This is a genomic window from Amycolatopsis sp. NPDC049252, from assembly GCF_043197175.1.
Lineage (GTDB): Bacteria > Actinomycetota > Actinomycetes > Mycobacteriales > Pseudonocardiaceae > Amycolatopsis.
In genome coordinates this window covers 1-56,585 of sequence record NZ_JBICSQ010000040.1, presented here as the reverse complement: position 1 = coordinate 56,585, position 56,585 = coordinate 1, and the positions used below count along the sequence as shown (strand labels likewise).

The 56,585-nt window shown below is 72.0% G+C and carries 53 protein-coding genes and 1 pseudogene; 29 read left to right on the top strand and 25 right to left on the bottom strand.

Annotated features, from left to right (window positions below; genetic code table 11):
• The first annotated feature begins 259 nt into the window (after positions 1-259).
• The 6 genes from ACGFMK_RS31325 (at position 260) to ACGFMK_RS31300 (ending at position 10,883) form a co-directional block, all read left to right on the top strand.
• Positions 260-1,546, top strand: a complete 1,287-nt coding sequence (locus ACGFMK_RS31325; protein ID WP_392770768.1) for a tetratricopeptide repeat protein — start codon at positions 260-262, stop codon at positions 1,544-1,546.
• Between the two features lie 444 nt (positions 1,547-1,990).
• Complete coding sequence (locus ACGFMK_RS31320) at positions 1,991-4,063, top strand: M4 family metallopeptidase (RefSeq protein WP_392770765.1); 2,073 nt, start codon at positions 1,991-1,993, stop codon at positions 4,061-4,063.
• Positions 4,064-4,151: 88 nt separating this feature from the next.
• Entirely contained in the window at positions 4,152-5,420 is a 1,269-nt protein-coding gene (locus ACGFMK_RS31315; RefSeq protein ID WP_392770762.1) for a helix-turn-helix domain-containing protein, read from the top strand.
• 311 nt (positions 5,421-5,731) lie between these two features.
• Complete coding sequence (locus ACGFMK_RS31310) at positions 5,732-7,996, top strand: M4 family metallopeptidase (RefSeq protein ID WP_392770759.1); 2,265 nt, start codon at positions 5,732-5,734, stop codon at positions 7,994-7,996.
• A 93-nt stretch (positions 7,997-8,089) separates the two neighbouring features.
• Positions 8,090-9,697 carry a M28 family peptidase gene (locus ACGFMK_RS31305; protein WP_392770757.1) on the top strand — a complete coding sequence of 536 codons (1,608 nt, stop codon included), beginning with the start codon at positions 8,090-8,092 and terminating at the stop codon, positions 9,695-9,697.
• A gap of 133 nt (positions 9,698-9,830) precedes the next feature.
• Positions 9,831-10,883: a chitinase gene (locus ACGFMK_RS31300; protein ID WP_392770754.1), complete on the top strand. Its 1,053-nt coding sequence runs from the start codon at positions 9,831-9,833 to the stop codon at positions 10,881-10,883.
• Positions 10,884-10,938: 55 nt separating this feature from the next.
• Here ACGFMK_RS31300 and ACGFMK_RS31295 read toward each other — a convergent pair whose 3' ends face one another.
• Complete coding sequence (locus ACGFMK_RS31295; RefSeq protein ID WP_392770751.1) at positions 10,939-11,751, bottom strand: DUF3152 domain-containing protein; 813 nt, start codon at positions 11,749-11,751, stop codon at positions 10,939-10,941.
• Between the two features lie 120 nt (positions 11,752-11,871).
• Positions 11,872-12,942, bottom strand: coding sequence for a succinyl-diaminopimelate desuccinylase (dapE, locus tag ACGFMK_RS31290; RefSeq protein WP_392770748.1), 1,071 nt, complete (start codon positions 12,940-12,942; stop codon positions 11,872-11,874).
• Positions 12,943-12,998: 56 nt separating this feature from the next.
• On the opposite strand from dapE, the gene ACGFMK_RS31285 reads away from it, so the two are divergent.
• From ACGFMK_RS31285 to ACGFMK_RS31275, 3 genes are read left to right on the top strand one after another with little or no spacing between them, the layout of a single operon-like run.
• The gene (locus tag ACGFMK_RS31285; protein WP_392770821.1) at positions 12,999-13,406 is read left to right on the top strand and encodes a hypothetical protein; all 408 of its coding nucleotides are present in this window, start codon (positions 12,999-13,001) and stop codon (positions 13,404-13,406) included.
• Between the two features lie 28 nt (positions 13,407-13,434).
• Positions 13,435-14,415 carry a 2,3,4,5-tetrahydropyridine-2,6-dicarboxylate N-succinyltransferase gene (gene dapD, locus ACGFMK_RS31280; RefSeq protein WP_392770745.1) on the top strand — a complete coding sequence of 327 codons (981 nt, stop codon included), beginning with the start codon at positions 13,435-13,437 and terminating at the stop codon, positions 14,413-14,415.
• 39 nt (positions 14,416-14,454) lie between these two features.
• On the top strand, positions 14,455-15,387 hold the full coding sequence (locus ACGFMK_RS31275; RefSeq protein WP_392770742.1) for a CHAD domain-containing protein: 933 nt from the start codon (positions 14,455-14,457) through the stop codon (positions 15,385-15,387).
• A gap of 335 nt (positions 15,388-15,722) precedes the next feature.
• On the opposite strand, the gene ACGFMK_RS31270 is transcribed toward ACGFMK_RS31275, so the two are convergent.
• The gene (locus ACGFMK_RS31270; RefSeq protein ID WP_392770740.1) at positions 15,723-17,129 is read right to left on the bottom strand and encodes an FAD-dependent monooxygenase; all 1,407 of its coding nucleotides are present in this window, start codon (positions 17,127-17,129) and stop codon (positions 15,723-15,725) included.
• 81 nt (positions 17,130-17,210) lie between these two features.
• Here ACGFMK_RS31270 and ACGFMK_RS31265 point away from each other — a divergent pair, with 81 nt between their 5' ends.
• The gene (locus ACGFMK_RS31265) at positions 17,211-17,822 is read left to right on the top strand and encodes a TetR/AcrR family transcriptional regulator (RefSeq protein ID WP_392770737.1); all 612 of its coding nucleotides are present in this window, start codon (positions 17,211-17,213) and stop codon (positions 17,820-17,822) included.
• On the opposite strand, the gene dapC is transcribed toward ACGFMK_RS31265, so the two are convergent.
• The 3 genes from dapC to ACGFMK_RS31250 form a co-directional block, all read right to left on the bottom strand.
• Positions 17,819-18,910: a succinyldiaminopimelate transaminase gene (gene dapC, locus ACGFMK_RS31260; protein ID WP_392770734.1), complete on the bottom strand. Its 1,092-nt coding sequence runs from the start codon at positions 18,908-18,910 to the stop codon at positions 17,819-17,821. The two genes, ACGFMK_RS31265 and dapC, sit on opposite strands and share 4 nt — an antisense overlap.
• A complete protein-coding gene (fdxA, locus tag ACGFMK_RS31255) occupies positions 18,907-19,227 on the bottom strand; it encodes a ferredoxin (RefSeq protein WP_323334609.1) in 321 nt (106 codons plus the stop codon). Before fdxA ends, dapC begins: the two co-directional genes overlap by 4 nt.
• Before the next feature lie 112 nt (positions 19,228-19,339).
• A complete protein-coding gene (locus tag ACGFMK_RS31250; protein ID WP_392770729.1) occupies positions 19,340-19,516 on the bottom strand; it encodes a hypothetical protein in 177 nt (58 codons plus the stop codon).
• Positions 19,517-19,567: 51 nt separating this feature from the next.
• Here ACGFMK_RS31250 and ACGFMK_RS31245 point away from each other — a divergent pair, with 51 nt between their 5' ends.
• Genes ACGFMK_RS31245 through ACGFMK_RS31215 form a run of 7 tightly spaced genes read left to right on the top strand, consistent with a single transcriptional unit; the run spans position 19,568 to position 24,662 of the window.
• Positions 19,568-20,332 carry a GNAT family N-acetyltransferase gene (locus tag ACGFMK_RS31245; RefSeq protein WP_392770726.1) on the top strand — a complete coding sequence of 255 codons (765 nt, stop codon included), beginning with the start codon at positions 19,568-19,570 and terminating at the stop codon, positions 20,330-20,332.
• Positions 20,329-21,318, top strand: a complete 990-nt coding sequence (cofD, locus tag ACGFMK_RS31240; protein ID WP_392770723.1) for a 2-phospho-L-lactate transferase — start codon at positions 20,329-20,331, stop codon at positions 21,316-21,318. The genes ACGFMK_RS31245 and cofD overlap by 4 nt, the downstream gene beginning before the upstream one ends.
• The gene (locus ACGFMK_RS31235; protein WP_392770720.1) at positions 21,311-22,657 is read left to right on the top strand and encodes a coenzyme F420-0:L-glutamate ligase; all 1,347 of its coding nucleotides are present in this window, start codon (positions 21,311-21,313) and stop codon (positions 22,655-22,657) included. Before cofD ends, ACGFMK_RS31235 begins: the two co-directional genes overlap by 8 nt.
• Positions 22,654-23,199: an NUDIX hydrolase gene (locus ACGFMK_RS31230; RefSeq protein WP_392770717.1), complete on the top strand. Its 546-nt coding sequence runs from the start codon at positions 22,654-22,656 to the stop codon at positions 23,197-23,199. The genes ACGFMK_RS31235 and ACGFMK_RS31230 overlap by 4 nt, the downstream gene beginning before the upstream one ends.
• A gap of 26 nt (positions 23,200-23,225) precedes the next feature.
• On the top strand, positions 23,226-23,981 hold the full coding sequence (locus ACGFMK_RS31225; RefSeq protein ID WP_392770714.1) for a hypothetical protein: 756 nt from the start codon (positions 23,226-23,228) through the stop codon (positions 23,979-23,981).
• On the top strand, positions 23,978-24,349 hold the full coding sequence (locus ACGFMK_RS31220) for a GntR family transcriptional regulator (protein WP_392770711.1): 372 nt from the start codon (positions 23,978-23,980) through the stop codon (positions 24,347-24,349). Before ACGFMK_RS31225 ends, ACGFMK_RS31220 begins: the two co-directional genes overlap by 4 nt.
• A gap of 1 nt (position 24,350) precedes the next feature.
• The gene (locus tag ACGFMK_RS31215) at positions 24,351-24,662 is read left to right on the top strand and encodes a hypothetical protein (protein ID WP_392770708.1); all 312 of its coding nucleotides are present in this window, start codon (positions 24,351-24,353) and stop codon (positions 24,660-24,662) included.
• 59 nt (positions 24,663-24,721) lie between these two features.
• Here the strand turns inward: ACGFMK_RS31215 and ACGFMK_RS31210 are convergent, their stop codons facing one another.
• On the bottom strand, positions 24,722-25,618 hold the full coding sequence (locus ACGFMK_RS31210) for a DNA-3-methyladenine glycosylase family protein (protein WP_392770705.1): 897 nt from the start codon (positions 25,616-25,618) through the stop codon (positions 24,722-24,724).
• A 2-nt stretch (positions 25,619-25,620) separates the two neighbouring features.
• Positions 25,621-26,700: a sugar phosphate nucleotidyltransferase gene (locus tag ACGFMK_RS31205; protein WP_392770702.1), complete on the bottom strand. Its 1,080-nt coding sequence runs from the start codon at positions 26,698-26,700 to the stop codon at positions 25,621-25,623.
• Positions 26,701-26,841: 141 nt separating this feature from the next.
• On the opposite strand from ACGFMK_RS31205, the gene ACGFMK_RS31200 reads away from it, so the two are divergent.
• Entirely contained in the window at positions 26,842-27,333 is a 492-nt protein-coding gene (locus tag ACGFMK_RS31200) for a hypothetical protein (RefSeq protein WP_392770700.1), read from the top strand.
• Here ACGFMK_RS31200 and ACGFMK_RS31195 read toward each other — a convergent pair.
• From ACGFMK_RS31195 to ACGFMK_RS31185, 3 genes are all read right to left on the bottom strand, one after another.
• A complete protein-coding gene (locus tag ACGFMK_RS31195; RefSeq protein WP_392770697.1) occupies positions 27,330-28,190 on the bottom strand; it encodes a glycosyltransferase family 2 protein in 861 nt (286 codons plus the stop codon). The two genes, ACGFMK_RS31200 and ACGFMK_RS31195, sit on opposite strands and share 4 nt — an antisense overlap.
• 67 nt (positions 28,191-28,257) lie before the next feature.
• The gene (locus ACGFMK_RS31190; RefSeq protein WP_392770694.1) at positions 28,258-29,406 is read right to left on the bottom strand and encodes a glycosyltransferase family 4 protein; all 1,149 of its coding nucleotides are present in this window, start codon (positions 29,404-29,406) and stop codon (positions 28,258-28,260) included.
• A gap of 53 nt (positions 29,407-29,459) precedes the next feature.
• The gene (locus tag ACGFMK_RS31185; protein ID WP_392770690.1) at positions 29,460-30,536 is read right to left on the bottom strand and encodes a glycosyltransferase family 4 protein; all 1,077 of its coding nucleotides are present in this window, start codon (positions 30,534-30,536) and stop codon (positions 29,460-29,462) included.
• 9 nt (positions 30,537-30,545) lie between these two features.
• On the opposite strand from ACGFMK_RS31185, the gene ACGFMK_RS31180 reads away from it, so the two are divergent.
• Genes ACGFMK_RS31180 through ACGFMK_RS31170 form a run of 3 tightly spaced genes read left to right on the top strand, consistent with a single transcriptional unit; the run spans position 30,546 to position 35,100 of the window.
• The gene (locus ACGFMK_RS31180; protein ID WP_392770687.1) at positions 30,546-31,481 is read left to right on the top strand and encodes a glycosyltransferase family 2 protein; all 936 of its coding nucleotides are present in this window, start codon (positions 30,546-30,548) and stop codon (positions 31,479-31,481) included.
• A 30-nt stretch (positions 31,482-31,511) separates the two neighbouring features.
• Positions 31,512-34,022, top strand: a complete 2,511-nt coding sequence (locus ACGFMK_RS31175) for a glycosyltransferase (protein WP_392770684.1) — start codon at positions 31,512-31,514, stop codon at positions 34,020-34,022.
• The gene (locus tag ACGFMK_RS31170) at positions 34,015-35,100 is read left to right on the top strand and encodes a glycosyltransferase family 4 protein (RefSeq protein WP_392770682.1); all 1,086 of its coding nucleotides are present in this window, start codon (positions 34,015-34,017) and stop codon (positions 35,098-35,100) included. The genes ACGFMK_RS31175 and ACGFMK_RS31170 overlap by 8 nt, the downstream gene beginning before the upstream one ends.
• Before the next feature lie 21 nt (positions 35,101-35,121).
• Here the strand turns inward: ACGFMK_RS31170 and rfbD are convergent, their stop codons facing one another.
• A complete protein-coding gene (rfbD, locus tag ACGFMK_RS31165) occupies positions 35,122-36,015 on the bottom strand; it encodes a dTDP-4-dehydrorhamnose reductase (protein ID WP_392770679.1) in 894 nt (297 codons plus the stop codon).
• A gap of 5 nt (positions 36,016-36,020) precedes the next feature.
• Positions 36,021-37,010 (bottom strand): dTDP-glucose 4,6-dehydratase, encoded by a 990-nt coding sequence (rfbB, locus tag ACGFMK_RS31160; RefSeq protein WP_392770677.1) that lies wholly within the window; start codon positions 37,008-37,010, stop codon positions 36,021-36,023.
• Positions 37,011-37,148: 138 nt separating this feature from the next.
• On the opposite strand from rfbB, the gene ACGFMK_RS31155 reads away from it, so the two are divergent.
• Positions 37,149-38,696 carry an LCP family protein gene (locus tag ACGFMK_RS31155; RefSeq protein WP_392770674.1) on the top strand — a complete coding sequence of 516 codons (1,548 nt, stop codon included), beginning with the start codon at positions 37,149-37,151 and terminating at the stop codon, positions 38,694-38,696.
• 38 nt (positions 38,697-38,734) lie between these two features.
• A complete protein-coding gene (locus ACGFMK_RS31150) occupies positions 38,735-40,021 on the top strand; it encodes an LCP family protein (protein WP_392770671.1) in 1,287 nt (428 codons plus the stop codon).
• Here the strand turns inward: ACGFMK_RS31150 and ACGFMK_RS31145 are convergent.
• Positions 40,014-40,850, bottom strand: coding sequence for an NAD(P)H-binding protein (locus ACGFMK_RS31145; protein WP_392770669.1), 837 nt, complete (start codon positions 40,848-40,850; stop codon positions 40,014-40,016). The genes ACGFMK_RS31150 and ACGFMK_RS31145 overlap by 8 nt on opposite strands.
• Positions 40,851-40,958: 108 nt before the next feature.
• Between ACGFMK_RS31145 and ACGFMK_RS31140 the strand changes: the two genes are divergently transcribed.
• Positions 40,959-41,669, top strand: coding sequence for a TIGR03089 family protein (locus tag ACGFMK_RS31140; RefSeq protein WP_392770666.1), 711 nt, complete (start codon positions 40,959-40,961; stop codon positions 41,667-41,669).
• Positions 41,670-41,732: 63 nt separating this feature from the next.
• On the opposite strand, the gene ACGFMK_RS31135 is transcribed toward ACGFMK_RS31140, so the two are convergent.
• Both ACGFMK_RS31135 and ACGFMK_RS31130 read right to left on the bottom strand, forming a co-directional pair.
• Entirely contained in the window at positions 41,733-42,173 is a 441-nt protein-coding gene (locus ACGFMK_RS31135) for a DoxX family protein (RefSeq protein ID WP_392770664.1), read from the bottom strand.
• A gap of 128 nt (positions 42,174-42,301) precedes the next feature.
• The gene (locus ACGFMK_RS31130) at positions 42,302-43,117 is read right to left on the bottom strand and encodes a DUF1206 domain-containing protein (protein WP_392770661.1); all 816 of its coding nucleotides are present in this window, start codon (positions 43,115-43,117) and stop codon (positions 42,302-42,304) included.
• 79 nt (positions 43,118-43,196) lie between these two features.
• On the opposite strand from ACGFMK_RS31130, the gene ACGFMK_RS31125 reads away from it, so the two are divergent.
• Positions 43,197-43,598 carry a hypothetical protein gene (locus tag ACGFMK_RS31125; protein ID WP_392770659.1) on the top strand — a complete coding sequence of 134 codons (402 nt, stop codon included), beginning with the start codon at positions 43,197-43,199 and terminating at the stop codon, positions 43,596-43,598.
• On the opposite strand, the gene ACGFMK_RS31120 is transcribed toward ACGFMK_RS31125, so the two are convergent.
• On the bottom strand, positions 43,595-44,020 hold the full coding sequence (locus ACGFMK_RS31120) for a hypothetical protein (protein WP_392770657.1): 426 nt from the start codon (positions 44,018-44,020) through the stop codon (positions 43,595-43,597). The genes ACGFMK_RS31125 and ACGFMK_RS31120 overlap by 4 nt on opposite strands.
• A gap of 68 nt (positions 44,021-44,088) precedes the next feature.
• The gene (locus ACGFMK_RS31115; protein WP_392770655.1) at positions 44,089-45,018 is read right to left on the bottom strand and encodes an esterase/lipase family protein; all 930 of its coding nucleotides are present in this window, start codon (positions 45,016-45,018) and stop codon (positions 44,089-44,091) included.
• A 204-nt stretch (positions 45,019-45,222) separates the two neighbouring features.
• Between ACGFMK_RS31115 and ACGFMK_RS31110 the strand changes: the two genes are divergently transcribed.
• On the top strand, positions 45,223-45,411 hold the full coding sequence (locus ACGFMK_RS31110; protein WP_392770652.1) for a hypothetical protein: 189 nt from the start codon (positions 45,223-45,225) through the stop codon (positions 45,409-45,411).
• A gap of 79 nt (positions 45,412-45,490) precedes the next feature.
• Here ACGFMK_RS31110 and ACGFMK_RS31105 read toward each other — a convergent pair whose 3' ends face one another.
• A complete protein-coding gene (locus ACGFMK_RS31105; protein WP_392770650.1) occupies positions 45,491-46,648 on the bottom strand; it encodes an acyl-CoA dehydrogenase family protein in 1,158 nt (385 codons plus the stop codon).
• A gap of 114 nt (positions 46,649-46,762) precedes the next feature.
• On the opposite strand from ACGFMK_RS31105, the gene ACGFMK_RS31100 reads away from it, so the two are divergent.
• Positions 46,763-48,427 (top strand): class I adenylate-forming enzyme family protein, encoded by a 1,665-nt coding sequence (locus tag ACGFMK_RS31100; protein ID WP_392770647.1) that lies wholly within the window; start codon positions 46,763-46,765, stop codon positions 48,425-48,427.
• Here the strand turns inward: ACGFMK_RS31100 and ACGFMK_RS31095 are convergent.
• A complete protein-coding gene (locus ACGFMK_RS31095) occupies positions 48,419-49,429 on the bottom strand; it encodes an Lrp/AsnC family transcriptional regulator (protein WP_392770645.1) in 1,011 nt (336 codons plus the stop codon). The genes ACGFMK_RS31100 and ACGFMK_RS31095 overlap by 9 nt on opposite strands.
• 99 nt (positions 49,430-49,528) lie before the next feature.
• On the opposite strand from ACGFMK_RS31095, the gene ACGFMK_RS31090 reads away from it, so the two are divergent.
• Positions 49,529-50,224 (top strand): SDR family oxidoreductase, encoded by a 696-nt coding sequence (locus tag ACGFMK_RS31090; RefSeq protein ID WP_392770642.1) that lies wholly within the window; start codon positions 49,529-49,531, stop codon positions 50,222-50,224.
• Between the two features lie 4 nt (positions 50,225-50,228).
• Here the strand turns inward: ACGFMK_RS31090 and purE are convergent, their stop codons facing one another.
• The 5 genes from purE to ACGFMK_RS31065 all read right to left on the bottom strand — a co-directional run bounded on the left by purE (position 50,229) and on the right by ACGFMK_RS31065 (position 55,382).
• On the bottom strand, positions 50,229-50,726 hold the full coding sequence (gene purE / locus ACGFMK_RS31085) for a 5-(carboxyamino)imidazole ribonucleotide mutase (RefSeq protein ID WP_392770639.1): 498 nt from the start codon (positions 50,724-50,726) through the stop codon (positions 50,229-50,231).
• 10 nt (positions 50,727-50,736) lie between these two features.
• Positions 50,737-51,921 carry a 5-(carboxyamino)imidazole ribonucleotide synthase gene (locus ACGFMK_RS31080; protein WP_392770636.1) on the bottom strand — a complete coding sequence of 395 codons (1,185 nt, stop codon included), beginning with the start codon at positions 51,919-51,921 and terminating at the stop codon, positions 50,737-50,739.
• A gap of 20 nt (positions 51,922-51,941) precedes the next feature.
• Positions 51,942-53,138: a glycosyltransferase 87 family protein gene (locus ACGFMK_RS31075; protein WP_392770633.1), complete on the bottom strand. Its 1,197-nt coding sequence runs from the start codon at positions 53,136-53,138 to the stop codon at positions 51,942-51,944.
• Positions 53,113-54,462, bottom strand: a complete 1,350-nt coding sequence (locus tag ACGFMK_RS31070) for a glycosyltransferase 87 family protein (protein ID WP_392770630.1) — start codon at positions 54,460-54,462, stop codon at positions 53,113-53,115. Before ACGFMK_RS31070 ends, ACGFMK_RS31075 begins: the two co-directional genes overlap by 26 nt.
• 71 nt (positions 54,463-54,533) lie before the next feature.
• Positions 54,534-55,382 (bottom strand): GGDEF domain-containing protein, encoded by an 849-nt coding sequence (locus ACGFMK_RS31065; protein ID WP_392770628.1) that lies wholly within the window; start codon positions 55,380-55,382, stop codon positions 54,534-54,536.
• Positions 55,383-55,650: 268 nt separating this feature from the next.
• Between ACGFMK_RS31065 and ACGFMK_RS31060 the strand changes: the two are divergent.
• Positions 55,651-56,565: pseudogene (locus tag ACGFMK_RS31060) on the top strand (sigma-70 family RNA polymerase sigma factor); the annotation flags it as partial.
• Between the last annotated feature and the right edge of the window lie 20 nt (positions 56,566-56,585).

Genomic DNA, 56,585 nt, shown 5'->3' with positions numbered 1-56,585 from the left:
CGGACGGGTGCATGCGTTCCGCACCCGCGGAGAACGGCGGATCCGCGCCATCGGGTCCATTCACGACCGCGCACTTTCGAAGGTCCGGAGCGGGTCGCGGCCCGGCGGTGCGGGCCGTGCCGCCGACGCCCGTCCGGCCAGGTGCTCCACAATGGACAGTTGTGGCCGGACGCGCCGGCGTCGGCACCGACCTGCGCCCGGCCGGTCCGACGAGATGTCCGTTTCCGCGCTGTCCGCGGCGATGACCTACCGTGGGACGATGACCAGCGCCCCCGCCGAACCGCTCGGCACGCGGATCCGGCGGCTGCGCGCCGATCGCGGCTGGACGCAGCGCGAGCTGGCCGAGCCCGGGTACGACCGGGGGTTCCTGGCGAAGGTCGAGACCGGCAGCCGGCCGCCGTCGGAGGAGATGCTGGCCTACCTGGCCGAGCGGCTCGGCCTGACCGTCGACGAACTGCGGTTCGGCCGTCCCCCGGGCGTCGCCGCGCAGCTGCGGGACGCGCTGGACGAGGGCTACCGCGACCTGGAGCAGGGCCGCGCCGCGGTCGCGGAGGCGCGGTTCACGTCGGTCGGCCGGCAGGCCGCGGACTACCACCTCGACGACGTCGAGTGCTACGCGCGGTTCTGCCAGGCCGAGGTGAAGTGGCAGCTCCTCGACGTCGAAGGCGCCCAGACGGCGCTGGAGCACGCGGAGGAGCTGGCGGACGCGGCGGCGCCGTGGCTGCGGGCGATGATCGTGCACCGGTGGTCGGGCTGCCGGTACCTGAAGGGGGACGCCGGCGCGGCGATCGCCCGTGTCGAAGAGGCTCTCCGTGTTCTGGAGGGCGACCCGGACGCCGAATTGTGCCTGCTCAGCGCGTTGATCCACCCGTTGATGGAGATGGGCGGGCTGCACCGGGCCCAGCGGGCGGCGCTCGCCGGGCGGCGGCTGATCCGGTCGGCCACGCGGCCGGACTTCGTGGCGCGGTTCCACCGGCAGGCGTCCCAGGTGTGGCAGGCGATCGGCGAGAGCGAGCGGGCGGAGCAGGACCTGATCGAGGCGTCGCGCCTGTTCGCGTCGGTCGGTTTCGACCGCGACGCGGCCCGCTGCCGCTGGGCTCGCGGCTACCTGCTGCGCCGCCTCGGACGGCTGCCGGAGGCGCGCACGGAGCTGACGGAGGCACGCGACCAGCTCGCGGCGATCGGCTCGGAGGAGGGCGTCGCGGGCGCGACGATCGAGCTGGCCGAGGTCCGCCTGCGCCAAGGCGCCCTCGCCGACGCTTCTTCGCTGGTCAACTCGGTGCTGCCGCTGCTCACCCAGGACGTCGAAACCCTCGGCGAGGCAACGGGCCTGCTGGGCCAGATCGCCCAGGCCCAAAACGACCTGCCTTCGGCAACCCGCCTGCTCCGCGAGGCACTGGAAATCCAGACCCGCGCGTCGCTGCACGGCGCGGCCGTCTCGACGTCCCTCCGGCTCGGAGACGTCCTACGACAACGTGGTCATCTCGACGAAGCCGTCACGGCCTACCGCCGGGGTCTCTACTCCGCCGAGGTCACCGACCGCTGAACCCGCACCGGACTGGACGACACGCGCACCCGGCCGGACGACACGCGTACTCGTGTGGACGACACGCGGGAACGTCGGCCGAGCCATCGTGTCGTCCGTCTGAGTACGCGTGTCGTCCACCTGAGTACGCGTGTCGTCCGTCCAGGTACGCCGATTGGTGTGGACCAGTGGGGGTGGCGGTCCGGGATTCGGGGCCGGGAGCCGAAGTTCCTACGAAAGTTAGTGAATTGGTTCAGACCAGTTGGCAAGGTGGCCGTTTCCTGGGGTTTGCGCGGAACCGCGTGATCTTCGACGCGGGGCGCTGGGCCGTTCGGCCCATTGACCCGCTGGCCGCCGGAACCTTTACTCGGATGCGTCCGGCGCTATAACACCAGTTATTCCGGCGGACACATCGCGACCCGGCCGGGCGCACGGTCTCCCCGAGTCCCACCGGAAAGGTTCCCCATGAGATCCCCACGAGGGCTGGCGGCGATCGCCGGCCTGACCCTGACCTTCGCGCTGCCGGCGATCCCGGCCGCCGCGTCGCCCGCACCGGCTCAAGCCCCGAACCCCGAGGCGCTCGCCGCCGTCGCCGCCGACCAGGCCGCGCTCAACGGCGTCGACCAGCTCGCCAAGGGCCCCGCCGAAGCGTTCGTCCGCACCGGCGTCACCCCCGGCGGTGCCGGGCTCTTCTACGCCTCCTACCAGCGCACCTACCACGGCCTGCCGGTCGTCGGGGGTGACGCGGTCGTCGTCGCCGACGGGGCCGGGCGCGTCCGCGGCACCAACGCCGCCAGGACCGCGCCGCTCACCGTGCCCACAAAAGCCACGCTGGGCAGCGACAAGGCCGCCGGCATCGCCAGGACCAAGGTGTCCACGGTGGACAAGACGACCGCCCCGAAGCTGGTCGTCCTCGCCGGAGACGCGCCGAAGCTGGCGTACGAAGTCGTCGTCAGCGGCCACAACAACGCCACCCCAAGCAACCTGCACGTCTTCGTCGACGCCGCCACCGGCGCCGTCCTCGACACCCGCGACGACGTCCTCACCCTCGCCGCGCCCGCCAAGACCAAGGCAGCATCCCAAGCGGCCGTCGCGGGCACCGGCAACTCCTACTACGCCGGCCAGGTCTCCATCGACACCAGCGGCTCCGGCAGCTCCTACTCGATGACCGACCCGGGCCGCCGCGGCATCGCCTGCGGCCGTGAGGGCGGCGCCATCTTCACGAAGAGCACCAACACCTGGGGCAACGGCTCCGGCACCGACCTCGAAACCGGCTGCGTCGACACGCTCTACAGCGTCCAGTCCGAGTGGAAGATGCTGGGCGACTGGCTCGGCCGCAGCGGCATCGACGGCGCCGGCGGCGGCTTCCGCGCGAGCGTCGGCCTCAACGACGTCAACGCCTACTGGGACGGCTCTTCGACGCACTTCGGCCACTCCCAGGACAACCAGCGCCAGGCCACCCCGATGGACGTCGTGGGCCACGAGTTCGGCCACGCGATCTTCCAGACCACGCCGGGCGGCGCGGGCTCGGGCAACGAGAACGGCGGCATGAACGAGTCCACCGGTGACATCTTCGGCGCGCTCACCGAGGCCTACGCCAACAACCCGAAGGACACGCCGGACTTCACCGTTGGCGAGGGCGTCAACCTCGTCGGTCAGGGCCCGATCCGCTACATGTACAACCCCTCGCTGGTCGGCGACCCGAACTGCTACTCGTCGTCGATCCCCAGCACCGAGGTGCACGCCGCCGCGGGCCCGCAGAACCACTGGTTCTACCTGCTCTCCCAGGGCAGCAACGCCGCCCCGGCCAGCCCGACCTGCAACGGGAGCACCGTCACCGGCATCGGCATCCAGAAGGCCGGCAAGATCTTCTACAACGCGCTCCTGAAGAAGACGTCCTCCTGGAACCACAAGGCCGCCCGCAAGGCCACCCTCGAAGCCGCGATCGCCCTCTACCCGGGCAGCTGCACCGAGTTCAACGCCACCAAGGCCGCCTGGGACGCCGTCTCCGTCACCGCCGCCAGCGGTGAGCCGACCTGCACCGGCACCCCGCCGGCCGGCAACGACTACTCGCTGACGCTCTCCCCGACGTCCGCGTCCGTCCAACCCGGACAGTCCGCGACGACCACGGTGACCACCCGGGTCACCGCGGGCAGCGCGCAGACCGTGCAGCTGCTCGCCACCGGCCTCCCGGACGGCGCCAAGGCGACGTTCAGCCCGGCGAGCGTCCAGTCCGGCGGCACCGCGACGCTGACCATCACCACGGCGGCGACCACGCCGAACGGCACCAGCCAGGTGACGGTCACCGGTGACGGCACCGACGCCGACCACACCGCGCAGTTCTCCCTCACCGTCGGCACCGGCACCCCGCCGGCCGGCTGCGGCGGCCTCGCCGAGTGGGACTCCGCGAAGGCGTACGTGCCCAACGACGTCGTGAGCCACAACAGTCACAAGTGGACGTCCACGTGGTACTCGACCGGTGCCGAACCGGGCGCGCCCGGCTCGTGGGCGGTCTGGACCGACGCCGGCGCCTGCTGATACCCGTCGCGCGGTGGCGGGTGACTCCCCCGCCACCGCGCGGCTTCCAGTCGTACCCTGTGTCAGTGGAAAGGCAGACTGCGTGAGCGTGAGCGGCGAGACCGTCGGCGAGCGTCTGCGTGAACTGCGCACCGAGCGCAGCCTCACCCAGCGTGAACTCGCCGGACCGCAGTACTCCGCGGCGTACGTTTCGTCGGTCGAGACAGGCGCGCGGACGCCGTCGGGTGACGCGCTGCGGTTCTTCGCGCAGCAGCTCGGGATCGAGCCCGACGAGCTCCTCGGCGGCAGCTCGCCCCGCGAGCTGATCGAGCTCGACATCGAGCTGATCGAGACGGCGGAACGGTTCCTGCTCGGCGACGCCCGGCGCGCGACCCCGCGGATGCAGCGGCTGCGGCGCCGGGCCGAACGTCTCGAACGGCCCCGGCAGGCGGGCATCGCGTTGCTGTGGCTGGCCGGGTACTCGACCGGCGAGGCGCGCACGAAGTACGTCGCGGAGGCCGAAACGGCGCTGGCGGGCGAGCCGCCGCCGACGCGGGCGATGGTGGTGCCGCTGCGCGCGGCCGTGCTCAGCGGCTGGGGCGAGGCGCAGTATTCCTTGCACCTGCTGGAAACCTGCCACGCGGAACTGCTGCGCGACGGCTATCCGCAGCCGTCGATGCTGCTGACGCTGCGGGCCTGCCTGGCCGAGCGGCACCTGCGCCAAGGCGATCTGGAGCGGGCCGCCGAGTACGCCGAGGCGGCCCTGCGGCTCACCCGCGGCGGGCCGCAGGTGCTGGCCGAGCTGACCCGCAGCCACGTCGAGGTCTGCCGCAGCCACCTGGCGGCCGACCGGTTCGCCGACGCGGCGGCGTCGGTCGCCGCGGCCTACGACCTGATGCAGGAGCGGGCGCTGCACCCGGCGATGGCGCACTGCCTGCTGGCCAGGGCCCGGGTCCGCGGCCGCCGGGGTGACGTCGAGGGCGCGCTGGCCGACCTCGGCGCGGCGCGCGAAACGGCGTGGCCGGAGGACGTCCCGGCGATCACGGTCGAGCTGGCCGGGGAGTACCTGGCGGCGGGCCGGCTGGAGACGGCGAGCGCCCTGCTCGACCAGATCCGCCCGGCCGTCGTGGCCGGCACGGCGCTGGCCGCGGAGCTGCGGTTGCAGCTGGGTTCCCTGGCCCGGGCCCGCGGTGACGCGCGGCGCGCGGCCGAGGACCTGCGGGCCGCGGTCGAGCTGGCCACCGGGCTCGGCGCGCGCGGGGTGCTCGTGCGGGCGCTGCGTCCGCTCAGCGAGCTCCTCGGGGAGACCGGACGCCAGGAAGAGGCGGCGGACGTGCTGCGCAACGGCCTGATCGCGCTCGGCGCGGAAGCCGACTGACCACGATTCCTGAGCAGTACTAACGATTCTCGGTGATCGAGACCGTCCGGCGTTCGGATGGTGTCGGGGACAATCCCTACGAAAGTCGTTCCGGTGCGGAACGCCCGAAGAATCCCCAGCACGGGCGGGGTTTGTACGAATTGACCGCCAAATCCGGAACGCGCCGTTGGTCCGTTCGGCCCATTGACGCCCCGATCCGCTGATCCTTTACTCGGATGCGTCCGGACGCATACCTGCAGTTAGCACCTCGGACACGTTCCCTTTCCCCGCACCGCACCCCATCGTCCTGCCTTCGTGGAAGGAAGACCTCGATGACCCATCGTGGGTTCAGAACGGGCTTGGCGGCCGCCGCCGGGCTCGCCATGACGCTCGCCTTGCCGGTGACCCCGGCGAACGCGGCGCAGCCAGCACAACCCGCCGCTCCCGAAGCGGCCGCCGCCAGCGCCGCCGACCAGGCCGCCGCCAGCGGGCTCGACGCGCTCAAGCGCGGCCCGGCCGAGGCGTTCCGGCGGGTCGGCCTGACCGCCGGTGGCGGTGGGCTGTTCTACGGCGCCTACCAGCGGACCTACCAGGGCCTGCGGGTCGTGGGCGGGGACGCGGTGGTCGTCGCCGACGGGGCCGGCCGGGTCCGCGGCACCAGCGCCGCCGAGACCGCGCCGATCGCCGTCGGGACGCAGGCCGCGCTCGACGCCGCCAAGGCCGCCGCCACCGCGCGCGCCCAACTGCCCACTGTGGACAGTGTGAGCACGCCGGAGAAGGTCGTGCTGGCCGGGGCGACCCCGAAGCTGGCCTACGAGGTCGTCGTCGCCGGGCGCACCGCGTCCGCGCCGAGCAACCTGCACGTCTTCGTCGACGCCGCCACCGGCGCGATCCTCGACAAGCGGGACGACGTCAAGACGTTCGCCTCCGGCGCGCGCACCCAGGCTCAGCCGGGCACGGTGAACGTCGCCGGCACCGGCAACAGCTACTACGTCGGCAACGTCTCGATCGACACCACGCAGTCCGGCAGCACCTACACGATGCGCGACCCGGGCCGCACCGGCATCAGCTGCGGCCGCGAGGGCGGCGCCGTCTACAGCGGCCCCGACAACGCGTGGGGCAACGGCACCGGCACGGACCTCGAAACCGGCTGCGTCGACGTGCTCTACAGCGTCCAGACCGAGTGGAAGATGCTGTCGGAGTGGCTGGGCCGCAACGGCATCAACGGCAGCGGCACCGGCTACCCGGCGTCCGTCGGCCTCGCCGACGTCAACGCCTACTGGAACGGATCCTCGACGCACTTCGGGCACTCGCAGGACAACCAGCGCCAGGCCACCTCGATGGACGTCGTGGGCCACGAGTTCGGCCACGGCGTCTTCCAGTTCACCCCGGGCGGTGCCGGTTCCGGCAACGAGAACGGCGGGATGAACGAGTCGACCGGTGACATCTTCGGCGCGCTGACCGAGGCGTACGCCAACAACCCGAAGGACGTCCCGGACTACCAGGTCGGCGAGGGCGTGAACCTCGTCGGCCAGGGCCCGATCCGCTACATGTACCAGCCGTCGCTGGTCGGCGACCCGAACTGCTACTCGTCGTCCATCCCGAGCACCGAGGTGCACGCGGCGGCCGGCCCGCAGAACCACTGGTTCTACCTGCTCGCCGAGGGTTCCGCGCCCGGTGGTGGCAAGCCGAACAGCCCGACCTGCAACAGCTCGTCGGTCACCGGCATCGGCATCCAGAAGGCCGGCAAGATCTTCTACAACGGCCTGCTGAAGAAGACCTCGTCGTGGAACCACAAGGCCGCCCGCAAGGCGACCCTCGAAGCCGCGATCGCGCTGTACCCGGGCAGCTGCACCGAGTTCAACGCCACCAAGGCCGCCTGGGACGCCGTCTCCGTCACCGCCGCGACCGGTGAGCCGGCCTCGTGCACCGGCGGCGGGCCGGACTTCTCCGTCGCGCTGAACCCGGCTTCGGGTTCCGTGCAGCCGGGCGGCTCGGCCACCACGACCGTCAGCACCGCGCTCACCTCCGGCTCGGCGCAGTCGATCACGCTGTCCGCCTCGGGCCTGCCCGCCGGCGCGACCGCGACGTTCAGCCCGGCCACCGTCTCCTCCGGCGGCTCGTCGACGCTGACCATCACCACGTCGTCGTCGACCCCGACCGGCAGCTTCCCGATCACCATCACCGCGGACGGGGCCAGCACCGACCACACGGCTTCGTTCTCGCTCACCGTCGGTACCACCTCCTCGTGCGCGCCGGTGACCAACGGGACCCAGCTGAACATCCCGGACTACCCGGGTGCCGCGGTCAGCAGCACGAACACCGTGGCCGGCTGCGCGCGCAACGCGTCGTCGACCACCAAGGTCGAGGTGCACATCACCCACACCTACAGCGGTGACCTGGTCCTCGACCTGGTCGCACCGGACGGCTCGTCGTACCGGCTGAAGAACTCCAGCAGCAGCTCGACACCGAACATCAACACGACCTACACCGTCAACGCCTCTTCGGAGGTCGCGAACGGTGCGTGGAAGCTCCAGATCCGCGACGTCGGCCCGGCCGACACCGGTTACCTGTCCTCCTGGACGTTGACCGTCTAGTCCCCAGTCCGTGAATGTCGCATTGAGGGACTCTGAGTCCCTCAATGCGACATTCACGGCTTTCCCCTCCCCCAGTAGAAGGAATTCATCGTGATGAAGTGGAAGACGAAGCTCGGCGCCGGGGTCACCGCCCTGGCCGCCGTGTTAGGGGTCGTGACAGCGCCTGCGGCTACAGCTGCGCCGGTCACGACGCTCGCCGCGCCGGACATCTCCCTGGCCAACATCAAGACCCACCTCAACCAGCTGCAGACCATCGCCAGCAACAACGGCGGCACGCGCTCGGCGCGCGGCGGCGGTTACGCGGCGTCGGTGTCCTATGTGGAAAACCTGCTGAAGAACGCGGGTTTCACCACCACGCGCCAGACGTGCACCAGCTGCCTCGGGCAGTCGCAGAACCTGATCGCGGAGTGGCCGCAGGGTGACGCGAGCCAGGTCATCATGCTCGGCGCGCACCTCGACAGCGTCAGCGCCGGGCCCGGCATCAACGACAACGGCTCCGGCAGCGCGTCGATCCTCGAGACGGCCCTGACGCTGGCCCGGACCAACCCGGCGATGGCCAAGCGCGTCCGCTTCGCCTGGTGGGCCGACGAAGAGTCCGGCCTGGTCGGCTCCAAGTACTACGTCAACAACCTGCCGAGCAGCGAGCGCACGAAGATCAAGACCTACCTCAACTTCGACATGATCGGCTCCAAGAACTGGGGCTACTTCGTCTACGACGACGTCGCTTCGGTCAAGGCGATCTTCGACGAGTACTTCTCGTCCATCGGCATCCAGACCGAGGGCGACAGCGAGGGTGACGGCCGGTCCGACCACGCGTCGTTCAAGAGCGCGGGCATCCCGGTCGGCGGCCTGGCCACCGGCGCCGGCGACATCAAGAGCTCGGCGCAGGCCCAGAAGTGGGGCGGCACCGCGGGGGCGGCGTTCGACAACTGCTACCACCGCGCGTGCGACACGACGTCGAACATCCCGGACACCCCGCTGGAGAAGAACTCCGACGCCATCGGGTACGCGCTGTGGAAGCTGGCCGTCGCCACCACGCAGGGCAACGACTTCTCGGTGAGCCTGAACCCGACGGCCGGGACCGTCCAACCCGGACAGTCGCTGCAGGTCGCGGTGAGCACCGCGACGACGTCCGGCTCGGCCCAGTCGATCATGCTGTCGGCGTCAGGCCTGCCCGCGGGCGCGACGGCGTCGTTCAGCCCGGCCACCGTGCAGTCGGGCGGCTCCTCGACGCTGACCATCACGACGTCGTCCAGCACCCCGACCGGCACGTTCCCGGTCACCGTGACCGCGGACGGCGCCAGCGCCGACCACACGGCGGCGTTCTCGCTGGGGGTCGGCAGCACGTCGTCGTGCGCGCCGGTGACCAACGGGACCCGGCTGGACATCCCGGACTACCCGGGTGCCGCGGTGAGCAGCACCGCGACCGTCGGCGGTTGCGCGCGCAACGCGTCCGGCACCACCAAGGTCGAGGTGCACATCACCCACACCTACCGCGGCGACCTGGTCCTCGACCTCATCGCCCCGGACGGGTCGTCCTACCGCCTGAAGAGCTCCAGCAGCGACTCGACGGCGAACCTCGACACCACCTACACCGTCAACGCCTCGTCCGAGGCCGCGAACGGCGCGTGGAAGCTGCAGCTGCGTGACGTCGGCCCGGCCGACACCGGTTACCTGTCCTCCTGGACGCTGACCGTCTGAGCCGCGACCGGGGCGCTCCTCGCCGGAGCGCCCCGGTTGTCTAGACCACCCGTTCGTAGGTAGTCAGCCCTTTCCCGCGTTCCCTATCGTGGACGGACACGCCGCGTTCGCTTCACCGAAGATGGGAGCCGGTATGTCCGGTCGGAGAGCCCGCTTTTTCGGAACCCTTCTGGCGGCGGCGCTGGCTGTCCCGCTGCTCGTGCCGGCCCCCGCGCAGGGGGCGGTGCAGGCCGACACGTGCGCGGTGAAGTCCCGGCCCGCCGGCAAGGTCCTGCAGGGCTATTGGGAGAACTGGGACGGCGCCGCGAACGGCGTCCACCCCGGACTGGGCTGGGTGCCCATCACCGACAGCCGCATCGCGCAGCACGGGTACAACGTCGTCAACGCCGCGTTCCCGGTGATCCGCTCCGACGGCACGGTGCTGTGGGAGAACGGGATGGACGCCGGGGTCAAGGTGTCCACGCCCGCCGAGATGTGCGCGGCGAAGGCCGCCGGCTCGACGCTCCTGATGTCCATCGGCGGTGCGGCCGCCGGGATCGACCTCTCGTCGTCCGCCGTGGCCGACAAGTTCGTCGCGACGATCGTGCCTCTGTTGAAGCAGTACAACTTCGACGGCATCGACATCGACATCGAGACCGGCCTCACCGGCAGCGGGAACATCAAGACGCTCTCGGCGTCGCAGTCGAACCTGATCCGCATCATCGACGGCGTGCTCGCGCAGATGCCGTCGAACTTCGGGCTGACGATGGCGCCGGAAACCGCTTACGTGACCGGCGGCAGCATCACGTACGGCTCGATCTGGGGCGCGTACCTGCCGATCGTCAAGAAGTACGCGGACAACGGCCGCCTGTGGTGGCTGAACATGCAGTACTACAACGGTTCGATGTACGGCTGCGCCGGCGACTCGTACGAAGCCGGGACGGTGCAGGGCTTCACGGTCCAGACGCAGTGCCTGAACCAGGGCCTGGTCGTCCAGGGCACGACGATCCGCGTTCCGTACGACAAGCAGGTCCCGGGCCTGCCCGCTCAGCCGGGCGCGGGCGGCGGGTACCTGTCGACGAGCCTGGTTTCCCAGGCGTGGCGCGCGATCCCGGGCTTGAAGGGCCTGATGACCTGGTCGCTGAACTGGGACGGCTCGAAGGCCTGGACGTTCGGCAACAACGTCAAGTCCCTGCAGGGCCGGTAGGTCCGTGAATGTCGCATCGAGGGACTCTGAGTCCCTCAATGCGACATTCACGGCTTTACGAGTCGCCCGCCGGGATCGGGTCGTTGTACTCGCCCGAGGGGCCGGCGTAGGAGCGGCCGTCCGGGAAGGGCCACGGGTTCGGGACGCAGCCGTGCAGGCCGAGCGTCTGCTGCTCCATCACCGGCGCCGGCTTTCCCGCGCCGGGGCACAGCTCGTGGCCCTGGCCCAGCCGGTGCCCGGTCTCGTGCGTGACCATGTACTGGCGGTACAACGCGAGCGGCGCGCCGTAGTTCGGGACGGCGTTGGCCCAGCGGGCGACGTTGAGCACGACGTTGCTGCCGTTGCGGCACGACGTGTAACCGTCCGGGGTGCCGCCGCAGAGCCTGTCGCGGCTGGCCGGGGTGGCCAGGTAGATCGTGAAGTCGGCGCTCTCGTCCGGGCCGACCTGCTGCAGCCGCCACTCGCCGCCGCCGGTCCAGCCGCGCGGGTCGCCGAGGATGGTCCGGATGTCCTTGGCGAACTCGGCGGGCCCGACGCCGTCGATGTCGGTCTCCAGCGCGATCCGGTACCGCATGAGCCGGCCCTGGGTCCCGGCCACCTGGTCGCTGCCCGGGGTGAACATCCACTGCCCCGACCCGGTCTGGGGGAAGGTGATCAGGACGGTCTGCGCCGGGGTCGGCGGCTGCTGCGCCTGGACCGGCTGTTCGGCGGGCGGCGGCGGCAGGGACGTAGCGTCCCCGATGGCCAGCACCACGGGCCCGGCCGCGGGCGCGGCGACGGGCTGCCCCTCACAGGCGGTCACGGCACCGACGACCGCCAAGGCGAGCACGGCGACGGCCGCGGCCCGTCTCGCGGCGGTTTTCGGCATGGGTCCTCCCCGGCATGCGGCTTCACCAGTGGATACGGCTCGCAGCGGGGAATGGTTGCGAGCTCGCGCGACTCTAGAGCTTCACCGCAGTTCAGGGCCTTCGGGTGTGACGCCCGACACTCAGCCCAGGAACTTGCGGAGCACGTCCGCCACCTGGCGGATCTCCGCCGTGCGGACGTTCTCCTGCTGCGTGTGCGCCAGCGTCGGGTCGCCGGGGCCGAAGTTCACCGCCGGCATGCCCAGGGCCGCGAAGCGCGCCACGTCCGTCCAGCCCAGCTTCGCCGCCGCCCGGCCGCCCGCCGCGGCCACCAGTTCCGCCGCTGCCGGAGCCGAGAGGCCCGGCAGGGCGCCCGGCGAAAGGTCCACAACGGACAGTTCGTAGCCGTCGAAGACCTCGCGCAGGTGCTGCTCCGCCGCCGCCGGGTCGCGGTCCGGGGCGAAGCGGTGGTTGACCGTCAGGACCGCCGCGTCCGGGACGACGTTGCCGGCCACCCCACCGCTGACCGACGTCGCCTGCAGGCCCTCCCGGTAGGTCAAGCCGTCGATGTCGACGACCCGCGGCTCGTACTCCGCCAGCCGCCGCAGCGGGCCGGCCAGTGCGTGGATCGCGTTCTCGCCCATCCAGGCCCGCGCGGTGTGCGCGCGCGTGCCGGCAAACCGGAGCTCGACGCGCATGGTGCCCTGGCAGCCGGCCTCGATGACGCCGTTCGACGGCTCGCCGACGATCGCCAGCTCGCCGGCCAGCCACTCCGGCAGCTCGCGCTCGATCCGGCCGAGGCCGTTCTTGACCGCTTCGATCTCTTCGTTGTCGTAGAAGACGAACGTGATATCGTGCTTCGGCTCCGGCAGGGTCGCGGCGAGGTGCAGGAACACCGCGTCGCCGCTCTTCATGTCGACCGTGCCGAGGCCGTGCAGGGTCTCGTCGTCGCCGGTGCCTTCACGCCGCGACGGCCGGTTGCCGTTCTCCGGCACGGTGTCGAGGTGCCCGGCGAGCACGACCCGCGATCCGCGGCCGAGGTTGGTCCGCGCAAGGACGGCGTCACCGTTGCGGACGACCTCGAGGTGCGGCGCCTGCTTCAGCAACGCCTCCTGGACCAGCGTCGCGAGCTCGGCTTCGCTGCCCGAGACGCTGAAGACATCCACCAGGGCGGCCGTGAGGTCGACAGGGTCGGCGTGCAGGTCGAGGCTCATGACCGGCACGCTACCGGCAGGGCTACCGTGGGTGCGTGGTTAGGTTCCCGGTCGCCGTGGGCGGCGCGTTGCTGGTCCTGCTCCTGTCCGGCTGCGGTACCGAGGCCGGACCGACGCCCAAGCAGGGTGGCGAACCCGGGCCGGACGCGCTCCCGACGAAGCTGGACGCGCTGACCGCCGACCAGTGCTTCGCGAGCCCGCAGCGGCAGCTGCCGAAGGGCTGCGAGAAGTACGTCACCGAACTCGGCAGTGTCCCCGGTTCGGCCCGCAAGCGCGCGGGCGACAAGGACCCGCAGCTGGTCACCGAGGCGGCCGGGCTCGAGCGGGCCATCGGGGCGTTCCGCGGCGCGGGCTGCACCACGGTCGCGAACCCGGGCGGGGCCTGCACGCAGGCGCTCGTCGACATCGCCGCGGCCCTCGGCGGGCTGAAGAAGCAGGTCGACGCCCGGCCCACGGCGGGTTGACCCAGGTCACTCCACTACGGTTGGGGCCGTGAGCGAGCAGACCCCGAACCCCGAAACGACCGGCGCCACCGGCGTCGGGCTGGCCACCGTCGCTACCGACGGGACGGTCCTCGACACCTGGTTCCCGCAGCCCAAGCTGACCGGAGGCGGCACCGCCGGCACCGAGCGGCTCAGCGCGGAAGAGGCCACCGAGCTGCTCGGCGAGGCCGCCGCGGGCCTGCTGGGCCCGGACACCGACCGCGGGGTCGAGGTCGTCGCCGTCCGCACGACGATCGGCAAGCTGGCCGACGCGCCGGCCGACACGCACGACATGTACCTGCGGCTGCACCTGCTCTCCCACCGGCTGGTCCGCCCGCACGGCCAGAACCTCGACGGCATGTTCGGCCTGCTGGCCAACGTCGTGTGGACCAACCACGGCCCGTGCCCGGTCGAGGGCTTCGAGACGACCCGGCTGCGGCTGCGGGCGCGCGGTCCGGTGACCGTCTACAGCGTCGACAAGTTCCCGCGGATGGTCGACTACGTCATGCCGGCCGGCGTCCGGATCGGTGACGCCGACCGCGTCCGCCTCGGCGCCCACCTGGCGAGCGGCACGACCGTGATGCACGAGGGCTTCGTCAACTTCAACGCCGGCACGCTCGGCGCGTCCATGGTCGAGGGCCGGATCTCGGCCGGCGTGGTGGTCGGCGACGGCTCCGACGTCGGCGGCGGCGCGTCGATCATGGGGACGCTCTCCGGCGGCGGCAAGGAGACGATCTCGCTGGGCGAGCGCTGCCTGATCGGCGCGAACGGCGGCGTCGGCATCTCGCTGGGTGACGACACCGTCGTCGAGGCCGGGCTGTACGTCACGGCGGGCACGAAGGTCCTCGTGGACGGCAAGGTCGTCAAGGCCCGCGAGCTCAACGGCGTCTCGAACGCGGTCTTCCGGCGCAACTCCGGCACCGGCGCGGTCGAGGTCGTCGCGCGCGCGGGCTCCGGCGTCGAGCTGAACGCGATGCTGCACGCCAACTGAGACCGTCGCAGCTCGGTTTGTTCACCTACCATTCATGTGGTGACCACCGAATCGTTGCCCCACACCCCGGCCGAGCTGGGGCTGCCGGACGCGCCGATCGAAGCCGGACCGGCCGATCCGGCGGGCCACCACGTGCGCGCCAAGCTCGACCGGGAGATCCGCGCGCTGCTCGCCCACGAGCCCGGGACGCGCTCCGGCGCCGACCCCGAGGACCTGCACCAGATGCGCGTCGCCCTGCGGCGGATGCGCAGCGTGCTCAAGCTCTCGGGTGAGCTGGTCGGCGACGGCGCCGAACCGGTGCGGGCCGAGCTGGGCTGGCTCGGCCAGTCACTCGGCGAGGTGCGCGACCACGACGTCCTGATCGAGCACCTGCGCGAGGTCATCGCGGACTTCGAGGTCCGTGACCAGCCCGCCGGCCGTCAGCTGGTGTCCCGGTTCGTCTCCGAGCGCGCCACGGCGAAGCGGCGGCTGACCCGGGCGCTGTCCAGCGCCCGGTACTCGACGCTGCTGCGCGAGGTCAGCCTGCTCACGCGGGTGCCGCCGTCCCTTGTGGACGTTCCGCGGCGTGACCTGATCGCCGCGCTGGCCAAGCCGCACCGCAAGCTCGCCAAGGCCGTGCGCGCGCTGCCCGCCGACCCGCCGGACGACGACTTGCACGCCCTGCGCATCCACGGCAAGAAGCTGCGCTACGCCGCCGAGCTGGCCCAGACGTCGGCGAAGAAGAAGCAGGCCGCGCGGATCACGCAGCTGCTGAAGGCCACGAAGGACTTCCAGACGGTACTGGGCGACCACCAGGACGCGGTGCTCGCGGCCGAGCGGATGCGCACGGTCCTGGACACCGGCGACAGCGCGATCGGCTTCGTCGCGGGCCGCATCGCCGAGCGCGAACTGGCCCGCCGGGCCGAAGCCCGCGCGACGTGGCGAGCCTCCTGGGAAGCCGTCGACGCCGCCGCCAAGGCCCTGCACGCCTGACCCCGTCACGCCTCGCCGAAGAGCGACCAAGCGCGACTCGCGACCGAGCAGCGTGACCGCCGCCCGCCCCCTCGCGATCTGCCCACGAACGGACTTCCCCCACCAGCCCGGCACGAGACCGGTCGCATCGCCGAGCGCGAACTGGCCCGCCGGGCCGAGGCCCGCGCGACGTGGCGGGCCTCCTGGGAAGCCGTCCACGCCGCCGCCAAGGCCCTGCACGCCTGACCCCGTCACTTTCCCCAGGAAAGCTGCGGCTTCGGGCCCCCGAGACGCATCTTTCCCCAGGAAAGTGACGTCTTCGGGCCGGGCGAGCGGTCGAAAAGGGGGCGGTTTCGTCAGGAGATCGACCACACGTAACCGTCCGGGCGGATCAGGACCTTGCGGCCGCCTTCGGCCTCGTATGCCGCGTACGCGTGGCCGCCGTCGTCGACCAGGTCCGTGCCCGTCGCGACGCTCCCCTGCGGGAGGATGCGCTGGCCGGACCCGGGGCCGTCGCCGAAGACCAGCTCCGTCGCGTGCGGGCCGCGGAACAGCTCGAACAGCCGGACGCGCTTGCCGTTGGCGTCGGTCAGCGGGGCGTCCGGCGCGCGGTCGCCCGGTTGCAGCGCGCCCGTGCCGGCCGGTGAGAGCGGGCCGCCGCGATAGGTGATGTCCAGCTGCTGGGTGTCCTCACCACGCCTGTGGGCGTCCTCGTCGCCGTCCTGGTACTTCCGCAGCAGCCCCGTCGAGACGCCCAGGACCCGGGCCGCGACGGTCCGGCGCTCCTCCTCGTAGCTGTCGAGCAGCTCGGGCGAGCCGTCCGCGAGCTTCCAGCCCAGGTTGTAGCCGTCCTGGACGCCGGTGTTGAGGCCCTGCCCACCGGTCGGCGGGTGGACGTGCGCCGCGTCGCCGGCCAGGAACACCCGGCCCTCGCGGAACCGGGCCGCCAAGCGGACGTTCGGCCGCCAGACCGTCGACCACGCCAGGTCGGACAGCACGACGCCGCCACCGCTCAGCGCGTCGAGCCGGGCCTGGACCGCCGGCAGCGCCGTCTCGACGTCCACGTCGCCGTCACCCAGCGGTGAGCCGAACTGAAAGTGCGGGGTGCCCGGCAGCGGGCTGAACATCATGCCGCTCATCGGGTTCTCCGGCGCCGCGAACCAGTGGCCGTAGTCGCGGTCGAGGCCCTCGGCCCGGACGTCGCCGAGCAGCATCCGGATCGACTCGTCCGTGGTGCCCTCGAACGCGATCCCGAGCGCTTTCCGCACGAAGCTCTTGCCGCCGTCGGCGCCGACCAGGTACGCCGCGCGGACGGTCTCCCCCGTGCTCAGCGTGGCCGTGACGCCCTCGCCGTCCTGCTCGAAGCCGGTCAGCGCGGTCGCCAGTTCGACGCGCACGCCGAACTCGGCCAGCCGGTCGCGCAGGATGCCCTCGGTCTGCGACTGGCCGAGGAACCAGCCGGTCGGGTACGGCTTCGACGGTGTCGGCTCGACCGGGTCGAAGATCGTCCGCTCGCCGACCACCTCACCGCCGAGGTGGATCTTCATCGGCACCGGGGCGGCTCCCGCGGCGAGCACCGCGTCGAGCACCCCGAGGTCCTCGAAGACCTCCAGCGTGCGCGGCTGCATGCCGTCGCCGCGCGAGCCCACGAAGTACGTCTCGGCCTTGTCGATGATCCGCACGGCGACGTCGCGCCGCGCCAGTTCGATGCCCAGTGTCAGCCCGGTCGGGCCCGCCCCCGCGATCAGCACCGTGGTGTCCATGTCGTCCTCCCAGTGAATTGAAATTCAGTGAATCTGGATTCAGAATGGCACTGCTAGCGTCCTGCGTCAAGGAGGTGCCGGGTGAACCGCAGGGAGAAGGCCGCCGAGACCGAGGTCGCGCTGAAGGCCGCCGCTCGGCGCGTGTTCGCGCGGAAGGGCTACCTGAACACCAAGATCACGGACATCACGGCCGAGGCCGGGCGCGCGGCGGGGTCGTTCTACAACCACTTCGCCAGCAAGGAAGAGCTGCTCGAAGCCCTTCTGGCCGACCTGGGCGCCGAAGGCGACGAGAACGCGGCCGGCGAGGACCACCTGTCGGACTTCAGCGACCCGGCGGCGGTGCGCTGGCACGTCACGCAGTACTGGGAGTTCTACAAGAAGCACGCGGCGACGATGCGCGCGCTGAACCAGGCGGCGATGGTGAACGACGACTTCGCCCGGACGCTGGCCGGCTTCGGCGCGTCCCAGGCGGCCGACCTCGCCGGGCACCTCGACCGGGTCACCGCGGCCGGGATGCGGCTGCCGGCGAGCACGGACCTGTCGATCGTGATGATGTACCAGCTCGTCGACAACTTCGCGCAGATGTGGCTGCTCGACCCGGAACCGGCGCACTGGACGCCGCCGACCGACGAAGAGGCGGTCGAGGCGCTCACCCGGTTCGTCTACCGGGGTTTCACCGGCCGGGACTACTAGGCGCTCAGGCGCTCCACGGCCGCGTCGATGCGCTCGTCCGTCGCGGTCAGCGCGATGCGGACGTGCCGGCCGCCCGTGGGGCCGTAGAACGTGCCCGGGGCGACCAGGATGCCGCGGTCGGCGAGCCACGCCACCGTCCGGTGGGCGTCTTCGTCACGGGTGGACCAGAGGTACAGGCCGGCTTCGGAGTGGTCGATGCGGAACCCGTTGTCCTGCAACGCCTTCCGCAGCGCGAGCCGGCGGCGGGCGTAACGCTCGCGCTGAGCCATCAGCGCCTCGTCGTCGGTCAGGGCGGCGACCATGGCCTCCTGGACCGGGCGCGGCACGATCATGCCCGCGTGCTTGCGGATCTCCAGCAGCTGGGCGATCAGGCGCGGGTCGCCGGTCAGGAACCCGGCGCGGTAGCTGGCCAGGTTCGCCGACTTCGACAGCGAGTGCACCGCGATCAGGCCCTCGGTGCTGCCGCCGGAAACGTCCGGGTGCAGCACCGACAGCGGATCGGTCTCCCAGCCGAGCGCCAGGTAGCACTCGTCGGAGACCACGACGACGCCACGCTCGCGCGCCCACTCGACGACCTTGCGCAGGTGCTCGACGGGCAGCACCTTGCCGGTCGGGTTGGACGGCGAGTTGATCCAGATCATCGCCGGTTTCTGCGGGCCCAAGGCCGTCAGGCCGTCGGACCGCAGGATCGACGCGCCCGCGAGCAGCGCCCCGACCTCGTAGGTCGGGTAGGCCAGCTCCGGGATGACCACGACGTCACCCTCGCCGAACCCGAGCAGCCGCGGCAGCCAGGCGACGGCCTCCTTGGACCCGATGGTCGGCAGCACGGCGTCCGGCTCGATGCCGGTGACGCCGTGCCGCCGGCCGAGCGCGGCGATGGCGGCCGCGCGCAGGGCCGGGATGCCGTGGGTCGTCGGGTACCCGGGGATCTCCGAGACCGACGCCAGCGCGTCGCGGATGCCGGCCGGGACCGGGTCGACGGGCGTGCCGATGGAGAGGTCGACCACCCCACCGGGATGCGCCTGGGCCGTGGCCTTGACCTCGGCGAGCGAATCCCAGGGGAAGTCGGGCAGCGCTACGCGGCTCATTCGCCCTGAGGGGGCAGCGCCTTGATGAAGCCCGGGTCGTGGGCCGTCTTGCCGACCTTCGACGCGCCGCCCGGCGAGCCCAGCTCGTCGAAGAAGTCGACGTTGGCCTTGGTGTAGTCCGACCAGGTGTCCGGGACGTCGTCCTCGTAATAGATCGCTTCGACCGGGCAGACCGGTTCACAGGCGCCGCAGTCGACGCACTCGTCCGGGTGGATGTACAGCATCCGCTCGCCCTCGTAGATGCAGTCCACGGGGCACTCGTCGATACACGCCTTGTCGAGCACGTCGACGCAGGGCTCGGCGATCACGTAGGTCACTGCGCACTCCTGCTTTTCTCTGCCAACAGCCAGTCGCCGCCGACATTACGCGGCACGGGCACCGGTCGGGATGGTGAGGCAACCCTTAGCCATACTCGGGGTATGGCGGGGATCAACGGTCGCGACGTCGCTTGGGCGGGACGGCGCGGGCGTCGCCGGTGATCACGAACTTGGGCTTGGCGGGCGCGCCCTCTTCGTCCGGCTTCGCCCCGACAGCACGGTTGAAGCCCTCGGAGATGTCGTCCACCAGCTCTTCCTTGTGCCGTTCGTCCTTGCGCTGGACGCCCATCGCACCGGCCTCCTTCGGAAATCGGTTCGCCGCCTCAGGGACAATCTAGCCGTGAACGCTGCCGAAATGCTCGAGATCCGCTGCAGCCGGGCTTGGCCGCCGCCGGCCGAGGAGCCACTGGGCGACTGGGTCCTGCGCTGGGCCGACGGCTTCACCGGCCGCGCGAACAGCGCGCTCGCCGTCGGCGACGCCGGGAGGCCGGTCCCCGAGGCGCTGCGGGCGGTGTGTGACTTCGCCCACGATCGGGGGATCCAGCCGATGGTGCAGGTGCTCCGCGACAGCCCGAACGAGCGCGCGATCGTCGCCGAAGGCTGGGTCCAGGCGACTCGCCACCGCCGCGGGCACGAGGTCGTCGTGCTCACCGCGCCGCTGGCCGCCGCGCCCGCCGCCGACGGCGTCACGGTGTCCGACGAGCCGTCGGACGCCTGGTGGGGGCGGACGCTCGGGCCCGGCGAGGACTCCCCCGCCGCGCGGCGGGTCCTGACCGGCGGGAAGGTCGGCTACGGCGTCGCGACGCTCGGCGGTGCCACCGCGGGGGTCGTCCGCGGCGCGCTGGTCGACGACTGGCTGCACGTCGGCCGGCTCGAGGTCGCGCCGGACTTCCGGCGCCGCGGGCTCGCGTCCGCCCTGATGGGCGCGCTGGGCACGTGGGGCGTGGAACACGGGGCCGGCCGCGCGGTGTTGCAGGTCGCGGAAGGCAACGAGGGCGCGCTCGCGCTCTACTCGGGGCTGGGGTACGCCCCGCACCACCGATACCGCTACTGGGTGCCCGCACCCGGCTCGCACAGCGCGGGAGAGGAAGATTCGACGTCGTGAAGATCGTGGTGATGGTCGGCGGAGTGGGCGGGGCCCGTTTCCTGCTGGGAGTCAAGGCAGCACTGGGCATGGCGCCGGAGGGGGCGAGCGAGTCGCCGCACGAGGTGACGGCGCTGGTCAACACCGGCGACGACGTCTGGATGCACGGGCTGCGGATCTGCCCTGACCTGGACACCTGCATGTACACCCTGGGCGGCGGGATCGACTCCGAACGCGGCTGGGGGCACTCGGGTGAGACCTGGGTGGTCAAGGAGGAGCTGGCGGCCTACGGCGCCGACCCTGACTGGTTCGGGCTCGGCGACAAGGACATCGCCACCCACCTGATCCGGTCCCGGATGCTGCGCGCGGGCTACCCGCTGTCCGCGGTGACCGAGGCCCTGTGCGACCGCTGGCAGCCCGGCGTCCGGCTGCTGCCGATGTCCGACGACCGCGTCGAGACGCACGTCGTCATCGACGACCCGGAGCAGGACGGCCAGCAGAAGGCCGTCCACTTCCAGGAGTGGTGGGTGCGCTACCGCGCCGAGCCGAAGGCGCACTCGATCGTCGCGGTCGGCAACGACGAGGCCAAGCCCGCGCCGGGCGTGCTCGACGCGATCGCCGGCGCCGACGCGGTGCTGTTCGCGCCGTCGAACCCGGTGGTGTCGGTCGGCACCACGCTGGGTGTGCCGGGGATCCGGGACGCGCTGCGCAGCGGCAAGGCCCCCGTGGTCGGCGTGTCCCCCATCATCGGCGGGAAGGCGCTGCGCGGGATGGCCGACGCGTGCCTGACCGCGATCGGCGTCGAGACGTCGGCCGAGGCGGTGGGCCGGCACTACGGCTCGCGCAAGGACGACGGTGTGCTCGACGGCTGGCTGATCGCCGAGGGCGAGACGGCCGACGTGCCGGGCGTGACCGTCCGCGACGTGCCGCTGCTGATGTCCGATGTGGACGCGACCGCGGCGATGGCCCGCGCGGCGCTCGAACTCGCTGGAGCCCCCGTTGACTGACACCGCTGACCACGCCTCCGCCAAGCTGGAGATCCTGCCCGTCACCGGGCTGCCGGAGTTCCGCCCCGGCGACGACCTGACCGGCGCGATCGTCACCGCCGCGCCGTGGCTGCGCTCGGGTGACGTCGTGGTCGTGACCAGCAAGATCGTCTCGAAGGCCGAGGGCAGGCTCGTCCGCGTGCCCACCGACCCGGAGGCCCGGGACGCCGCGCGCCGCAAGCTCGTCGAGCAGGAGGCCGTGCGGATCGTCGCGCGGATCGCGCGCACGGTGATCACCGAGAACCCGCTGGGCATCGTCCAGGCGGCGTCCGGCATCGACGCGTCCAATGTGGCCGGTGACGAGGTCGCGCTGCTGCCGGCCGACCCGGACGCCTCGGCGCTGGCCCTGCGCAACGGCCTGCGGGAACGGCTCGGCGTGGAGGTCGCCGTGGTCGTCACCGACACCATGGGCCGCGCCTGGCGGGTCGGGCAGACCGACAACGCGATCGGCGCGTCCGGGCTGCGCGTGCTGCACGCCTACCGCGGCACGATCGACGGCCAGGGCAACGAACTGGCCGTCACCGAGGTCGCGATCGCCGACGAGCTGGCCTCGGCCGCCGACCTGGTCAAGGGCAAGCTGGGCGGGACGCCGGTCGCCGTCGTCCGCGGGCTTGCCCTGGAGGACGACGGTTCGAACGCACGCTCGCTGATCCGGCCGCTCGAAGAGGACCTCTTCCGGCTGGGCACCAACGAAGCGATCGCGCAGGGCCGCCGGGAGGCCGTGCCGGTGCGGCGGTCGGTGCGGCAGTTCAGCGACGTCCCGGTCTCGCCCGTCTCGATGCGGCGGGCCGTCGGCTCGGCGCTCACCGCGCCCGCGCCGCACCACACGCACCCGGTGCGGTTCGTCTGGCTGCGCGATGGCGCGAAGCGCAAGGAACTGCTCGACGCGATGCGCGAATCGTGGCAGGCCGACCTCAACGGCGACGCATTCACCCCGGAGCAGGTCGCGAAACGGCTCAGCCGCGGCGACATCCTTTACCGGGCCCCGGAAATCGTCATCCCGTTCCTGGTGCCGGACGGCGCGCACACCTACCCCGACGCCCGCCGCAACGACTGCGAGAAGACGATGTTCACCGTCGCCGGCGGCGCCGCGGTGCAGGGCCTGCTGGTCGCGCTGGCGGCTGAAGGCCTCGGCTCGTGCTGGATCGGGTCGACGATCTTCGCCGCCGACATCGTCCGCGACGTCCTCGGCCTGGACGAGCGCTGGCAGCCGCTGGGCTCGGTCGCGATCGGCGTCCCGCTCACCGAGCCGGAGCCGCGGGTCTCGGCCGCGCCGGGTGACGGGTTGCTGGAGCTGTGAGCCTGCACGCGGACGCCGTCACGACGCTGGGTTCGTGGCGGCCCGCTCTCGCTTCCCAGGAGTCACTGCGCCAGGCGTTCCTCGGGTTCCTCGCCGCGCGGGAGGATTCCTGCCGCCGCTCGTGCGAAGCCGGGCACCTCACGGCGTCGGCGGTGCTGCTGGACCACACCGGCACGCGGGTGCTGCTCACGCTGCACCCGCGGGTCGGCCGGTGGCTGCAGCTCGGCGGCCACTGCGAGCCGTCGGACGTGTCACTGGCCGGGGCCGCGCTGCGCGAGGCCACCGAGGAGTCCGGCATGTCCGGCCTGCGGATCGGGGATGCACCGGTGCACCTGGACGTCCACCCGATCACCTGCTCGCTCGGCCTGCCGACACGGCACTTCGACGTCCGGTACGCCGTGTACGCGCCGCCGGGGGCGTCCCCGGTGCGGAGCAGCGAGTCCGACGACCTGCGGTGGTGGCCGGTGGACGCGCTCCCGGCCGGCTCCGAAGATCTCGCCGATCTGGTGAAAGCGGCCGTTCCTGTCGGTGCCGGGCACTAGCCTGGGCTCCGGAGAGGGAGGATCACATGGCTACGCAGTTCCCCGAGCGGGTGCATTTCCATTCCGGCGGCGGCAGCGGCGGCGGGGTGTTCGGCTACATCGTCGTGGGCCTGCTGATCCTCGCGGTCATCGTGTTCGTGATCGTGGTGGCGGTGCGGGTGTCGAAGATGCGCCGCGAAGAGGCGATGCGCAACGGCGGGCAGTTCCCGGGCGCGAACTTCCCGCCGCAGCAGGGTTTCCCGCCGCAGGGTGGCTTCGCTCCGCCGCCTTCACCGGGGTTCCCGCAGCAAGAGGCCTTCGCTCCCGCATCCTCGCAGGGGTTCCCGCAGCAGCAGCCCGGCTCGCAGGGGTTCCCGCAGCAAGAGGCCTTCGCTCCCGCATCCTCGCAGGGGTTCCCGCAGCAGCAGCCCGGCTCGCAGGGGTTCCCGCAGCCGGGTTTCGCGCCGGGATCGCAGTCGTCGCAAGGGTTTCCTCAGGCGGGCTCCACTCCGCAGTCGTCGCAGGGATTACCACAGGCCGGTTCCACTTCCTCGCCGTCGCAAGGTTTCCCGCAGCAGCAAGGCGGTCCCGCTTCCCCGCCGTCGCAAGGTTTCCCGCAGCAGCAAGGCGGTCCCGCTTCCCCGCCGTCGCAAGGTTTCCCGCAGCAGCAGGCCGGCTCCACACCCCCGCCGTCGCAGGGATTCCCGCAGCAGCAGCCGGGCTTCGCGCCGGTGCCGCCGCCGCAGGGCTACTACCCGCCGCAGCCGCCGCCCGGACCGGGAGCGGGGCCGCAGAGCTGGTGAAGCCGATCGTCCCCTTCGACAGCTCGTCCCCGGTGCCGCCGTTCGAGCAGGTCCGCTCCGGGCTCGCGGCGCGGATCAACGACCGCTCGCTGGCCGTCGGCACGAAGCTGCCCACGGTGCGTCAGCTGGCCGTCGACCTCGGCGTGGCGCCGAACACCGTCGCGCGGGCCTACCGCGAACTGGAAGAGGCCGGGCTGATCGAGACCCGTGGGCGCGCGGGCAGCTTCGTCGGCGCTTCCGGCGACCAGACGCGCCGCCGGGCCCAGCAGGCGGCCGCCGAGTACGCTGAACTCACCCGGAAACTGGGACTGAACGGCACCGAAGCGCTGTCGATCGTCCGCGCCGCGCTCGACGAGGGGAAGAGCTGACGTGAGCCTGATCATGTTGCTGATCGTGCTGGTGGTGCTCGGTGGCCTGGTGGCCGTCGTGGTCCTCGTGATCAAGGCGGCCAAGCCGACGCAGCCGCCTTACCCGCAGCAGTACCCGGGATACCCGCAGCAGCAGCCGGGCTACCCGCCCCAGCAGAACTACCAGGGTTACCCGCAACAGCAGCCCGGCTATCCCCCGCAACAGCCCGGCTATCCCCCGCAACAGCCCGGTTACCCGCCCCAGCAGGGCTACCCCGGCCAGCAGCAGCCCGGTTACCCACCTCAGCAAGGCGGCTATCCCCCGCAGCAGTAGCCCAAAGCAGTGAAGGCCACATCGAGGCACTCTGATGTGGCCTTCACTGCTTACGGGCCTCACATGGCGCGGTAGTCGCGCAGTTCGATGCGGGGGCCGAAGCGCGGCCGCTTGTGGCCCGCCGCCTCCAGGTAGCGGACCGCCCGCTGCCGTTGCGGCGCGTACGGCACCAGCAGCTCCGCCATTCCCTCGTCGTCGAGCTTCGTGCCCAGCAGCGCGCTGCCCACCATCGACGGGATGTTGTAGTCCCCGAAACTCACCGCGTCCGGGTCGCCCCAGGCGCGCTGGGCGATCTCCGCGGCCGTCCAGACGCCGATGCCGGGCACGTGCCGCAGCAGCATCCGGCCCTCGCGCCCGCCCAGCTCGACCGCGCGTTCCAGCTGGTGGGCGACGCGGGCGGCGTTGATCAGGGTCGTCCGGCGTTTGATGTCGACGCCCGCACCGTGCCAGTGCCAGTCCGGAAGCGACCGCAGCGCCACCGGCGTCGGCGGCACGCGCAGGCGTTCCGGCGCCGGCCCAGGCGCCCGCGCGCCGAACCGGCGGCACAGCTCGGCCCACGACCGGATCGCCTCCTTGCCGGTCACCTTCTGCTCCAGCACGGCCAGCACCAGCCAGTCCCAGACCACACCGGTCGAACCCAGCCGCAGGCCGGGGTTCTCCCGCCGCGCCCGCGCGACAACGTCGTGGTGCGCGACGAACCCGGAGTCGTCGTCGTTCGCACCGAGCAGCGCCGGAACGCCGGTGAGCAGCCGGTCCTTGCCCGCACCCCAGGCCGCGGCCTCGATCCGGCCGTCGGTGAGCTTGCGCAGGGCGAGCGTCCCGGGGCCGTCGGGTGTGTTCGACGCCAGCCAGGTGATGCCGCGCTCGTCGGTGAAGATGTTGAGCGACCCGCGCCCGCGCGTCAGCGGCCCCAGGACCCGGCCCAGGTCGACCTCGAACGCGGGACGCCAGAACACGGCTACGCGTCGCTCGAGAAGCGGACGGAACCGTCGGGCAGCACGGTGTCGGGCCAGATCCGGGCGCCGTCGAGCAGCTCGCACCCGGCGCCGACGGACGCGCCGTCACCCAGCACCACGCCGCGCAGCACCGCGCCGGCGCCGACGCGCGCGCCGTGCCCCAGCACCGAGTTCTCGACGATCGCGCCCTCGGAGACGGCCGCTCCGTCGAACAGGACCGAGCCGTCGATCTTCGCGCCCGAGCCGACGACGGCGGCGACGCCGATGGTCGAACCACCGGACAGCTCGGCGTCCTCGGCCACGGAAGCGCCGTCCAGCACGAGGAACTCGCCCGCGCGGCCCGGCAGCGCCGAGCTCGGCGCGATGCCCCGGACCAGGTCGGCCGAGCCGCGCACGAACGCCTCGGGCGTGCCGACGTCCAGCCAGTAGGAAGCGTCGACGAATCCCTGGATGTGCGCGCCTTTTTCGAGGAGTCCGGGGAACGTCTCGCGCTCCACCGAGACGCGGCGCCCGGTCGGGATCGACTCGATCACCGAGCGGCGGAAGACGTAGCACCCGGCGTTGATCTGGTCGGTCGGCGGGTTCGGCGTCTTCTCGAGAAACGCCTGCACCCGGCCGGTTTCGTCGGTGGGCACCGACCCGAACCGGCTCGGGTCCGGGACGCGCTGCAGGTGCAGCGTGACGTCGGCGCCGGAGTCGTGGTGCACCCGCAGCTGCTCGCCGAGGTCCGCGCCGGAGATGATGTCGCCGTTGAAGACGATCACGTTGTCGGCACGCAGCTTGTCGTAGACGTTCCGGATGGCGCCCGCGGTGTCCAGCGGCTCCTCCTCGACGACGTACTCGAGCTCCAGCCCGATCGCCTTGCCGTCGCCGAAGTACTCCTCGAACACCTCCGCACGGTAGCTCGTACCGAGCACGACGTGCCTGATCCCGGCCTCGCGGATGCGCGAGAAGAGGTGGCTCAGGTAGGGCGTCCCGGCTGTCGGGAGCATCGGCTTCGGCGCCGAAAGGGTGAGCGGGCGCAACCGCGTGCCCTTGCCCCCGACCAGCACGACGGCGTCGATCTCGACCTCGGACGTCACGGAAATCTCCTCTTGTATCACGCACCGCTGAGCGACAAGCCGCGGGAAACCCTGACGGAGGTCGCCCGGAGGGCCTACCCTAGACAGGAAACAGGCGGGCCTTTCCCCAGAGGGCCCCGGGTCAGTCGGGAGGCCGAGGGGATGGACCCCCGCGATCGGGCGGACGCCCTGCTCGCACGAGCCCAGGCGCGTGGTGTGTTCGTGGTGACACCGGACAGTGCCATTTCGCCGATGGACGCCTCGAACACGCAGCAGATACCGCGTGCCGCCATCGACGGCCTCGACAGAAGCCAGGACCCCGACACGACCACGCAGCTGCCGGCGTCGCTGATCGAGGAGAACGACCACCCGCTGGCCGGCAAGTCGCCGACCCGGCGGCTGGAGGTCTCCGGCGCCTCGGGCATCGCCAGCGGCTCGGGCGGGCGTCGCCAGCAGGTGACCGCACCGCTGAGCACGCCGTCGCCGACGACGCCGATGAAGACCCCGGTGACGACGCCGCTGGCCCGCCGGCCCCAGGCCGAGCCGATCACGAGCCCGCTGAAGGAGCCTGATCCGGAGGACACCGGCCTGGTGCCGACGGTGACGCAGAACAACGGCAAGTCCGACCTCTCGCGCCGGCTCGACGGGATCTAACGGGTCTCGAGCTTCAACCGGAGCTTGAGACCGAGCTTCACGGCGGCCAGGACCGGCTTCCAGACGAGGCTCCGGTGGCGGTCGGCGAGGTAGCGGTAGGCGCTGTCGTGGTGCGCCTTCAGCATTTTCTCCGACGCCTGCGACGTCGAGTGCCCGCCTTCGTGAGTCACGCTCGAAGACGGCACGTAGACGTTCTGCCAGCCCGCCTTCGCCAGCCTGTCGCCGAGGTCGACGTCCTCGAAGTACATGAAGTAGCGCGTGTCGAAGCCGCTGACGGAGTCGAACGCCTCCCGGCGGAACAGCTGGCACGAGCCGGACAGCCAGCCCGCGACGCGCTCGACCGGCGTGCCGGTCTCCTGCCGGTACTGCCTGGTCCACGGGTTGCCCGGCCAGACCTTGGCGAACGCCGCGTGCCCGATGCCGCGGCCGAAGGAGGGCAGCAGCCGCGCCGACGGGTAGACGGTGCCGCCGACGTCGTGGATCAGCGGCCCGAACGCACCCCCGCGCGGCCACCGCTGGGCGGCGTCGAGCAGCGCGTCGAGCGAGCCGGGCTCCCATTCGAGGTCGGGGTTGACGACGACGACCCAGCCGTACCGGTCGTCGAGCTCGGCGACCCCGCGGTTCGCGGCGGTCCCGTAACCGACGTTGTCCCCGATGCTGAGCAGCTGCGCGTTCGCCCGCCGCCGCGTGATCTCCTCGAGAGCACCTTCGACGGAGGCGTTGTCCGCGACGACCACCTTGACCTCGCGCTCGGTGGCCTTCTCGAGGGTGTCGAGGAACCGCTCGATGGTGTCCTCGGAGAAGTAGGTCACGGTCACGACGCCGACGTCATCGCCATAGCGGGAGTCCTCAGTCACCCGGCCATTGTCCACGCGTCACCGAGCGTGAAGCGGGTGCCCCGGGCCAGGAGCACGGTGGAAGAAGTCAGCGGGTGCGGAGGTGGCGGGACCAGGCCTTGGCGTACGCCTCCCGGTGCCGCTCCGCGGTCGTCGCCCACGAGAACTCCTTGGCCCGCTGCTGCGCCGCCGTGGCCAGCTCGAACCGGCGGCCCGGGTCGGCCAGCAGCTCCGCGATCGCCGCCGCGACGTCGCCCGCTCCCACTCCGCAGTACGCCACCGCGTCGCCGCCCACCTCCGGCAACGACAGCCTGCGCGTGGTCAGCACACACGCGCCGCACGCCATCGCCTCCAGGACCGGGAGGCCGAAACCCTCGCCCAGCGACGGGTACGCCACCAGCGAAGCCCCGCCCAGGAAGCCCGCCAGCGTGCCGAACGGCAGGTAGCCCGCCCGGATCACGCGCAGGCGGTGCGGGACGGCGTCCAGCGCGCGCTCCACCTGCGTGTCCCAGCCCGGTTGGCCCGCCAGGACCAGCGCCGGGGCATCAGCCCGCCCGGCGACCGCGCGGGCGAAGCCGCGGATCAGCGCCGGGACGTTCTTGCGCGGCTCCAGCGCCCCGAGAAACGCCACATAAGGCGTCCGCCCCAGGCCGACGGCCGCGCGGGCGGCCGCGACCTCCGCCGGGGACGGCGGGTGGAACCGTTCGGTGTCGACGCCGTGGTGGATGACCTCCACCGACGCGTGCCGCACCGGGCTGACGCGGGCCAGTTCCGCGGCCGTCGCCGCCGACGGGACCACGCACACCGTCGCGCGCCGCAGGGCTGTCGCCGTCCATGCGCGGAAGAAGCGGGCCTTCACCGACGAGTGCAGGACGGCGTCGGTGAAGAACGTCGCGTCGTGCAGCGTGACGACCGACGCGGCCGACGTCGCCAGCGGCATCGTGTAGTGGGGCGAGTGGACGACGTCCGCGCCGAGGCGGCGGACCAGCCGTGGCAGGGTCGCCTGCTCCCAGGTCAGCCGCGCGGTGCGGGTGGTCGTCGACGGCGAGGCGGGCACGATGCGTGACCCCGGCGCCAGCCGATCGTAAAGCTGCAGGTCCCGCGGCTGGCAGACGACGGTGATGCGCGCCCCGTCCGCGTCCAGCGCGGCGACGAGCGAGTCCACGTAGCGGCCGACCCCGCCGCGGTCCGCGGGGACCGCGGTCGCGTCGATCAGGACCCGGGGATCATCGCTCACCCCCGTAGGGTACGGCGGCGACGCTGCGTCATGGTGGGGAACTGGCAAACCCGTCAGTCACGTGCTCGCCGGTGGATCGCCCAAACGGCTTCCGCGGCGCGACGCCAGGTGAACGCCTTGGCCCGCTCGCGTCCCGACCGGGTGAGCTCCGCCGCCCGCTCGGGTGACCCGAGCACTTCACGCAGCGCTTTCGTCAACGCGGCGGCGTCCCCGCGCGGCACCGTGATGCCCGCGCCGCCCGCCACCTCGACCAGCGCCGGGACGTCGGTGTGCACCACCGGGACGCCGGCCGCCATCGCCTCCAGCAGCCCCAGCCCGAAGCCCTCGGCGAGGCTCGGCACGGCCAGCACGCTCGCCCGCCGCAGCACGGTCGCCAGCTCGGCGTCCGGCACCTTCCCGAGCACCCGCAGCCGGCCGGGCGGCAGCCCGCGCTCGGCGGCCAGCGCGGCCGGGTCGACGTCACCCCAGCCCGGCTGCCCGGCGAGCACCAGCACCGTGTCGTCCAGCGCGGCGACGGCGTCGACCAGCACGTCGATGCCCTTGCGCGGCTCGATCGTGCCCACCGCCAGCACGTACCGCGCGGGCAGGTCGACCTCGGCCGAACCCCGGGGCACGCGCACGCCGTGCGGGATCACGCGCACCGGGACGTCGACGTCGACCAGCACCGCCAGCTCGTCGGCGACCGCGCGGGTCGGCACGACCAGCCCGGACGCGCGGCGCGCGGCCCGCGCGATCATCGACCGGTGCCAGCTGACCCCGCGCGCGGTGAGCGTCTCGGGGTGGGTCCAGGGCACGGTGTCGTGCACGGTCACGCTCAGCGTCCGCCCGGCCGGGGCGCGCGGCGGCGCGAACGGCGTCGGCGCGTGCACCGCGTCGCCGCCCGGCCACCAGGGAATCCCCAGCTGCCAGACGCCGATCAGCGCCCGCGGCGGGAGCCGCAGCACGCGCGGGCCCTCGACGCCGTCGAGCTCGGCCGCGCCGACGTCGGCGTGCCGCGCGACGACGCTGGACACCGTCCAGCCCGGTGGCGCGGTCTTCGCGAGCGCGGGCAGCAGCTCGGCCGTGTAGCGCCCGGTGCCACCGGGCACGGGCGCGAGGAGCTGCTCGGCGAGCACGACCAGTTCGGGCACGCGGCTATTGTGCGGGACGTGACGCCGAATCCCGCCACCACGGTGGTAGTCGTGACCTGGCGGGGTGCCGGGCACGTCGCCGCCTGCCTCGACGCGCTCGCCGCGCAGACGCGTCCACATCGGACGCTCGTGGTGGACAACGCCTCGGACGACGGCACCGCCGAGCTGCTCGCGGCGCACCCGAGCCAGCCGCGGGTCCTCCGTCTCCCCCGCAACACCGGCTACGCGGGCGCGCTCGCCGTCGCGGTCAAAGAACTCGAGACGCCGCTGATGGCGTGGCTCAACGACGACGCCGAACCCGAGCCCGGCTGGCTGGAAACCCTCGAAGACACGCTCGAGAAGTCACCACTGGCGGCCGCGGCGACGTCGCTGCTCGTGCTGCCCGGCGGCCCGGTGCAGTCGGCCGGGGTGCGGCTGACCGCCGACGGTCACGGCGCCGACCTCACCGAGCCCGCGGGTGAGGTCTTCGGCTTCTGCGGTGGGGCGGCGCTGCTGCGCGTCGAGGCCCTGCGCGCCGTCGGCGGCGTCCCGGCCGGGTTCTTCTGTTATTACGAGGACACCGACACGGCGTGGCGGCTGCGGCTGGCCGGGTGGGACGTCGTCGCGGTGCCGGACGCCCGGGTCCGGCACGCCCACGGCGTCAGCAGCAAGCCCGGTTCGGTGCCGTTCCACCGCTGGAACGAGCGCAACCGCCTGCTCACGCTGCTGCGCTGCGCCCCTCGCCAGGTCGCGCTGAACCAGCTGGTCCGCTTCGCCGTGTTGACAGCGGTGCTGCCGCTGCGGCCGGGCCGCCCGGCCGCGGCGAACTTCCGGTTCGGCCTGCGCTGCCGCGTCCTCGCCGAGGTCGGCGCGCGGTTGCCGGCGACGCTGCTGGCCCGGCGGCGGATCGGCCGCCGCGCGGCGCTGGGCCGAGGCGCGGTCTGGGAGGCATGGGCCGGCCTTTAAGCTGAGCCCAATCCGACGAAGGAGCTGGCTTTGGCGCAGGGGGAACAGCAACCGCTCGTCTCGGTGATCCTGGTGAACTACCACGGCGCCGACGACACGATCACCTGCCTGCGCGCGCTGGCCGAGCACGACTACCCCGAACTCGAGCTGATCTGCGTCGAGAACACCCCGGGCAGCGCCGACGCCGCGCGCATCCGCGAGGCCGTCCCCGGCGCGCGGGTGATCGAGGCCGGGCGCAACACCGGGTTCGCCGGCGGCTGCAACCTCGGCGCCCGCCACGCCAAGGGCACGGTCGTCGCCTTCCTCAACAACGACGCGCGCCCGGCGCCCGGCTGGGTGTCCGCCGCCGTCGCCGAGCTGCGCGCGCAGCCGCGGGTCGCCGCGGTGGCCAGCAAGGTCCTCGACTGGGACGGCACCGGCACCGACTTCGTCGACGGCGGCCTGACCTGGTTCGGCATGGGCTACAAGCGCCACGCGGGCAGCCCGCTGGCCGACGTCCCGGCTGCCGAGCACGAGGTCGCGAAGGACGTCCTGTTCGGCACCGGCTCGGCGCTGTTCGTCCGCGCGGGCGTGTTCGCCGAGCTCGGCGGCTTCGACGAGCGGTTCTTCATGTTCTACGAGGACGTCGACCTCGGCTGGCGGCTCAACCTGCGCGGCTGGCGCGTCCGGTACGTGCCGGAGTCGCTGACCTACCACCGCCACCACGGCACGATGGGCGCGGTCGACGCACCGGAGACCGGCCGCGAGACCTTCCTGCTGGAGCGCAACGCCCTGGCCTCGCTGTACAAGAACCTCTCCGACGAGACGCTCGCCCGCGCGCTGCCCGCGGCGCTCGCGCTGGCCGTCCGCCGGGCCACCGCCCGCGGTGAGCTGGACGCGACCCAGCTGGACCTGGAGCAGGGTGTCGGCCCGATCGAATCGGGCGACGTCGCGATCCCGCGGACCACGCTCGCCGGGCTCCTCGCGATCGACCAGTTCGTCGAGCAGCTGCCGTCGCTGGGCCAGGCCCGGGCGGTCGAGCAGGCCGCCCGCGTGCGCACCGACGCCGACCTGCTTCCGTTGCTGCGCAAGGCTTTGGAGCCCGCGTACCCGCTGCCGCGCTACCTCGCCGCGCACGACATCCTCGTCGAGGCGTTCGGCATCGAGAAGGCGTTCGGGCAGCGCCGCAAGATCCTCGTGATCACCGGCGACGCGCTCACCGAGCGGATGGCCGGCCCGGCGATCCGCGCCTGGAACATCGCGCTGGCGCTGTCCGCCGAGCACGACGTCCAGCTCGTCACGACGAACCCGCTGGCCACGCCGCCACCCGCGCCGTTCCGGGTCGGCGCCGGGAAGCGCCACGAGCTGGAAGCACCGATCGCCTGGGCCGACATCGTCGTCCTGCAGGGGCACGTGCTCGAACTGGCGCCGTCGCTGAAGAAGGAGCACAGCGGCAAGATCGTCGTCGCCGACCTGTACGACCCGATGCACCTCGAGCTGCTGGAGCAGGGCAAGGGCGTCGCGGACGACAAGCGCGCGGCGGACCTGGCCGGCGTCACGAAGGTCCTCGACGCCCAGCTCGAACGCGGTGACTTCTTCCTCTGCGCGTCGGAGCGGCAGCGGCACTTCTGGCTCGGCCACCTGGCCGCGCTCGGCCGGCTCTCGCCGCGGCTCTACGACGCCGACCCGACCACGCAGTCGCTGCTCGCGGTCGTCCCCTTCGGACTGTCGCCGCAGCCGCCTGCCCGGACCGGGCCCGGCCTGCGGTCCTCGCTGGGCATCGGCGGCACCGACCACGTCGTGCTCTGGGCCGGCGGGGTGTACAGCTGGTTCGACCCGCTGACGCTGGTGCGCGCGATCGACGAGCTGCGCCGCCGCCGCGGGGACGTCCGCCTGGTGTTCCTCGGGATGAAGCACCCGAACCCCGAGGTCGCCGAGATGGACATCGGCGCCCGGACGATCCGGCTGGCGGACGCGCTGGGGCTGACGGACAAGCATGTCTACTTCAACGAGCAGTGGGTGCCCTACGGCGAGCGCCAGAACTGGCTGCTCGACGCGAACTGCGGGGTCACCACACACTACGAGCACGTCGAGACGACGTTCGCGTTCCGCACCCGGGTGCTCGACTACCTGTGGGCCGGGCTGCCGATCGTCACGACCGACGGTGACGCGTTCGCCGATCTGGTGCGCACCGAGAAGCTCGGGGTCGTCGTCCCGGCCGAAGACGCCGGCGCACTGGCCGACGCGCTCGAGAAGTCCTTGTACGACGAGGAGTTCGCCGCCGGCTGCGTCGAGCGGATCGCCGTCGTCGCGCAGCGGTTCGCCTGGCCGGAGGCGCTCAAACCGCTGGTGGAGTTCTGCCGCGACCCGCGCCCGGCGGCCGACCGGCTGCCGGGGTCGGCGGACCTGGTGACGACGCCGCCGGTGCGCGGCCGGGCGATGCTGCGCCGCGACACGGACCTGATCCGCGAATACCTCGCCGACGGCGGGCCGTCCGAGCTGGCGCGACGCGTCGGCGGCCGGGTCGTCAAGGTCGCGAAGCAACGGTTGCGCCGTGGCTAAACCGCTTCGCGTTCTCCTCGACGGCACGCCGTTGCTCGGCGCGCGCACCGGAATCGGCCGGTACACCGCCGCGCTGAGCGAGGAACTCGCGTCGAACCCCGAGGTGGACACCCGCGCGGTGGCGTTCACGCTGCGCGGCTGGCGGCGGCTCCGGCACGTGCTGCCGCACGGCGTGCGGGCCCGCGGGATGCCGGTGGCGGCGCGGCTGCTGCGGATGACGTGGCTGCGCTCGGACTTCCCGCCGGTGGAGCTGTTCGCCGGCTCGACCGACGTCGTGCACGGCACGAACTTCGTGCTGCCGGGCCGGTTCCGCGCGGCGGGTGTCGTCACGATCCACGACCTGGCCTTTTTGGACAATCCCGCCGAGCTCGCCCCGAGCGACCGCGACCTGCCGGAACTGGTGCGCCGCGGCGCCCACCGGGCGGACGTCATCTGCACCCCGACCGCCGCGGTGGCCGACGCGGTGGCGACCCGGCTGGACGTCGACCGCGACAAGATCGTCGTGACCCCGCTGGGCGTCAACCCGGCGTGGTTCACCGCGCGCCCGCCGGACGACGAGCGCCGCGCGCGCCTGGGGCTACCCGGGAAGTACCTGCTGTTCGCCGGGGCCGCGGGTCCGCGCAAGGGCCTCGACTGGCTGGTCCGCGCGCACGACGCCGCCCCGGACCTGCCGGACCTGGTGTTCGCCGGCCCGGGCCCGTTCCCCCGGACGTCCCGCACGCGCCAGACCGGCTATCTGTCCGATGTGGACCTGCGCACGGTGGTCGCGGGCGCGTCGGCCCTGGTGCTGCCCTCACGCGACGAGGGTTTCGGCCTGCCGGTGCTGGAGGCGATGGCCTCGGACGTCCCGGTGGTGTGCACGGACATCCCGGCCCTGCGCGAGGTGGCGGGCGACTGCGCGAGCCTGGTCCCGTACGGCGACGTGGACGGCCTGGCGGAGGCCCTGCGCGTCGCGGTGACCGACCCGCACGGGGTGGCGACGTCCTCGGCCAGACGCGCCCACGCGGCGAACTTCACGTGGCACACGTGCGCGGAACTGACGGTGGGCGCGTACCGCCTCGCCTCGGGCCGCCACTGACCCCGGCCCAGAGCCGGGACGTCAGGGAGCCGCGAAGTAGGCGTCCAGGGCTTCTTCCCACGGACGCAGCGGCGTCAGCCAGGCTTCCTTCCAGGAAGCCGGTGACAGCACCGAATAGGCCGGCCGCGGGGCGGGCCGCGGGAACTCCTCCGTCGTGCACGGCTTGACTCGCGCCGGGTCCGCGCCCAGGTGGGTGAAGACGGCGCGGGCGAAGCCGCACCAGCTGACCGAGCCCGCGTTCGTGCAGTGCAGGATCCGCTGTTCCGGGCCGTCGCCCGAAGCCACGCGGGACGCCAGCTCCAGCAGGCCCGCCGCCAGGTCCGCCGTCCACGTGGGACCGCCGACCTGGTCGTCCACAACGGACAGTTCCGGGTTCGAGGCTTCCAAGCGCGCCATGGTCTTCACGAAGTTCGTGCCCGACTTGCCGTACAGCCAGCCGGTGCGCACCACCCAGGACGACGCGCCCGAGCCCAGCACCGCGTCCTCGCCCGCCGCCTTCGTGCGGCCGTACGCGCTTCGCGGGCCCAGCTCGTCCGAAGGCTCGTACGGCGCGGAGGCATCACCCGGGAACACGTAGTCCGTCGAGACGTGGATCAGCGGCACCCGGCGGGCCGTGCAGGCCGCGGCGAGCACGCGCGGGCCGTCGGCGTTGATCGCGAACGCGCGCTCCTCGTCCGTCTCCGCCGCGTCGACCGCGGTGTAGGCCGCCGCGTTGATCACCACCGGTGCCGAGCCCGCCTCGCGCGCGCGGTCGGCCAGTGCGCCGACCGCCGCCAGGACCTGGCCGGTCTGCGTGACGTCGAGCTCCGCCGACCCCGGCGCGACGACGTCCACGTCCTCGCCCGAAAGCGCGGCGAGATCCCGGCCGAGCTGTCCGGAACCACCGGGCACGAGCACCGTCAACCGCACGAGCACATCCTCTACTTCTTGAGCGCGGCCCGCTCCGCCAGGGGCTCCCACCACGCGCGATTGTCCGTGTACCAGGCCACAGTCGCGGCCAGACCGTCCTCGAAGGACACGCGCGGAGCGTACCCCAGCTCCTCGCCGATCTTCGTGATGTCCACCGAGTACCGGCGGTCGTGACCCTTGCGGTCCTCGACCGGCTCGACGCTGTCCCAGCCCGCCCCGAGCGCCGCGAGCAACCGCTCGGTCAGCTCGCGGTTCGTCAGCTCGGTGCCGCCGCCGATGTTGTAGATCTCGCCCGGCCGGCCGGCGTCGGCGACCAGCTGGATGCCGTGGCAGTGGTCGTCCACGTGCAGCCAGTCACGGACGTTGAGCCCGTCGCCGTAGAGCGGCACCTTCCGCCCGTCGAGCAGGTTCGTCACGAACAGCGGGACGACCTTCTCGGGGAACTGGTACGGACCGTAGTTGTTGGAACACCGGGTGATGCACACCGGCAGCCCGTGGGTGCGGAAGAACGAGCGCGCCACCAGGTCCGAGGACGCCTTCGACGCCGAGTACGGCGAGTTCGGCTCCAGCAGCCGGTCCTCGGTCCAGGAGCCGGTCTCGATCGAGCCGTACACCTCGTCGGTGGACACGTGGACGAACTTGCCGACCCCGGCCTCCAGCGCCGCCTGCAGCAGGTTCTGCGTGCCCAGCACGTTCGTCAGCACGAAGTCGGCGGCGCCGAGGATCGAGCGGTCCACATGCGACTCCGCGGCGAAGTGCACCACGAGGTCCACACCACGCATGACCTCGGCGACCAGGGCGGTGTCACAGATGTCGCCGCGGACGAACCGCAGCCGCGGGTCGGCGGCGACCGGGGCCAGGTTGGCTTCGTTGCCGGCGTAGGTGAGCTTGTCCAGCACGACAACCTCGGCGTCACGCAGCGCCGGGTACGCGCCGCTCAGCGCCTGCCGGACGTAGTGCGACCCGATGAAGCCCGCACCACCGGTGACCAGGACCCGCATCTTCCCGCCTTTCCTCGGCCCCCGGCGGGGGCAACCGGCCCCCAGCCTACGGAGGTCCCACAACACCCTCAGTACAGTCTGGGGTGGAGGCACAGGGGTGCCCTGGGGGAAGCACGGGGTTCACAGGGGAGGAAGCGCGTGACCGATTGGCCTGCGCCGCCCGTCCCGGGCCGCCGTCGCCACGGTGTCGCCATCTTCGCCCGCCGCGGCGGCAAGGTGGTCGTGTCGTTGCTTTCCGTCGCGATCCTGGCCCTGACCTGGTACGGCTGGCACTTCATCGGCGACCCGAACACCGGCCTGACCACCACGAACGTCTTCGCCGACACCGAGGCGCACGCCAAGCCCCTCGACGGCGCGATCGACATCCTCCTGGTCGGCCAGGACAGCCGCACCGACGCGCAGGGCAACCCGCTGCCCCGCGAGGTGCTGGACATGCTGCACGCCGGCGTCTCCGACGGCGAGCTGAACACCGACACGATGATCCTGGTGCACATCCCCCAGAACGGGAAGCACGCCATCGCGATCTCGTTCCCCCGCGACTCCTGGGTGGAGCTGGCCGGCGGGTACGGCAAGCACAAGCTCAACAGCGCGTTCGTCTACGCGTACACGGACACGTACAAAACGTTGCAGCGGCAGGGCATGACCGACCTGAAGCAGGCCGACGCGCAGGCGAAGGTCGCCGGGCGCAAGAACCTCATCGCCACGCTCGAGAAGTTCATCGGCAAGCCGGGCATGATCGACCGCTACGCCGAGGTCAACCTGGCGAGCTTCTACGAGATCACCAAGTCGATCGGCGGCGTCGAGGTCTGCCTCAAGGGCCCGGTCAAGGAGAAGAAGTCCGGGGTGGACCTGCCGGGCGGGCGCCAGACCATCGAAGGCGTGCAGGCGCTCGCGTTCGTCCGCCAGCGCTACGACCTGCCCAACGCCGACCTCGACCGGATCGCCCGACAGCAGGCGTTCCTCTCCGGGCTCGCCCGCAAGGTCATCTCGACCGACGTGCTGACCAGCCCGTCGAAGATCGCCGACCTGGTGAGCGCGGTGAAGAAGTCCGTCGTCGTCTCGCAGGGCTGGGACCTGACCGAGTTCGCCGAGCAGATGCGCGGCCTCACCGGCGGCAACATCGAGTTCCACACCATCCCGACCCAGGGCAACGCGGTGATCGGCGGCGCCGACGTGCTGCGCGTCGACCCGGCCGCGGTGCAGGCGGAGGTGACGCGCCTGACGTTCGACGGCGACGCCCCGGCGACCCCGACGCCGGCGCAGCTGCCCGGCGCGAACGCCGTCACGGTGGAGCTGTTCGACGGCTCGGGCACGGCGACGCTGGCGACCCAGACCCACACGTTGCTGCAGGGCAAGGGCTTCACGCTGCCCGCGGACCAGAAGCTGAGCACCCGCACCACCACGGTCGTCCGGTACAACCCGGCCGACGAGACCGCGCTGGGCCTGGTCAAGCAGGTCCTGGGCACCGCGGTCCAGGCCGAACCGGACAAGGACGTCGCCGCCGGGCACGTGCGCGTCCTGCTGGGCAAGGACTTCAAGAACCCGTCCGCCGGGCCGGGTGGCGCACCGCCGACGTCGACGTCGCCGTCGACGCCGTCGAAGCCGCCGGTCCAGACCTCCACCCCGCCGAGCTCCGCCCCCGCCGCGCCGCCGATCACGGCGGGCGACGTCCCCTGCGTCAACTAGACTGAGTACGCAGTGTGGTCGGGGGGAGGGAACCAGGGGTGGATGACGACCAGGAACAGCCGGAGCCGACCGCAGAACCGGTGACGCAGAGCGACACGGCCCAGTGGAAGCCATCGCCGTTCCCGCGGCAGCCGCCGCCCGAAGAGCCCGTGCCCGTGCCCGCTCCCCGGGCGTCCCGCGCGCGCCGCGCCGGGCGGGTGACGCGCCGGATCGCCGTCGGCCTCGTGTCCCTGATCGCGCTCGGCGCGAGCGGCTACGCCTACGTCACGAAGGACCAGCTGCAGAGCAACGTCCCGACGACCGACGCGCTCACCCCGCGGGCGGGCGAGCCCGCGCCGCCGCCCGCCGACGACGGCGCGGACGACATCCTGCTCGTCGGCAGCGACGCGCGGACGGACGCACAGGGCAACGTGCTGCCGACGCGGGTCCTGCGCGAGCTGCGCACCGAAGCCAACAACGGCGCCGTCAACACCGACACCGTGATCCTGCTGCGGGTGCCGAAGAACGGCGCGAAGCCGTCCGCCGTCTCGGTTCCGCGCGACACCTGGACCGAGATCCCCGGCCGGGGCAAGGCCAAGATCAACTCGGCGTACGGCATCGCGAAGGCGCACTACGCCCAGACGTTGCGCGCGCAGGGCGAGCGCGACCAGGCGAAGATCGAGCGCGACTCCGACACCGAGGGCCGCCGGGTCCTGGTGCAGGCCGTGCAGGACCTCACGCAGGTGCGCGTCGACCACTACGCCGAGGTCAACCTGCTGGGCTTCTACCTGCTCACCGAGGCCCTCGGCGGCGTCAAGGTGTGCCTCAACCACGCGACCGAGGACAAGGACTCGGGCGCGGACTTCCGCCGCGGCGAGCAGACCGTCTCGGGCGGCAAAGCGCTTTCCTTCGTCCGGCAGCGCAAGAACCTCCCCCGCGGCGACCTCGACCGGATCGTGCGGCAGCAGGCGTTCCTGTCGTCCGCGCTGCACCAGGTGCTCTCGGCCGGGACGCTGACCAGCCCGGGCACGCTGAACAACCTGGTGGACGTCGTCCACCGGTCCCTCACCCTCGACCCGGGGCTCGACCTGCTGCAGTTCGCGCAGCAGGCGAAGGGCCTCGCGTCCGGCGACCTGGAGTTCGCGACGATCCCGGTGATCACCGCGAACGGCCGCAGCGAAGACGGTCAGAGCATCGTCGAGGTCGACCCGAACGCGGTCCGGGAGTTCGTGGCCGGACTGGCCGGGCGCGCGACGACCCCCGCGGGCGGTGGCTCGGGCAGCGGCGCCGCCCCCGCCGCGGCGCCGCTGCTCCAAGCCTCCCCCGGGGTCACCTGCGTCAACTGAAGTCGGCGCGGTGCTCCTCGGCCCACTGGCGGAAGGTGCGCGGCGCGGCGCCGGTGACGGCGCGGACGACGTCGGTGACCAGCGACGGCTCGCGGGTGGTCCGCGCCCAGGAGCGCAGGATCTCCGGCGGCACCTCGGGCGGGAAGCCCAGCGCGACCATCCGCTCGGCGGCCTGCTCCGGCGTCAGCTCCTCGACGGCGAGCGGCCGGCCGAGGACGTCGGCGAGGACCGCCGCCTGCTCGCGGAACGAGATCGGCTCCGGGCCGGTGAGCGCGAGCGCTTCTCCGGTGTGCGAGCCGTCGAGCAGGATCCGCGCGGCGACGTCGGCGATGTCGCGCTCGTGGATGGCGCCGATCCGCGAATCCGGGTGGGCCGTGCGGATCACGCCCTCCGCGATGTCCTGGCGCCAGCCCAGGGTGTTCGTCGCGAACGCGCCGGGGTTGAGCACGGTCTCGGCGAACGGCGCCGCGGCAAGCGCTTCCTCGACCGAGCGGTGCAGCCGGGCGATGCGGCTCTGCGCGGACCGCGGTTCCAGCGTGGCCGCCGACGACAGCAGCACGACGTGCCGCACGCCGGCCGCCTCGGCCGCCTTCACGAAGCCGTCGATCCCCTGGCGTTGCGTGTAGAGGAACACCGAGCCGATGCCGTCGAGCGCGGCTTCGAGCGTTTCCGGGCTTTCCAGGTCGGCGCTCACCTTCGCGACGCCGTCCGGGACGTCGAGCGTGGTGGCGTCGCGGCTCGACGCGCGCACGTCCTGACCTGCGGCGACGAGCGCGTCGAGCACGGCGCGGCCGACGTTGCCCCGGGCGCCGGTGACGAGGATGGTCATGAGGATTCCCCAGTCGCTCTATTATATTTGCTTGCAAAGCAAAGCTACTCACGGCGGCGAACCGGTGTCAACCGGCGAGGCACGTGGTCCGCGCTTTAGCCTTGGCGCATGAGCCTCACCGACGAGCTGCTGCGGCCGCTGCAGGCCTCGCCCGCCAAGCCGTTGATCACCCACTACGACGACCAGCTCGGCAGCCGCGTCGAGCTGTCCGTGGCGACGACCGTGAACTGGGCCGCGAAGACGGCCAACTGGTTGACCGAGGAGTTCGACATCGAACCGGGCGACGCGGTGGCCGTGCAGCTCCCCGCGCACTGGCAGACCGTCGGCGTGCTGCTCGGGGCGTGGTGGTGCGGTGCCCGAGTGGTGACCGAGGGCACGGGCGCGCGGGTGGCGTTCGTCGGGCCGGACGACCCCGAACCGACGGGCGCGACCGCGACCGCCGTCGTGACACTGGACCCGATGGGCCGCGGCCTCGACGAGCCGCCGGGCGGCGGCGCGTTCGACTACCTGACCGAGTCCCGGATGGCGGGCGACCAGTACCGGCCGCTCTTCCCGATCCCCGGCGACACGGCCGCGCTGTTCGACTCCACTGTGGACGAGATCCTCGCGGAAGCCCGCGGCCGCGCGTCGAAACTCGGCCTGAGCGCGGACGACCGCGTACTGTCCACACGCGACTGGAGCGGCCCCGAGGGCATCCTCGACGGCCTGCTCGTCCCCCTCGCGGCCGGCGCCCACCTGGTGCACGTCAGCAACGCGGACCCGGCCAAGCTGTCCGCCCGCCGCGACGCCGAGCGCACAACCGCCGACCTCTCCGCCTGATGTCCATGAATGGCCCATTGAGGGACTTGAAGTCCCTCAATGGGCCATTCACGGCTTTACGGGTCAGGCGTTCTGGAGTTCGCCCACTTCGGACTCGCGGCGGGCGCGTTTGCGGCCCCACAGCAGGTGGTCCAGGGAGATGCGGCCGCCGTTGAAGCCCAGGGCGAGCCCGGCGAGCGCGAGCACCAGGACCAGCTCGTAGCCGCCCTGGCCGGTGAGGCCGTTGTCGATGTGCACCGAAAGCAGCGCACCGACCGAAATCACGACGTAGCCGACGCCGACCAGCGGCAGCAGGAACCCGGCGATGAACGCGATCGAGCCGAGGATCTCGACGGTCATGGCGAAGATCGCGGCGACCGTCGGCATCGGGATGCCCGTCATCGCGAAGAACTTCGCGGTGCCGTCGACGCCGTTGTTCCACTTCTGGATCCCGTGCGCGAGGAAGACGACCGCGACGCCGATCCTCCCCAGCAACAGGGCCACGTCCTTGAATCGTCCGAACATCCGGTCCCACTCCCGATCGGTGAAATTTCAACTGACCCGACCCAAAGTAGGGCACCCGGCACCCGTGATCGAAGCGCCGGAGGGTGATCGACAGGGAACCGACAGGGACGATCGCGAGGAGGCGCGCGTCAGCGCTTGTGCGCCCAAGCCGCGCCGAAGCAGTAGGCACCGAACGCGGCGAGGCCAAGGGCCACCACGGTCAGCAGCACGGTGCCGAAGGGCTGGGCGGCGAGCGTCTTCAGGGCGGCGTCCAGCCCGCCGGCCTTGTTCGGGTCGGCGTTGAACCCGGCGTAGGCGAGGAGGATCGCGACGATCGCCAGCACGACGCCCTTGGCGAGGTAGCCGGCCTGGCCGAGCCAGGTGACCCAGCGCTTGGACTTGCCCGGCAGGTCGGTCATGTCGAGGTCTTCCAGGAACTTCTTCTTGACGCCCTTGACGCCGGACGCGATCGCGACCCCGAGCACGGCCGCGGCGGCGATGACCACCAGCGCCGGGCCGAACGGGAGCTGCAGCAGCTTGGCCGTGAACTCCTGCTGGGTCTGGTTGCTCGATCCCCCGCTGCCGCTGCCGATGGCGATCTTGAAGGCGGAGAAGCCCAGCGCGATCACGACGACGCCGCGCGCGCCGGCGCCGATCCGCTTGCGCGTCCGCTTGCCGCCGCTGACCCACGTGTAGCCGACCGCGGCCATCATGAACTGCCACAGGCCGAAGAGCACCAGTCCGAGGGCCAGCACCCAGAGCAGAACCTGCCCGAACGCCTTCGAGCCGATCTCCTGCAGGGCGCCCTTCTGATCGGCCTGCTCACCGCTGCCGAACGCGACCTGCAGGGCGAGGTAGGCGAGGACCAGGTGGACCAGGCCGTAACAGGCCATGCCGACCCGGCCGAGCAACTGCGCGGTATCGGTCTTTTCGCCTCTGTGGGCCGTGGCCGCTGTCCGGTTCATGCCTGGTGGGTACCCATTGCGAAGCCCGATCGGCTGCGCCATGCGGCCTAATCGCCCACTGTGATGGGACGATGCCCGCATGGATGCGCGGCTGGTCGGTTATTGGTCGGAGTCGGCACTGGATCCCGGCTCCCCCGAGTACACCGAACTGGGTTTCCGCGCGGACGGCACCGGCTGGCAGTACTGGACGAGCTGGAGCAGCGCGTTCGCCGTCCACCGGTTCGACTGGCGCACCCCGGGCCCGGGCCGCCTCACCGCGCGGCTGCGGATGGCGATCGACGGCGCGTGGTCGCTCGACGGCCCGGACGTCGCGCACCGGATCGAGCGCCGCGAGCACGTCGACCTCGTCGTCGAACTCGGCTGGGAGCTGGGGCCGGACCGGCAGCTGACGCTGGACGCGCCGTTGGTGGACGTCCTGGGCGGCACGAAGTTCCTGCCGGTCGACGGCGGCGGCACCGACCCGACGCTCACCGAGCCCTAGGCGGACCGGCGGCGCACCTCGTCGAGGCGGGTCCAGCCGCCGTGGACGGCGAGCAGCGTCAGCACCTGCTCCGCCTGTTCGCCGAACCGCGCGAGGTCGTCGTGCAGCAACGCGGCGCGTTCGCCGTCGAGCTGGTCGAAGTCGTCCCACCAGAGCCCGATCGCCGAGCCGGCGGTGACGACGAGCCCCTGCACGAGCCGCAGGAACCCGGCGGACGGCACGTCGGTGGCGTCCCGGTAGGACGTCTCGATCTCGTCGCAGGCCGCGAGCAGGTCCCGCAGCTGACGGACGGCGCCGGCCGGGGTGCCGTCCCACGCGGCCGTGGGCCAGGCGCGGTCGGCCAGCTCGAGCCACAGCCGCCAGCCGGCGACCAGCTCGGCGTCGTCACGGGGCGTCCAGGACGCGGGGACCGGCCAGTACATGCTTCGAGCGTGACACCGCCGGGACGAAAATCCGCCCCGGCGGTGGGTTATGTCTCATGTGGTGAAGCTCAGCTGATCACCGGCGGCACCGGCACGCAGGGCGGCGTCTTGGCGTGCGCCGGGTCGAGTGCGTTGAGCACCAGCCCCTGGGCGACCGGGTCGTAGGTGATGCCGAGGTGGTCGGTGAAGTCGAGCCCGCAGACGTTCTGCAGCAGGATGTTCTTCACGTTCGGTTTCGCCGGCAGGAACGCGCTGGTGTACGGCGTCACGACGTCGTCGTAGCGGGTCTGGATGACGGTGTACTGGATGCCGTCGACGGTTTCCCCGCCGGCGTTGAGGTCGGTGAGGAAGGCCGACCCGACGGCCTGTTCGTTGCACGACTGGCACACGGTGCCCAGCGCGGCGGGCACCCCCGGGATCATTTCGAGCGTGCTCAGCAGGCCGAAGAGGTCGGTGCCGTGGTTGGACGGCGACAGCCCGACGAGCCGGCTGATCTTGCCGGCGCCACCGAGGTACTTGATCCAGTACCGGATGTTCATCCCGCCCTGCGAGTGCCCGACGACGTCGAGTTTCGCCGCCCCGGTCGCGTTCAGGATCTTGTCCCCGAAGGCGGCAAGCGCTTTCGCGGTGTCGGCGATCGGCCCGACGGTCTGCAGGAAGCTGCCGGGTGCCCCGCCGAAGTTCCCGGCGAAGACGCAGTACCCGGCGTTGGCGAGCTTCTGCGACAGGTTCGCCCAGTTCTCGTAGGCGTTGGCGGTGGTCCCGTTGGAGAGCAGCACGGGATTGGGATGCTTGCTGGACGGCTTGCAGTTCCAGTCGTTCGTCCCCGGCGGCGCGATGGTCGGCGCCCCGAGCGAGTAGACGGCGGCGGTGAGGATGTTGGGCTGCACGGGCCCGGTGGGTTCTCTGACCGCTGCTTGGGCCGTGGTGGCCCCCAGTACGAGCGCGGCTGTCACGGCCATCCCGGCTACCAGCCACCTGCGCGTCCTCAAGCCCATCCAATTCACCTCTCTGTGAATCGACAGTGACTTGCATCACCACCCTCATTAACGCGCGAGTAACTTGTCCGGACACTCCCCCTGGTGAGTGATTTTCGTTCGGCCATTGACCTGCTATGAGTGACACAAGGTGAGGTTAGTGACACTCACGAACATGACAAAAACCGCGTTGACGACCCAGCCGCGGCGCAGTTGGCTCCCGGCATGGCCAGGCGGCGTTACGTGGCGAGGGGCGTACCGGGCGGCTACCGGATCTGGGACACCAAGGGCCGTCGCTGGTGGGGCGACCACTACGAACTGTGCCCCGACGACCTCCTGGCCGAGCTCAACGGCGCGAAGGACCCAGCGAAGATGACGGCGCTCCTGAAGCGGCATCGAGCCCAGCGCCGGTGACCCTCCCGGCGCGCGCTCGGCGACACGAAAACGCCCCCGGCACGAGGGCGTGCCGGGGGCGTTCGGGGTTCGCCGGGAGTCAGCCCTTGAGCAGGGCGCGGGCCATGACGACCTTCTGGATCTGGTTGGTGCCTTCGTAGATCTGGGTGATCTTCGCGTCGCGCATCATGCGCTCCACCGGGAAGTCGCGGGTGTAGCCGGCGCCGCCGAAGAGCTGGACCGCGTCCGTCGTGACCTCCATCGCGATGTCCGACGCGTACGTCTTCGCCGCCGAGGCCATGAAGCCCGCGCGCTTGTCGCCGCGCTCGCTCGCCGCCGCCGAGGCGTAGACCAGGTGGCGGGCCGCCTCGATCTTGGTGCCCATGTCGGCCAGCATGAACTGGACGCCCTGGAACTCCGCGATCGCCTTGCCGAACTGCTTGCGGTCCTTGACGTACGCGATCGCCGCGTCCAGCGCGCCCTGGGCGATGCCCAGCGCCTGCGCGCCGATCGTCGGGCGGGTGTGGTCGAGCGTGCGCAGCGCCGTCTTCAGGCCGGTGCCGGGCTCGCCGATGATGCGGTCCGCCGGGATCGTGCAGTTCTCGAAGTAGATCTCGCGCGTCGGGGAGCCCTTGATGCCGAGCTTCTTCTCCTTCGGGCCCACCGAGAAGCCCGGGTCGTCCTTGTGCACCACGAACGCCGAGATGCCGTTGGCCTTCTTCTCCGCGTCCGGGTCGGTCACGACCATCACGGTGTACCAGGTCGATTCACCCGCGTTGGTGATCCAGCACTTGGTGCCGTTGAGCACCCAGTGGTCACCGTCGAGCCGCGCGCGGGCGCGCATCGACGCGGTGTCCGAGCCCGCTTCGCGCTCCGAAAGCGCGTACGAAGCCGAAGCCTCGCCGGACGCGATCGAGGGCAGAACCTGCTTCTTCAGCTCTTCCGAGGCCGACAGGATGATCGGCTGGGTGCCCAGCTTGTTCACCGCCGGGATCAGGGACGCCGACGCGTCGACCCGGGCGACCTCTTCGATCACGATGCAGGCGCCGACGGCGTCCGCACCCTGGCCGTCGTACTCCTCGCCGATGTGGACGGCGTTGAAACCCGACTTGACCAGCGCGTTGTACGCCTCGATCGGATAACGCTCGTTCTCGTCGACCTCGGCCGCGTACGGCGCGATCTCCTTCTCGGCCAGAGCCCGGACCGCGGCCCGCAGCTCCTCGTGCTCCTCGGCAAGCTGGTACAGGCCGTCGGTCACTCCGGTCACCTTCTCTACGACGTCGGGAGGGTTCCGTCGATGTTAGCGCTCGTTCACTGACTGCGTCCGCCGTCGTCCTTGTGTCCTTGACCGCAGAATTCGTATGGTCGAGTGATGCCGCTCACCGCGCCGACGACGCCGCCCGGTCTGCCCACCTCCCTCGACTACCCCGAAGTCCCGGTCGGCTCGATCCTCGCCGCGGGTGCCGCGCGCTGGGGCGACCGGACCGCCTTCGCCCAGGACGGCCACAGCCTCACCTTCGCCGAGACCTACCGGGCCGCCTGCCGGTTCGCGAACGCCTTGCGCGAGCGCGGCATCGGCCGCGGCGACGTGGTGGCCCTGCACCTGCCCAACTGCCTGGCCTTCCCGATCGCCTACTACGGCACGCTCCTGGCCGGGGCGACCTTCAGCCCGACCAACCCGCTGCTCCCGCCGGACGACCTCGCGTTCCAGCTCGCCGACTGCGAGGCCGCGGCCGTCGTGACGTTCGGGCCGGTCGCGGGCGCGCTGGCGAGCGTCGCCGACCGGATCCCGGCGAAGTTCGCCGTCGTCGTCGCCCCGGCGGGCGACCTGCTCGACGACCAGGTCGAGTTCGAAGCGTTCCACGCCGGACAGCCGGAAACGCGCCCCGACGTCGCCATCGACGTCCACGAAGACCTCGCGCACCTCGCCTACACCGGCGGCACCACCGGCCGGTCGAAGGGCGTGCGGCTGACCCACCGGAACGTCGTGGTCAACACGCTCCAGCACTCGTGCTGGGGCTCCGGCTCGGTGCCGGCGCTCGACGCGAACGGCGAGGTCACGATCGACCAGATCGGCAGCGAGGACGAGTGGCCGTCGCGGCTCGGCACCGGCGTCGCGATCAACCTGACCCCGTGGTTCCACGCGATGGGCATCATCGGCGGGATGAACGCGGCGGTCGTCGCCGGCACGACGACGGTGCTCCACGCGCGCTTCGACCCGGCCGCCTACATCGCCGACGCCGAGCGGCTGCGGGTCACCGGCCTCGGCGGCGCGCCCGCACTGTTCGCCGCGCTGCTCGCCACGCCGTCGTTCCACACCGCGGACCTGTCTTCGGTGCGGTCGATCGGCTCCGGCGCGGCGCCGATGAACCACGCGATGATCAACGCGCTGCGCGAGCGCTTCCCGGGTGTCGTGGTCGCCGAGGGCTACGGCCTCACCGAGGCGACGATGGGCGCGGTGATCTCCCCGACGTACCGCTCGGGCACCCGCAAGGTCGGCTCGGTGGGCGTCCCGATCTTCGACACGGAGGTCAAGGTCGTCCCGGCCGAGGGCGGCGAGGACCCGGTTCCGGCGGGTGAGCGCGGCGAGGTCTGCCTGCGCGGCCCGCAGATCATGCAGGGCTACCGCAACCGACCGGAGGAGACGGCGGCCGCGCTGGTCGACGGCTGGCTCCACACCGGCGACATCGGCATCCTCGACGAGGACGGTTATCTGTCCATCGTGGACCGCAAGAAGGACATGCTGCTGTACAAGGGGTACAACGTCTTCCCCCGCGAGCTGGAGGAGCTGCTGATCACGATGCCGGGCGTCGCGGCGGCCGCGGTGGTCGGCCGCCCGGACACCGAGGTCGGCGAGCTGCCGGTGGCGTTCGTGGTGCCGCGCGGAGACCTGGACGCGGACGAGCTGATGGCCGCGATCAACGAGAAGGTCGTGCCCTACAAGCGGTTGCGGGAAATCCACGTCGTCGAGCAGATCCCGGTGTCGGCCGCGGGAAAGGTGCTCAAACGGCAGCTGCGCGACCAGCTTTCAAGCTAGGCGGTCGCCGGAGAGGAAGGTGCCCGCCTGCTTCACGTGCCGGAGCAGCGGGGAGACCTCCATGCTCTGCAGGCCCGGCAGCGAGCCGACCTGGTCGGAGGTGAACTCGAACAGTTCGTCCAGGCCCCGGAGGGCCGCGACCGCGTGGAGGTTGTGCGGGCCCGACACCGCCGCGGCGAAGGCGACTTCGGGCAGCTGGGCCAGCGCGCGCCCGACGCTCTTGATCGCCGACGGGTGCACGCGCAGCCACAGGTTCGCCCGGGCGTGGTAGCCCAGCGCCGTCGCGGCGATCTCGACGTCGATGTGGACGACGCGCCGCTCCAGCAGCGTCTGCAGGCGCCGGGACGCCCGCCCGGGCGTGAGGTCCGCCGCCGCGGCGAGGTCGACCAGGCTCGCGCGGCCGTCCTCGGCGAGCACGGCGAGCAGCTGCTCGTCTTCGGAGGTGAGGTGCACCGGCTCGCGGGCCACCACCGGGGCTTCCGTGAACGGCGCGCCCTCGCTGCCCAGCGCGGCTTCCTGCTCCGGCGTCAGCGTGCCGCGCAGGGCGGCCCAGTAGTGGCCACGGCCGCCGATGAACTGGCGCAGCATCGCGGACGCGTGGATGTCCAGCACGGCCGCCGTGCGCGGGAGCTGCCGGCCGAGCAGGTCGTCGCGCTCGTCCTGGGTCCGCGACCGGACCGCGCAGGTGACCTCCGAGCCGGCGGCGCCGAGCGCCACCCAGCTGACGTCTTCGCGCTTCGCGAGCGCGTCGGCGATCGCCGCGCCGCTGCCGGGACGGCAGCGCAGCCGCACCAGCCACTTGCTCTGGCCCAGTGCTCCCGGATCGACAATGCCCGCCACCCGGACAACCCCGTCGGCCCGCAGCCGCCGGTAGCGCCGCCCGACCGCGGCTTCGGTGACCCCGAGCACGCCCGCAATCGAGGCGAACGACGCCCGCGGCGCGACCTGGAGCGCCCGCAGGAGACGCACATCGTCGGGCGACGCAACGACGGATTCGGCCATCAATGCTCCTCACGTCGAGGCAATCCTACAAATCACCCCGGCGAACACGCCGTAACGACGTCATCGCGGTGAGACTGGGACCGAACCCAAGGAGACGAAATGACCAACCCCACCGCTCTGATCGTGGGGGCGTCGCGCGGCCTCGGCCACGCGATCGCCGCCGAACTCGCCGACCGGGGGTGGCACGTCATCGGCACCGTCCGGGACACCACCGCCCGGACACCCCTGCACGACCTGGCGGACCGCGCGGACGGGCGCGTCGAGATCGAGCACCTCGACATCACCGAACCCGATCAGCTGCCGCCACTGCGCGAGCGGCTCGCGGACCGGCGGCTCGACGTGCTCTTCGTCAACGCCGGGACCACCAACAACCCGCAGACGCCGATCGGCGAGGTCTCGACCACCGACTTCGTCGACGTGATGGTCACCAACGCGCTCAGCCCGATGCGCGTCATCGAGGCGCTCGGGGACCTCGTGCCGCCGGACGGGCTCATCGGCGCGATGTCGTCCGGCCAGGGCAGCATCACGAACAACACGGCCGGCTCGCGCGAGGTCTACCGGGCCAGCAAGGCCGCGCTGAACATGCTCATGCGCAGCTTCGCGGCCCGGCCGTCCGAGGCCGAGCGCGCACTCGTCGTCGTGGCCCCCGGCTGGATCCGCACGGCCCTCGGTGGCCCGGACGCGCCGTTCACCATGGAGGAGAGCGTTCCGCTGATCGTCGACGTGCTCCTGGCGAAGCAGGGCAAGCCCGGCCTCGAGTACCTGGACCGCAACGGCGAGACCGTGCCGTGGTGACCGGTCAGTGGCCGGTCTTCTCGCGCAGGGCCGCGTCCTTGTCCAGGACCAGCTTCTCCAGGTCGCGCTGGAACGTCGCCATCTTCGACCGCAGGCCTTCGTCGGACGCGGCGAGGATGCGGACCGCCAGCAGGCCCGCGTTGCGCGCGCCGCCGACCGAGACCGTGGCCACCGGGACGCCCGCCGGCATCTGGACGATCGACAGCAGCGAGTCCAGGCCGTCCAGGTACTTCAGCGGGACCGGGACGCCGATCACCGGCAGGACGGTCGCCGAGGCGACCATGCCCGGGAGGTGGGCCGCGCCGCCCGCGCCCGCGATGATCACCCGGACGCCGCGGGCCACCGCCGACGTCGCGTAGTCCAGCATGCGCTGCGGGGTCCGGTGCGCCGAGTAGACGCCGACCTCGTACTCGACGCCGAACTCGTCCAGCGCCGCGCCGGCCGCTTCCAGCACCGGCCAGTCCGAGTCGCTGCCCATGATCACGCCCACCTGCGGCGCCATACCTGATCTCCTAGTGAATCTCGTGGCCGTCGAGCCAGACGGCGTGGGACAGCCAGTGCGCCGACAGCAGGGCCCGGTTGCGCAGGTCCTCCATGCGGTCGCCGGTGAAGTTCACGTGCCCGAGCTTGCGGCCCGGCCGCTCCTGCTTGCCGTACAGGTGCACCCGCGCCTCCGGGTACCGCGCAAACAGGTGGTGCAGCCGCTCGTCCGGCCCCATCCCGGGCAGCTCCGACGCGCCCAGCACGTTCGCCATGACACACGCGGGCGCGACCATGTCGGTGCGGCCCAGCGGGTAGTCGAGCACGGCGCGCAGGTGCTGCTCGAACTGGGACGTGCGCGAGCCGTCCATCGTCCAGTGGCCGGAGTTGTGCGGCCGCATCGCGAGCTCGTTCACCAGCAGGCCGGTGTCGGTCTCGAACAGCTCGACCGCCAGCAGCCCGGTGACGTCCAGCGTCGCCGCGACGCGCAGCGCGAGATCCTGCGCCTCGTGGACCCGCTCGTCCGACAGGCCCGGCGCCGGGGCGAGGACCTCGGTGTTGATGCCACCGGACTGCACGGTCTCGACCACCGGGTACGCCGCACCCTGGCCGAAGGGCGAGCGGGCGACGAGCGCGGCCAGCTCCCGCCGCATCGCCACCTTCTCCTCGACCAGCAGCGGGGTGCCCGCTTCCAGCAGCCCCGGCACGGTCTCCCGGGCCTGCTGGGCCGTGTCCAGCATCCAGACGCCGCGGCCGTCGTAACCGCCGCTGGACGCCTTGAGCACCACCGGCCAGCCGTGCGCGCCGCCGAACTTCACCACGTCGTCCACAGAGGACACTTCGGCGAAGGCGGGGCCCGGCACGCCCATGCCGGCCATCATCTCGCGCATCACCAGCTTGTTCTGCGCGAAGCCGAGCGCGGACGGCGCCGGGCGGATGGTGTGACCCTCCATCGCCAGCGTCAGCAGGTGCTCGCCGGGCACGTGCTCGTGGTCGAACGTGAGCACGTCGACCGAGGCCGCGAACGCGCGCAGCGCCTCGAGATCGGTGTGGTGACCCAGCACGACGTCGCCCGCGACGAGCCCCGCCGCTTCGTTCGCACCCGCGGCGAGCACGCGCAGGGACTGGCCGAGGGAGATCGCCGCCTGGTGGGTCATCCGGGCGAGCTGCCCGCCGCCCACCATGCCCACGACGGGCAGACCGGTGTGTTTGTCCATAGCGCGCTCAGCCTAAACGACTAAACGGTGACCACCTGCGGTGACCGCCGGACCAGGCGAACCTCACGCGCCGCCAGCACGACGATCCCGGCCGCCGCGGCGAGCACGTAGACGTTGCCGAGGACCGACCAGCCCAGGCCCCAGCCGAACTCCGTGTCACCGCCGTTGGGCACCAGCATCACCACCTGCGAGGCGAACAGCACCGCGACAGCCGCCGCGGCCCAGCGCCTGCCCTTCACCAGCAGCAGCGTGATCAACGGCACGGCCCAGACCCAGTGGTGCGACCACGACACCGGCGAGAGCAGCAGGCCGTAGAACGCCGTGACGAGCAGGGCGGCCGCGTCCTCACCGCGCCGGTGCAGCCGCACCACCAGCCACACCGCGGGCACGGCCAGCACCGCCGCCACCCCGACCGCCACCGCCAGCGACCAGGGCGCGAGGTGGGAAGCACGGTTGACCAGCCCGTTGAGCGACTGGTTGAAGATCCAGTGCACCGATCCGACCCGGCTCGGGTCGGTCGCCGAATCCCGCCAGAACCGCAGCGCGTCGACCGGGATGACCGCGAACATCACCGCTTCCAGTACGGCGAACGTGCCCAGCGCGCGCAGCCCGTCCTTCCACCGGCCGGTGAAGAACAGGTGCGGCACGAAGATCAGCGGGGTGAGCTTGATCGCCGCCGCCACGCCGATCAGCACGCCCGCCCAGCGCGACTGCCGCGCCGAGAGCACCAGGACGTCCAGCACCACGAACGCCATCAGTATCAAGTTGATCTGGCCCAGGAACAGCGTCTTCCACACCGGTTCCAGCGCCAGAGCGGCGGCCGTTCCCGCCGGCAGCGCCCACCACGCGAGTGAGCGCCCCGGCGACGACGAAACCACCGTGATCACGACCATAAGGGCGACCACCGACAAAACCGCGACCACGCCCCAGACCAGGCCCGACGGCACCAGCGCGAGCGGCAGGAACAGCGGCGCGGCGGCCGGGGTGTAGGTGAACGGCAGCCGCACCCAGTCCGGCAGCGCGGTCAGCACGTCACGCGTGTAGAGCGGGTCGCCGTGGACCAGGGTCAGCGCGCCGGCCCGGTACACCGCGCTGTCCGCGCCCAGGTGCCAGCCGGCCAGCCAGGCGACGACGCCGAGGACGAGAACGAGAAGCGCGATCCCCCCGGCGAGAACCCGGCCGGTGCGGGCCTCAGACGCCGGTGGGGACGTCGACATGCTCGCCGGCCGCCGCCTTCTTCCGGGCCCGCCGCTGCAGCCCCCAGCGCAGCGCCAGGGCGAGGGCGAGGACGACCGGCATCAGGATGTACGCGTCACCCAGGACGTTCTGCCACACCGTCCAGTGCAGCTCGACGTTGCGCCCGTTGGGCAGGATCAGCAGCACGCAGCTGACGAACACGAACGCCGCGAGGAACGTCCCGACCCAGCGCTTCCACGCCGTCGCCGGGGTCGTCTTCGGCAGGCGCGAGACCAGCAGCACGATCAGCGGGACCACCCACACCCAGTGGTGGGTCCAGGAGATCGGCGAGATCAGCAGCGTCCAGAACGCGGTGACCAGCAGCGCGGCCAGCGCCTGGCCCTTGCGGTGGAACCGCATGAGCAGCCACAACGCCGGGATGGCGAGCAGGAAGCCGATGCCCATCGCCGCCTTCGACGCCCACGGCGCGAGGTCGGTGGCCCGGTTCATCAGGGCGTTCAGCGACTGGTTGCCCGCCCAGTGCACCGGCCCGATCCGGCCGGTGTCGGGCAGCGTGACGGTCCAGTACTTGGCCGCGTCGTGCGCGTTGATCAGGAACATCAGGCCCTGGAGCAGCACGAACGTCGCCAGCCCGCGCAGCGCGTCCTTGCGGCGGCCGGTGATGAACAGGTGGCCGAGGAAGACCAGCGGCGTCAGCTTGATCGCCGCCGCGACGCCGACCAGCACGCCGCCCCAGCGGCTCCCCCGCGCGCCGATGACCAGCATGTCCAGCAGGATCATGGCCATCAGGATCAGGTTGATCTGGCCGAGGAAGATCGTCCGCCACACCGGCTCGAGGCCGAGGAAGACCAGGAAGAACACGATGGTCGAGCGGGCGGGCGAGGCCCACCAGCGCGGTCCGTCGTCGGCCGGGCGGGGCAGGGCGCCGATCGCGATCCGGATCGACAGTGCCATCGCCATCAGCGAGATCGCGGTGATCAGGCCCCAGGAGATCTGCGTCGGGAACGCCGCGAGCGGCACGAAGATCAGCGCCGCCGTCGGCGGGTAGGTGAACGGCAGCAGCGCCCACCACGGCTCGTTGGCCAGGGTGTTCGCGTCGTAGAGGGAATCGCCGTGCAGCAGCGTGAGCGCACCCGCGCGGTAGACCGCGCTGTCGACGCCGAGCACCCAGTCGTGCTGCCAGCCCCAGATGCCGTACCCGATCGCGACCAGCGGGATCACCGACAGGATCAAGATCGACCGCGGGCGCACGGACAGGCGGGCGATGGACTTGCGCAGGGCCAGGCGGTGCGTGGATCTGGCCGCGACTTCGCCGTCGATCTCGGTGGAAACGGTCCTGGTCACCTCACCAGGAAATCATGGCGGCCCGGGTTCAGGTCAGAAGGGTCCGGGCGGAACCGGACTTTCCGGCTTTTCTACACCCGCGCGAGCCGGGCCAGCAGGTCGCAGGCCAATTCGTGGGTGGTGGGCAACCGCACCGCCGAGACGCGCGGCTGGCCGGCGTCCGCCAGCTGCGCGTCGACCGACAACCGCTCGTGCAACGCCCTTCGCAGCGCGACCCCGTGGGACGCGACCTTGTCGTCCCGCGGCACCAGCGCGGCGACCACGGACGGCCCGAGCGAGGCGACGCTCTGGCCGGTGTCGAACACCGCCCGCAGCGCGTCCGCGACCAGGATCATCCCGGTCAGCCGCGGGAAACCGGCGACGGTGCTGAGGTCCAGCGAGACGACCAGCAACATGTGTTCCTCGGCCGCCGGCCGCTCGCGCGCCGTGGCGGCCTGGTAGACCTCGACCAGCCGCGTCCGCAGGTAGGCGGCCGAGGGCAGGCCGGTCAGCGGGTCGGTGACCTCGGTGTGCACGAGCTGGTCGGTGGCGACGTCCGCCCAGGCCAGCGCCGTCATCCGGAGCAGGCGGGACGGCGTCGCGTCGACGTCGGGCGAGACGAACCCGTCACCGGCGTGGTCGAGCACCGCGTGCAACGCGGCCAGGTCGGCGAGGGTTTCGGCGAGTCCGGCACCGGCCGCCGCGCGGGCCCTGGCCAGCCCGGCCAGCGCGATTTCGGCGGCCTCGACGCGGCCCTTGTTCATCACCGCCGCGCAGACGGCGTCGACCTCGGGCAGCGCCCAGTCGCTGGGGAAGCGCCAGCCCGCGGCGAGGCTCGCCGTGCGCCAGCGCCCCCGCAGCGCGCGGAGGGAGCGGTCGCGCTCGGCGGTGGACGGAACGTCACCGGGGCCGGATCGCGTACCGGTTGCCGGAACATCCACTGGCCACCCGCCCCATTCGTCGAACTTGTCGATCTTGCTCGGTGCTTCACGGTGAGGACGCACGGCGGAGTACCCCGTGACGGCGTACTCACCAGTTTTGTTAAGAAGCTTTTCTCCGGGCCCGGTGAGGGGCGGGTGATTTTCTTGCGCCGTCGGTGTCTTCACCCCCACCACGACGTGACCGTTCCGACCGGGTCAGTCACACTTGCCTCGTGACCCGGGCCCGCCTGTAATGGCAGGTCCAGGCCTTAGCCGACCGAGGAGTGCCGTGTCCACCATTCCCGCCGATCTCAGCGGAAAGAGTGACGCCGAGCTGATCGCGGAGGTCCGCGCCGGGAAGATCGCGTCGTACGGCGGTCTGTACGAACGCCACACCGGCGCGGCGCACAACCTCGCCCGTCAGCTGGCCCGCTCGAGCTCCGAGGCCGACGACCTGGTGTCCGAGGCCTTCGCGAAAGTGCTGGACACGCTCCGTGGTGGCAAGGGGCCGGACACCGCCTTCCGGGCGTACCTGCTGACCGCCCTTCGCCACACTGCGTACGACCGAACGCGCAAGGAGCGCCGGGTCGACCTCAACGAGGACATGGCCGACGTCTCCGCCGAGGCGCTCACCGTCCCGTTCTCCGACACCGCCGTCGCCGGGCTCGAACGGACGATGGCCGCGAAGGCGTTCGCGCGGCTGCCCGAACGCTGGCAGGCCGTGCTCTGGCACACCGAGATCGAGCAGCAGAGCCCGGCCGAGGTCGCGCCGCTGCTGGGGCTGACCGCGAACGGCGTCTCCGCGCTCGCCTACCGCGCCCGTGAAGGGCTGCGGCAGGCGTACCTGCAGGTCCACCTGCAGGAGAACGCCGAGGAACGCTGCCGCGCCTGCGCCGAGCGGCTCGGCGCGTGGACCCGCGACGGGCTGTCCAAGCGGGAACGCGCCCAGGTCGAGAGCCACCTCGACGAGTGCGACAACTGCCGGGCGCTGGCCGCGGAGCTGGCCGACGTCAACGGCGGCCTGCGCGCGATCATCGCCCCGATCGTCCTGGGCGGCGCCGCGCTGGGTTACCTCGCGACGATCGGCGCGGCCAAGGCGAGCGCGGCCACCGCGGCGGCGGCCGGTGCGGCCGCCGCCGGGGCCGCGGCCGCCGGTGGCAAGGCGGGCGCGGCGGCCGGGGGCGCCCCCCCCGGGGCTCGGCAGAGCCCACCGCTGTAAACAAC

Bases quoted from the DNA above. Each gene is read 5' to 3' on its own strand.
- ACGFMK_RS31090 (WP_392770642.1), top strand. From the start codon at position 49,529: ATGACCAACCCCACCGCTCTGATCGTGGGGGCGTCGCGCGGCCTCGGC.
- dapE (WP_392770748.1), bottom strand. From the start codon at position 12,942: ATGAGCCTCGACCTGCACGCCGACCCTGTCGACCTCACGGCCGCCCTG.
- purE (WP_392770639.1), bottom strand. From the start codon at position 50,726: ATGGCGCCGCAGGTGGGCGTGATCATGGGCAGCGACTCGGACTGGCCG.
- ACGFMK_RS31310 (WP_392770759.1), top strand. From the start codon at position 5,732: ATGACCCATCGTGGGTTCAGAACGGGCTTGGCGGCCGCCGCCGGGCTC.
- ACGFMK_RS31270 (WP_392770740.1), bottom strand. From the start codon at position 17,129: ATGGACACCACGGTGCTGATCGCGGGGGCGGGCCCGACCGGGCTGACA.
- ACGFMK_RS31250 (WP_392770729.1), bottom strand. From the start codon at position 19,516: ATGGGCGTCCAGCGCAAGGACGAACGGCACAAGGAAGAGCTGGTGGAC.
- ACGFMK_RS31095 (WP_392770645.1), bottom strand. From the start codon at position 49,429: ATGGCCGAATCCGTCGTTGCGTCGCCCGACGATGTGCGTCTCCTGCGG.
- ACGFMK_RS31110 (WP_392770652.1), top strand. From the start codon at position 45,223: ATGGCCAGGCGGCGTTACGTGGCGAGGGGCGTACCGGGCGGCTACCGG.
- ACGFMK_RS31325 (WP_392770768.1), top strand. From the start codon at position 260: ATGACCAGCGCCCCCGCCGAACCGCTCGGCACGCGGATCCGGCGGCTG.
- ACGFMK_RS31295 (WP_392770751.1), bottom strand. From the start codon at position 11,751: ATGCCGAAAACCGCCGCGAGACGGGCCGCGGCCGTCGCCGTGCTCGCC.
- rfbB (WP_392770677.1), bottom strand. From the start codon at position 37,010: ATGCGGGTCCTGGTCACCGGTGGTGCGGGCTTCATCGGGTCGCACTAC.
- ACGFMK_RS31140 (WP_392770666.1), top strand. From the start codon at position 40,959: ATGAGCCTCACCGACGAGCTGCTGCGGCCGCTGCAGGCCTCGCCCGCC.
- ACGFMK_RS31120 (WP_392770657.1), bottom strand. From the start codon at position 44,020: ATGTACTGGCCGGTCCCCGCGTCCTGGACGCCCCGTGACGACGCCGAG.
- ACGFMK_RS31115 (WP_392770655.1), bottom strand. From the start codon at position 45,018: ATGGGCTTGAGGACGCGCAGGTGGCTGGTAGCCGGGATGGCCGTGACA.
- ACGFMK_RS31305 (WP_392770757.1), top strand. From the start codon at position 8,090: ATGAAGTGGAAGACGAAGCTCGGCGCCGGGGTCACCGCCCTGGCCGCC.
- dapC (WP_392770734.1), bottom strand. From the start codon at position 18,910: ATGAGCCGCGTAGCGCTGCCCGACTTCCCCTGGGATTCGCTCGCCGAG.
- ACGFMK_RS31300 (WP_392770754.1), top strand. From the start codon at position 9,831: ATGTCCGGTCGGAGAGCCCGCTTTTTCGGAACCCTTCTGGCGGCGGCG.
- ACGFMK_RS31130 (WP_392770661.1), bottom strand. From the start codon at position 43,117: ATGAACCGGACAGCGGCCACGGCCCACAGAGGCGAAAAGACCGATACC.
- ACGFMK_RS31135 (WP_392770664.1), bottom strand. From the start codon at position 42,173: ATGTTCGGACGATTCAAGGACGTGGCCCTGTTGCTGGGGAGGATCGGC.
- ACGFMK_RS31320 (WP_392770765.1), top strand. From the start codon at position 1,991: ATGAGATCCCCACGAGGGCTGGCGGCGATCGCCGGCCTGACCCTGACC.
- ACGFMK_RS31225 (WP_392770714.1), top strand. From the start codon at position 23,226: ATGGCTACGCAGTTCCCCGAGCGGGTGCATTTCCATTCCGGCGGCGGC.
- ACGFMK_RS31200 (WP_392770700.1), top strand. From the start codon at position 26,842: ATGGACCCCCGCGATCGGGCGGACGCCCTGCTCGCACGAGCCCAGGCG.
- ACGFMK_RS31100 (WP_392770647.1), top strand. From the start codon at position 46,763: ATGCCGCTCACCGCGCCGACGACGCCGCCCGGTCTGCCCACCTCCCTC.
- ACGFMK_RS31125 (WP_392770659.1), top strand. From the start codon at position 43,197: ATGGATGCGCGGCTGGTCGGTTATTGGTCGGAGTCGGCACTGGATCCC.
- ACGFMK_RS31145 (WP_392770669.1), bottom strand. From the start codon at position 40,850: ATGACCATCCTCGTCACCGGCGCCCGGGGCAACGTCGGCCGCGCCGTG.
- ACGFMK_RS31080 (WP_392770636.1), bottom strand. From the start codon at position 51,921: ATGGACAAACACACCGGTCTGCCCGTCGTGGGCATGGTGGGCGGCGGG.
- ACGFMK_RS31075 (WP_392770633.1), bottom strand. From the start codon at position 53,138: ATGTCGACGTCCCCACCGGCGTCTGAGGCCCGCACCGGCCGGGTTCTC.